Origin of the sequence: Hyphomonas sp. (assembly GCF_018402285.1) — a bacterium.
Classification (GTDB): domain Bacteria; phylum Pseudomonadota; class Alphaproteobacteria; order Caulobacterales; family Hyphomonadaceae; genus Hyphomonas.
Window position 1 is genome coordinate 1 of record NZ_JAGYJH010000005.1, and the last position, 57,671, is coordinate 57,671.

A 57,671-nucleotide genomic window follows, 5' to 3' on the forward strand; every position below is an offset into this window, starting at 1 on the left:
CTAGTGCATTCCCGTTTTTTGTTCGCGCGGTCTAATCTGCATTTTGGCTAAGCCGGTTCCCGTAGGAGAATGACGGTGTTTCAGAGCGGCGCGGGGCGTTCCGTTGTGGCGACTCACTGGTTAGCGCTAGCACGCGTCTGGCTCGTGCGGGACCACTTGACGGTCGCCGGCATGGAACGACAGAGAGCCTTTTCCGGCTGTTAGGGGGCGTGGTCCCCCCGCACCTTGGAGGCAGGCCCGTGCTTGTAGGGGAGTAGACCGACAGAGCCCTAGCGTTTCAAACCGTTCCACTGCCATCAATGGCGCGTTCTGTCGAATTGCAGCAAGCGATCAAGATGACGAATCTCCGGGCTTCGGCAAGTTGCTGCGTAATGGCCGGGGGAGTACCGGTTCGCCACTTGGACCTCGTCGTCCGCTAAGGGCGAACGACGGTCGTGGACGGGCATCAGACTCGTGCCATTCGCAGTCTCCACATCGGCCGTTCGGGCGATGGAGCAGGGCAGTGCGCTGCTCGGGTTCAACTAAGACCTACGTATCGCATTTGGCCTTTGAGCTGCCAGGGTTGCCGGTAACTCCGGTGAGGCAGATGTTCGGTTTGAGGCGGCGCAGGAACTCGCCCGTGTGAAAGGGTTTCGATATCTGGACGTCGGGACAGTCGCACGCCTGCCTGTTGCGGAAATCGTGGAGCGCGCTGAGGCCGTGGAACTGGTCGGCGGGAAGCCCGATCCCGTTGTTGGGGCGGCTCTACTCGGCACGGCTCAGAAGCCCGCGATCACGGTTGGCCAGATCTCACTTGTCGGTATTCACCTCAGCCGCCGGGGGCGAGCGAGGCGATGCGCTGGCTTGCTGCTTTTGATCGGGTGAGGCTCTGGGTGATCAATTCGCGCCAGCGCGGACCGCGCGACATCGCATCGTGGTAAGCTTCTTCAAGGTCAAGAGGCCGGTCTTCTGCGAGTACGTCAATGAGGAGCTCTGCCTGCAGAAGATCTTTGCGTGCTTTCAGGCTGTCAGGACCATCTTTGCGGCGGCTGGACACAATGAGCTTGTGGATCGCAAATCGCTCTGGTCGCGGGATCTGGACGAGAATCCCTTCCCGGTAGACGCCTGCGGCCGCGACCGGTTCGGCAATGAGGTAATTCATGAAATGCAAGGACCGCGCACTGACGCCCAGCGCGGGAAGGTTCCGGATACCTTCGGCGTCTTCAAACGAAGGCGTCAGGAACTCCACCATGGTCTGGGTGGTGGACTGGCGCCAACGCCAGACCTTGTTCCTGTCCAGCGTGGTGACAGGTTCGAACTCAAAGCCGCCGAGTACCTGCTGGAGGGAGGGTTCCACCTTGTCATTTAGCGCAAGCGATAGGCGTTCGAAGCTCGCGATGTCGATGTCATTCGTCATCGCCAGCTGGTCCATCGACAGCCGCAGGCCCAGTTCCCCCTCATAAAGCCGAAACGCCGCGGTCCCGACAAGTGTGCCTCCAAGGCGGAAGGTCCCTGTCCTTGCAAGGGCTGCGAGCAGGCTGCCCGTTGCCCCATCAAGGCCGAGGAAGCGCTCGCTCCTGAGCAGCCGCACGATCCGGGCACGCTCCTGGCGCCGGAGGGCGCGCGCTTCCTTCAGCTTGTTGTGGTTTTCCAGGCGCGAAAGAAGGTCGGGGGTTTCCTCCCCCAGGTATCTTTCGTGGATACGGGTTCCGATCCGGTATCGGTCATACCAGTAGGTCTTTCTGTTTATGAGCCGTGAGGCAGGTGCCCCCTGGAGGTCGCTCACAGCGTCGTCCAGCAGGAGGCTGACCAGATCGTGATAAGCGGTCTGCGCCGTCTGAGTGTGCCTGCGAAACGCCACTTTCGTTCTCCCATTTCTACCACACAATAATATTCTTGTGCGGTAAAGACAAGAAATACCACACAAAAAAATTATTGTGTGGTAAGATCATTGGGAATGGCCAGCGCTATTCTGCGGACCCGCTCGGATGGGGCCGGATGAGCCTTGCTGTATTTTTCCAAAGGGGCAAACTCTTGAGTTTGTGCAGTCGGGTCTAACCCGTTTAAGACTGTGTCCCAGCAAGTGGTGTAGCTCGTCATTGGTCTGACGGTCTTGGCCAGGCTGAGCTGATCAGCTGACCTGTGCTGCTGGCAGGCTGATGAGGGGGGGGTATCGCAGACTGGGGCGAGGGTTTCCAGCGTCATGTGGTGTGCTCTCTGTACGGCCCATTCCTCCGTCTGTTCCATGAAGATCGCTCCTACCATTCTGCGGATGGCGTTTTCATTGGGGAAGATGCCGACGACATCGGTGCGCCGCTTGATCTCGCCGTAGAGGCGCTCGACGGGGATCGTGCTGTGCAGCTTCGTACGATGCTGCTGAGGGAACGTCATGTAGGCGAGGACGTCCTCTTCTCCCTCGTCCATCAGCGCGGCGAGCTTGGGTAGTGTCGGCCGCGTCTGATCGGCGCCATGGCGCCACTGGGTCTTTGCAGAGGCATAGTCGTTCCGGGCGAAGGCTGTGGCGATGTTGTTGTCGGGGCAACCGGGGTTGAAGGGTGATTTCGACGGCGTAGCCTCTAGGAATAACCAAATCGCCGTTTCGTTACTTCGAGACCTCGCCAGAGATCATCCATCTTAGCGTGCTGATATAGGTCCGATTCCCGCTCTCACTTCGCAATGTCGAAGACCTGCTGCATTAACGCGGCATCGACGTCTGCCATGAAAGTGTGAGGCTTTGGGTAGGCCGTTTCGGAACTTACTTCGCGAACAAGATCCGTAAGCGGAGATCTAAGGCCATGCGCCGAGTAAACTAATGGCGCTGGCACCTCGACGAAGTGTTCGTGAAAATCCGGGGCGACACGCATTATCTGTGGCGAGCTGTCGATCACGAAGGAGAGGTTCTGGAAGCTTACGTCACAAAGAGGCGCGACAAGGCCGCTGCTTTGAAATTCCCAAGAAAAGCAATGAAGCGATACGGCAAACCGGAAGTTTTGGCGACAGACAAGTGTCCGTCCTATCATGCGGCGATGAAGACAATCGGCAACGAGAAGCGCCAGGAGACGGGCCGGCAGTTGAATAATCGTGCCGAGAATTCGCACCTACCGCTGCGACGACGGGAGCAGGCGATGTCGCGCTTCAGGCGAATGCGAAGTCTCCAGAAGTTCGCATCCACCCATTCTTCAGTATACAATAATTTTAATCTCGAAAGGCACCTTTACTCTCGTGCAAAATTCAAAGCCAGACGAGACGCCGCGCTTCGCAAATGGCGGGAACTTCTTGGCGCAATGCACCCGCTTGTACGCGAACAACAGAGCTTGGTTCGCATTAGCCTGACAGCACCCAACGCAGGGTACTAGGCTGGTTGGGAAGCGATGGCGTCCTTAAGCAGAGCAATGTGTTTGGCCCAGGATTATGATGCAGGAATCTTGCTGGCCGGCCCAAAAGGGCCAGCCATGCCGGAACGAACGCTGAATTCTTACATCTCGTTGTGCGCTCATCGCTGCCGCTCAGATGCGGGTGTATTCCGGCTTGGTCGCCGAAAGCAGACACAGTCTCCAGGCTTAAAGCAGCGCTCCTCTCTCAATTTCCAGTAATCTTTGGACCCAAGATGTCGGTGCGGGTCAGGCGCCGGTGCAAGTTATTGCGACCTGGGAGCCGATTGCCATCGAATTTGGACTGTACCATATCTAGCAGTACATCCGGCATATGGAGGCCCACGAATGCCGCAAAAATCTTGCTTTGTGATCAGCCCAATCGGCGAGTCTAAATCTACAATCCGAGAGCATGCAGACGACCTATTTGACTATATAATCAAACCGGCATGCGAAGCGGCTGACTTTGCTCCTAAACGAGCCGACCATGACACTCGATCCGGCATCATTACAGAGCAGATGTATGATTGCATTCTCGGCGACGACTTGTTGATTGCCGTACTTACGTTTCATAATCCTAATGTATTCTACGAAGTTGCGATCGCTGAGGCTGCTGCAAGACCAATAATACTCTTGATTGAAGAGGGAACTTCCATTCCTTTCGATATCAAGGACCGGCGAGTTTTGACCTATGACTTAAAACCTCGCAGTGTCATGGACGGCCTGCACCAGAAACGTCTTACTCAAGCAATCAATGATTTGCAGCTTCAGATTTCGAACTCCGAACAACGCGTTCCCTTTCGGCCAAACATTTCCCCTCTGGGAGCTGCGCGCACGACCTCGCGAGTCCTCCGGCGAACCAACGAACTCGATCCTCGCGAACGAGCCAGGCTTGTTTCGGAAGCAAAGGAGTTTCTAAAATTTCGAGGAATAGCCTTCTTCCAAGTGCCGATGAAGGACGAGTTTCTTTACGCTGTGAAAGACGCTGTAGACCGCGGAGTAAAGATCCAAGTTCTTTTGATGGATCCTGAAAATGCCGTACTCGAACATCAGCTTCGCGATTACTCATCTAAGTATTTTGAATCCATCAAGAATGAAGTGATGTCGGGCATCGAAATGTGGTCAAGCGTACTCGGTGGTCATGGCGAAATCCGAGTTCAGTCAAAAGGCTTCATGACAGGGCTCGCACAGATCAATGAAAATGAGGCACTTCTGACTCATTATTCGATTTCTAGCCCCACCGCAGACAGCCCATGCATGACCGTTCTCGCAAGCGATCCGCACTTCGAAAATGAGCGCCTGGAGTTTGATTTTGTATGGAGTAGCCTGTCAAGATCGGCTGCAGATGTCCTCTAGCCGCGCCCCTCCGTTCTCCGCGCAATCTTGAGTAACTCAAATCTTCCCAAAGCCACTTCATTCGTGTAAAGAACTATTAGAGTTTTTTGTTTTAATCGTAACTTGCGCCCGTCATGAAACCAAATGAGAGCCTAAAGCTTTGCGGGCGGCAACAAGCTGGAAAGATGCCGACTTGAATTTATTTTTTTCCGGTCGATCTCGACGGCCCCGGATGAACGATATACGATCGCGGCAGGCGGTCGCAGCAATACTGTCAGCCGAAGGGCTGCGCTAACCCAGATTTGACATCGAGCCTGATCCTGGCAGGCCTTCCGGGCATTTGTTGGCCGGGTGGTCAAATATGTCATCTGGGAGGAAACAGCGGCAAGGCGAGACGAAATCGCTGTTGGGGTCACTCGGGTCGAGGCGCGGCTCAGCTTGAAGGACGGTAAAGTTGCTCAGATCCGCCCGCGTAAACCAAAGCGGGGCGTTGGCGAGGTGCAGTTGCTCACAGGCCATTCGGACCTGATCTTTCCGATTGGGGGCTACAGTGATTGGCGGACGTTCCCAGAGCCGTACACTAAAACTTGTGGCGGTGATGAGGCGACCGTCGCCGGTCGGCGCAACGGAATTGACACCGATTGTATGGCCTGTGAATGCGCGTATCTTTTCACCGGTCTCCAAGTCCCAAAGGTGTGCCGTGCCGTCATCAGAGCCTGTGACGAGGCGACCGTCGCCGGTAAGCGCCACGGACCAGACAGGGCCGTTATGGTCAGTAAAGGCGCGGATCTCACCACTGCTTTCTGCACCGCTATCCAAGCTCCAGAGGCGCGCTGAGCCGTCTTCGGAGCCTGTGACGAGGCGGCCGTCGCCGGTCAGCGCCAATGAAGTGACATCGCTTCTATGGCCGGAAAAGGTGCGGATCTTTGCGCCGGTCTCAAGGTCCCAGAGCCGCGCCGAGTAGTCACGACTCCATGGATCCCCATGTCCGGTAACGAGGCGGCCGTCGCCCGTCACTGCCAAGGAGTTGACCCAGCCATGACTTCCTGTGAAGGCGCGGATTTTCTTGCCGGTCTCCAGGTCCCAAAGTTGGGCGTTACCGTCGTCGGAGCCCGTGACGAGGCGATCGTCGCCGGCTAGCGCTACGGCAGTGACTCGGCCCTCATGCCCCGTGATGGCGCGGATCTCTTTGCCGGTCTCCAGGTCCCAGAGCCGCGCCGAACTGTCCCAGGACCCTGTGATGAGGCGGCCATCACCGGTTAACGCCAAGGAGGTGACATCGTCATTGTGTCCAGTGAAGGCGCGGATTTCTTTGCCAGTCTCAAATTCCCAGAGCCGCGCCGTATTGTCATCCGAGCTTGTGACAACGCGGCCATCGCCGGTCAGCGCCACGGATGTGAAGCCACCGGTCGGGCCGTTGAAGGAGAAGCTTTTTCGAAGGCCTGTTGCCAGATCCCAGAGTCGCGCCGTGCTGTCATCCGAGCCGGTGACGAGGCGGCCGTCGCCAGTCAATGTTAGCGAAGTGACATCGCCGTTATGGCCAATAAATGAGCGGATCTGTTCGCCAGTCTGCATGTCCCAGAGCAACGCTTTATCGTCATCCGAGCTGGTGACGAGGCGACCGTCTCCGGTAAGCGCCACTGAAGTGACCCGGTCGGTATGACCGGTGAAGGCGCGTATCTCTTTTCCGGTCTCGAGGTCCCAAAGGCGCGCCGTGCGGTCTGCAGAGCCCGTGACGAGGTAACCGTCGCCAGTCAGCGCAACGGACCAAACAATGCCGTCATGACCAGCGAAGGTGCGGATTTCTTCGCCCGTCTCCAGGTTCCAGAGCCGCGCCGTTCCATCCCAGGAGCCGGTAACGAGGCGGCCCTCGCCGGTTAGCGCAACAGAAGTGACCCGGTCGGTATGACCGGTGAAGGCGCGCATCTCTTCGCCGGTCTCCAAGTCCCAAAGCCGCGCTGTCCTATCATCCGAGGCTGTGACGAGGCGAGCGTCGCCGGTCAGCGCCACGGAAGAGACAAAGCTGTTGTGGCCTCTGAAAGCGCGGATCTCTTCGCCAGTCTCTAAGTCCCAGAGCCGCGCCATGCGGTCTCTGGAACCGGTGACGAGGCGCCCATCGCCGGTCAGCGCCGTGGACAAAATAGGGCCCCCATGGCCTTTGAAGGCGCGGATCTTCTTGCCGGTCTCTAAATCCCAAAGCCAGGCTGTACTGTCCATTGAGCCGGTGATAAGGCGGCCATCGCCGGTTAGGGATACAGAAGTCACCTCGCGGGCATGGCCTGCGAACAGTCGGTGCATACTATTGTTACTAACTGCCGCCTCTAAGCGCGCACGCGCTAACTCATACCCGTCCTTTCCGTCGAACTGATGTCGAAGCGCGTTACGGCTGGCTGTCGGATCGGCCTGCAGCGCCATCAGGATTGAAGTGGTGTGATCGCCGCTCTCGCTGACGAAGATGCCCTTGGCTTCGCGCGCAATGAAATTGGAAGACTGGCGTTCGGCATCGGCAAAGCGTTCATTGGCCAACGCAGCCTGTGTGCGAGCATCCTCTTGATACTCCAGCGCCAACCAACCCGCCAAAAGCGCCGCCGCCGTTAGCATTAGACCTGAACCGACCAACCCGGCACCCAGTGCCATCTGGCGTCTTAGTCGTCGTCGTTGGCGTTGCCATAACGCATCAAAAGGCACGTTTGTTATGCCAGCGGCTATGCGAGTGAGCGCGCTGGCGCGGCCATCTAAAACGAGACTTGCGGCGAGCGGCTCAGTTTCCCGGAAGGCGGGCGGGAAGCACTCAGTGACATCGTCACCTGAGTTGGGTTTCCCCGCAACGACAAGTGCCAACACCTTATCAGCACGGCCCGTTTCACGGAAATGGCGGATCTCTCTGTCCACCCAGACCGATTGGGCAGCGTTTGGTGAGCAAAGCACGATTAGGTATTCACTCGCGGCAATCTTTGCCTGTAACGCAGGCCACATTTGAGGTGCGGCGGTGAGGTCGGTCTTGTCGCGGAAGATCCGGCCCAGTCTGCGACTGTTCTTACCAGGTAATGCAATCGCCTTTGGCAGACGAAAGCTCTCCAGCCAGGTCTGTACTTTCCCTGCCTCGGCAGCATCCCTCTGCGAATAGGAGATGAATGCCTTGTAGCGCTCTTCTGCCTCGTGTTTGGCCATGCTCGCGTCCCCAGGCAGTCACCTGAGGGATCGTATTTCGAGCCTCGGTATTCGGCAATCTTCCATTTGGGTCAACTGGCTCGAATGGTGTCGGTTGCCGTTGTCGCGGGCGGAGTGGGCAGCGCAGAATGGGGCTGGTGAGGGCTGTCCAGGTCCAACGGCAGAAGAGGGAAACAAGGGTTCCGGCAGGGGCAGATTCCGGGAACAGATTAGATCTCCTGGTATCGCCGCTTTTGGACGGTTCCGATCTCGCCCATTCGAGCAACTATCAAGGCAAGGGGCGATGACTGTATCAGTCTACCCTCGCTAACTGAAGCTTCGTGAGCGATCTGATCTTTCGAAGAAAGGCCCGCCGCCGTCCCGGTCCACATGCCCGGCAAGATGGCGGCGGGGTATGGACGGCGCCGATTTCTATCTGCGCCCACTCATCATCCATCTTCCTAGACGCAGTCCGGGCACTTCCGTCTGTCCTTGGACTTGAGGCGGCTCTGGCCCATTCTGGAGCATGCTGGCCACATGGAGCCCGATATTGTTGTTGCGGTTCGATGTGTCTTCGGCCTGCCCATCCAACCGATGGCGGGCGGGCCTCATCTGTTGCGGTTGGCCGAGCGGAGGAGCATCGGACTGTCGTTCCAGGAATATGACCATGATCAATGAAGAGGTCGGTGATCCCAGCGGCCTGCAGCCAGGCTTCGAGATGGCTTGCAAGGGCGTCATCCCGGCTGGAATGAGACCCAAAGATCGCTGCCAAGGCGGGCGCGCCCCCCCTTCGTTCCGGATGGAGCAAAGTCAAACAGAAGATGCAGGGCCCGGCACCTTGCGGCATCAGGGGGTCATAATCGCGCCCTTTGCGAGGAGGGGTGCAGGATCAGCCGTCTGTCTTTTCATAGGTCATGTCGAAAAGTTCTTTTGCGACACCATAGACATCATCGTTGTTGAGCACGATGTAGCCCGTCTCGGCGCGCTCCATTTCGCCCCAGGGCGCCAAGATTTCGAAGCCGCCCGGCGCGGCAAATGCCTCGACCTCTCCGCGCGCTTCATAGAGGGCGCCAAACCCTGGCTCTGGCACTGGCGCGCCGACCGGATGGTAGAGTGCCTCGAACCGCGCAGCGCCGATGACATAGGTGTTCATATGTCCGTCCTGGTCACGCACAGGCACGCCAGCCTCATCCAGGGTTGTAACCAGCATGTCCCCCGGCTCGGCGATGTTGGTCGTCTCTTCGCCGTTCCAATAGGTCACGATCGTCTGGCGCTCGGTGGCGGGCAGGGCCGCTACCTTGGCCGTCTTGCGGTAGCGACCGATAGCGGCGCCTGTCTCGCGCGCCGTCTGGCGAAACGCATCCTTGTCAAGCCGGTTGGTTGACACGATGCGTGAGCCGGTCCCGATTTTATCCGTCGGCGGAGCCGAGGCCTGCCCGATGGCGGCGAAGATCTCATCGAACCCATCAGGAAAGTGCGCGCGTTCCACCTTCCGGCCAGCTTCGCGGCCCAGGGAGAGACAGGCACGCAGGTTTGATTCGTTCGTTGCCGCCATGTCGCGCAGGGTTGCGACCAGTTTCTCGCGTTCTTTTCGTTTCATCATCTGGATCTTGAGCGCCTCGACAACAGCGCTCTCGTCAAGGCCTGCATCATAGCGTTGGAACGAAAAGAGCGGCGCAGGGGCGATGATGCTCCCTTCCAGACCGCCGACTTCGCTGTTAATCGGCCAGGCAAGCTTCGGGTTGGACAGGGCCTGCATGACCATGAGGTCATTCTTGACCGTGTCATTGATCAGGCCCTGAAGCGCGGCAATGCCCTGGGTCATCGGGTTCTGCCTGACGAATTCGGCAGGGTCGCGCCGGTCGCGGCGCCAGCCGGTACCGACCGAGATGACCAGCAGTTTGTCCTCGCCAGGTAGCCAGCCGAACCCGTAGGTCGGCAGGATGGCCGTCAGCACCGATTGCAGCGCCGGGCTGTTATGGCCGCTGATGGCGCCATCCACAAACAGGCCGGTCTCCTTCTTGAACCCCTTCTTGCCGGAGCTGATGTCGATGAGAACGGGCGCAAAGAAGGTCGGCGCGGCGGTGCTGGCGCGCACCAGCATGCGGATACTATAGAGCCGGTTCGGGAAGAAGGAATCGTCTGCGCAGTCCCAGTACTTTGCAGCCGGATTATTGGTGAGGACCCACGCGGAATCTGTGTCCATGCGTTTGGCGCAGATCATCAGGCCGGTCTTCAGCTTCTGGGATTCAAGAGGCTCATCGCCGACGACCTCGGCGAGCAGTTTTTCGAGCGGGGCAGCGTCATACTTGTTGACCAGGAGGCCTTTCCTGCGGGTCTTCGGGAAGATGGACGGCGAGTATTTGAGATAGAGGCGGACGAGCTCGTCGACCTTCATTCCCATGGCGAGACCGACTGCAATGATCGAGCCGGTGGAGGTCCCTGCGATCAGGTCAAAGTAGTCACTGAGGACGAAGTCTGGCCGGCCTGAACGATCTGCGAGTTCGCGCTCGATCGATTCAAGCACGCCGAGCGTGATGAGGCCCCGCACGCCGCCGCCGTCGAGCGCCAGAATGCGTTTCCGGCCGCCCCGCGCAAAGCGTTTCTCAAGATGGCTCATCGATTGCTCCCCTTCAAAGAACCCTGCCCGTTTAAGCTAACCCGGATCTGGACAATCTGACTATCCCAACATCTGGCCTAAAGGCAAAGCGCCGCCTTGTCTCTCTGTCGCGGCGTTCAACACTCGTTGCGCAGCGCAGACTTCGCAAACCCGCAAAGCGGATGACTAGCTTGGCGGTCAGTGCCGCTTGGGCGCGAAAGGAGAAGGGGAGTAAAGCGTCCTGCTACATGGAAACCGAGCTGTCGACCCGGCATCGAAGCGCCATCTTGAGAAATCCTTTGCCGCGGGCGGCAAAGCTCTCCATCTGGCGTGCAGGTCTGCTGGCACGTCGTCCTCGCGCCGGCAGACAGCATGGCTCCATGCTGTGGCACGGTCCGGCGACCTGGGAGGCGCTGTGGGGCCATTCGATTGCAGCGCCGGGTGCAGCAAGGAACGCCAAGCATGACAGCGAACCCAACGTGCACCTATGGTCGATGCATTCCCGGCAGGACCAGATAGCGGCAGATGTTCGCGCCATTCTTGCGACAAGCCTGAAGCAGGATGTTATTGTGAACGTGCCCACGGGCTTTGATGCGTCTTGGCTTAATCCAAAGTACGGTTTTCTGTCTCATTTTTGCCCGGCCCGGTGTTTGTCGGCCAATCAAAGTAAGCTTGCTTGGTTAAATTCAGGACTTGCTTGGCAGGTTTCGGGCGAAGCGTTCTTCTTCCGGCGTGAGGCTGGAAGCTCCGTATAAAGCTTCGTCGCAGAGGTATTGCGAGAGGTTTTCGGACGTGACATCGAGAAGCGGCGCGGGTCGCCACATCAAGAATGCACCGGCTTGATAGAGGGAATACAGATTGCGGCCATCACGGCTGAACGCAGCGTCCAGCACTCCCCGGCGACCAAGCGACAGGCCGAGCAGTGTTTGCCCGTCTTCGCCGTGAAGGGTCATCTCGCCTTTATCAGCCGAAACGAGCACAAGGACTGGACGGTCCGGGTGCACGCCCCAGTCGCGTGCCGAAAGGATGGGACTTTGCCAGATGGCTGGCGGCGCGCGGGCCGGCGAGGGGCGCGGGCAAAGATCTTTGTCTGTCGCCGAAAAGGAAAGAGGTGGGGACTTCGGGCCTGGTCAGGTCGGAGATCTCAAACCGGGCGTCGCCTGATCGCTGCGCAACGCAAGTCGATTGCCTGAATGTGCCGGACCCTGGCGTGTGACGCCTGCACTCAAAGCGCAACAAGCGGCGAAGGAAGACCAAAAGCCCTGCGGTGCTGGGATGGCGCGGCGCTTCTGCAGGCTGGCGATTTCGGCAAATCCCCCCACTAAATGCGTCCTACCGAGACACGGATACCTGAACGTAAACGTTGCCGAGTGGCAGGCAGGGGCCTGCATGCCCTTGAGGGACACAGGCGTTCGACGCGGCCTGCTCCTCAAAACTAGCGGAGATCAATTAGGGCTTTCCCTGCGGCGGCCATCTGCTAACGATTGATTAACGATCAAGTAGTGGGAGGACTTGATATGGTTCGCGAATCTACGGGGCATCTCATTGCTTCAGTGAGCGCCCGCGAATGAGCTGGCTCGTCGCGCTCGCTGCTTTTGCAGGTATCATGGCGATATTTTCGACGGTCGTCACCGTCGCGGTCGAGGCGTTTCACAAAGCATTGTCATTAAGGCGATCGGGCCTGCAGGAGATGCTTCGATCCATGCATCTCAACGTTGTCCGGCGCCTGGATGCTTCGCTTGCCGAAAAAGATTTCAAGGGCCTTCGCAATTCAGCCGCAGAGTTTGCAGACGGGATGACACGCAGTCCTTCTTATGGAGGGCACGGACGCTGGTGGTGGCCGTCCAATTGGGGGCTCAATATCTCGCAGCGCCGGTTCGAGAGATTGTCGAAGCGCCAGTTTGCCGAGCAGCTTGCCCAGACAGAGTTTGGCAAGAAACTCCTTCGCTCAGACCGCGCGTCCATCCAGCGGGTACTTTCGGAGCTGGCGTACGAATTCGACCGGGTAGGGGTGGCGCAAGGAGATTACTTCAGACGCCGGGCCAAGGTGCTTTCCGGCGTGTTCGCATTCGGGTTCGTGGCGATTGGCAACATCAACGCAATTGAAATCTACTCCAGCCTCGCTCGCAACGAAGCCGTAGCCGGCCGCGCCATCAGTTTTGTGGAATCGACCTTTCAGCAGGCGCCGACAGCTGAGATTGAACCGCAAGCGGCGGACGGGACCGAAGTTGTTTCAGATTATCTGACAGCTATAGACGAGATCCAGCTCAAAACACGTCTTCCTGTTGGGCGGGCCTATTTTCCGTTCTGTGAAGGTATCCTGGTGTCCGGCGAGACCGTAGCGCGGCGCGTTGATGACCGTTGCGACGAGACACCCTCGCATGGCCAGGTCAGAATTCCGTTTGTCGATGAGACCCTGTTTGTGCCTTCGGCGCTGAACCAGGCGCTCAAATCACCGGGAAACTGGTTCGTTTGGCTGATGTCGGTTGTGGCCACGGCTGGCTTGCTGGGCCTGGGGGCGCCGTTCTGGTTTGACCTGTTCAACAGGGCAGCTTCGCTGGCCGGTCGCCAGGTCGTTCAGGCCAAGCAGGCTGCGGCGGCCGAAGACAGCGCTGTCGTTGCAAGCCTGCCAGCCAAGCGCGGCAGCGAAGAAGCGAATATTCAGGAAATGACGGATTCTTTCCTGATCGCTGGCGGCCAGGCGTCCCGCGCCCTGGGCGGCGGAGGGGTCGCGCCGATGGGTGCCCGGCTCGGCCAGTCCAGCCTTAACGTAGTTTCCGGGCCTTCCAGCGTTGAGGGGCAGCCTCAGGCCGGTCTGCGCCGCCCGCCTGGTGCGGTGCGAGGCAACAAGGCATGAGTTTCCTGTCTCCTGACAGTTTCGCCGTCGCGCTGGTCAGCCTGATGCGGATCCAGGGCGATGCGCGTAAGGCCTACCTCGAGAACCGGCTTGAGAAGAATGAGGCCGCCCGCAAGGTGGGCCTTTCCCTGCGCAGCACCTTGTCTGCGGAGGCAGACGAGGCGAGCCTGGCTGCTGGCATTTACTCCCCGGCTGTGCAGCGATGGGCCGCCAGGGTGGCCGTCGATGGCGGGCACTGCGACCGTGGCCGGGAATTTGACGGGGTTATCGAGCTCGATCAGCGCACTGCGATTCCGGGGGTCAAACTCTCCGGGGACCGACCCATTGTCCTGGATGAAGGGCGTTTTCAGACGCTCATCGCCCGCATGCTGCTGCTGGCCACCGAATTCAGGAATGATCATGCCCTGGGCATGAATGCGCTTTATGCCAATGAACAGGCCGAGTGGCTGACATCATGGCTGGCCGGAAAGCAGCCCACATCCCCCTGGGGCCGGTTTGCCAGCAGTATGCTGGACCTTTCGCTTGATGTACTGGCGCAGCGACCGGAACTTCTTGGTGGGGGCAAGGCCATGCGGGCGGTCATCGCGGCGGCCCTGCCAAATATCGCCAGGGCCTATGCGCCTCATGACGCTCAGGCCGGCGTCAATGCGGCGCGCCTGTCTTCTGCATTCGCCGAAGGCGCAATCCAGACCCTCATAGACCAGCCCCAACTGGTCAGCACCGAGCCGAGATGGCAGCTGCTCGTGTCTGGAGTGCTCGACCCTCTGCAGGAGGAGGTCAGCCGCCATGGACTAGCCTCCCTGGTTTCGGCTGAGGGACGGCTGAAGGATATGTTTTCCGGCCCTATGGGCGCTGCGGCGGTTCGGGTAATTGCTCAGAACACTGACGCCTATTTCAAGGGGGGCGCCAGCGCGGATCGCCTTGCCGGGGTCGTGATCCGTTCGACATTCGGAGAATATGTAGCAGGAGGCGCTGCCTCCTTTAATCTCCGGAGAGTATTCAGCCCGGAAAGCATAGAAGTGCTTGCGCGCAAGACGTTGAGCGCGGCGCAGGAGCGCCCCGAACTCTTCCTGCGATCTGATAATCCGGGCGCTGACATGCTGGCTGCGCGCGGTTTTCTTTCCGGCGCCGCTGAGCTCTTCCAGGACAACACCCTGCTTCGCCGGTTCGACAAGGCATTGGCGGGCGATCTTCTGGCCTTGACGATCGATGCTGTTGCAAACCATTCGCTCAGCCGCCTTGAAGCCGGGCCGGATGCGAGCCTCCAGGCCCAGCTGGGTGCATCGCTTGCCACGAGCCTGCTGCGCGACATTTTTGAAGGCTTCAAGGAGGCTTCCCAATTGCGAGGTGCGCCGGGCGCCGCCAGCGCTGTCTTTGACAGGTTTGGCCGCAGTCAGATGCTCGAGATCATAAAGACCGTTGCTGACTATGCGGCGCGTTCGCCGACAGTCTTCCTTGGCAAGGAGTCCAGCCCCCACGTGGTGCTCGTGGCCCGGACCATTGCCGAGGCGATAGGGGCAGATGAAGATGGATTGCTGGCGGCAGAAGAATGGCAGCTGGTGACGCTGGCCTGCGTAAACGCTGCGCTAGAGAACCCGAACACGCTTTTTGGCAACACGGCATCCGGGGTGATGGCCAAGCGTCTGATAGACGTCATTCTAGCCGAAGCCCGCCGGAATGTATCTGAGAACCCGGATGGACCGGGCCAGGTCCTTTTTGGGAAGATACTGAGTGACGCCATCATCGAAACGCTTGATGCTGCAAGTACCGGCGTGCTCAACATCCTCTCGAGCGAAGACAAGCTGGGCGCGCATCTTGACGCCGTCCGGGAGCTTGTGTCGCGTCTCAATGCGCTGGCTGCTTCGCGTGATGCGCGCTTGGTCATTGGCTCGCGTGAATGGATCAGGATCTATCGTTATTATGTCGCAGACGTCCTGCAGAGAGGCGCAGACTCCGTCAGTGAACTGACTGAAGAGCGTTTGCTCGACGTCCTTACGGCAAGTCTGGTCCCGCAGGGACATATGGAGGATGCAGGATGAAAACTAGTTCGATCCGGATCGGCGCCCTTTGCGCGGCGGCAATAATTCTGGCGGCGTGCGCCTCGTCTGTGCCTGAAGTGGAGTCCGAGAAAGTCTTCGGATACCAAAGCCAGATCGAGGCGGCCTCCGGGTACGCATCCCAGCAGACACTGATTGCGTCCCTGGTGCCTGAACTGAAGTCCTCGGCAGCTGCCTGCGGCGCTTTCAAGTCCGCCAGCCAGCCCCTCGTGTCACAATGCCTGCGTGTCAGCGCGGTGGCCTATTACCTTCTCGCCAAAAGCAGCAATGCAGGGGACGCGCAGACGGCAGCCCGCGCAGGAATGGAAGAAGTCCGTTCTGCCTCTGCGAGCGTGTGCATGCCTTCGGTCACAGACCAGACGACCGCTGCCAATTGCGAGGTCATCAAGTCTTATACCGCCTTGCTGGATACGCGGCTGCTGACCTCGTCGATCCAGTCCGAGGCGCGGGCTGCAAGCCGGGAGCCAGGGTCGCTGGTGGCAACATTCATTGACCTTGATGATGCGATCAGACGGGATTGGGCCGGTTCGCGCACCAGCATCCAGGCGTCGGAACATGAAAAATTGGCTTGCTCGATCTATTCTGCCGACGCCGATCTCCAGTTGCGCCTGTCGGGCGGCGAGGAATGGCCGGCAATCAAGAATGCCTCAAACGGGGCGCTGGTCCAGGCTTCAAAATCCCTCCAGCTGGAAGTCTGCCCGGAAGGAAGTGCAGACTGCGATCCGGCGATCTGCGAACGCGAGCCGGACGGCGTCGCTTGCCAAAGGCAGCGTCTTTACGCGCTCGGACTCCTTTGCCAAGCTGGCAGGACCGGCTGACATTCACGGAACCCGGTCATAGCCGATGCCAACTGAAAAGATCTTCCGCGTCAGTGTCAGGCGGCTCAATCTCCGGGCCCAGCCAGCCAACGATGCTGGCATATTGGCCAAGCTCGCAGCCGGCCAGGCTGTAGTCAGGCTCGACGATGTCGACCGGGCCGGGTGGTGGTTTGTATTCGCCGATACGCCAGGAGACGGAATCTTTGTCGGCCATGTGTGGGCAGAGTTCCTGAGCCCGGCTTTTGCTCTGCAAACGGATTTTCCAGGCGACGCCATCATGCCCGGCTCGCCGCCGCTCCTGGATGAATGGGATATGCCGGAACCAGATCCGGAAGACGATGACGCGTCTCCTCCGCGCGAACCGGTCGGGGGAGGGGCGCTGATCGATTCAGATGATACAACGGACGGCGCCGAAGCCGAAGCGCCTGCCTGGACGAGTGGGTGGAACCCTGATGTTTCCGCGGAAAGGCGGCATGTAAACGGCGCCCACGGCGCCCGAAGGTCCAACGGGACGATCGACCAGGTCATCATCCACATTACCGGGACCCAGGACCTTGCGGCCGTCGTGAACACTTTCACAAAGTCTCCCGGACTGGCGAGCGCGCACTACCTCGTCTGCCCGGACGGGGCGGTCCACCAGTTCGTGGCCGAAGACCAGCGTGCCTTCCATTCAGGGATCATCAAGGCCGTCCGCAAGCTTTATAACCGGGGCGACGGAAGCTGGAGGCAGTACAAGCGCTATTTCAGCTGGCACAAGGGCTATCCCAAAGACGCCATCTATCTCGACGCGGCGGGGCAGGTTGTGGCGCCCTCCCAAAGACAGACTTCAGCGGTCCTGGTCGTGCCGGCCGACCGTTCTGAATGGCCGGACTTTCAGTATTTCGACCGGCGCTGGGGCCGCTTGCCCAAACCGTTCGGCTACCTGTCTGACAATCACGATCCGAACAATAATTCTATCGGTATTGAAGTGCTCTCCGTTGGCGCCCGGACGGCATCGTCGCAGGCCTATTCCGATGAGATGTATTCTGCGCTCGGCGCGCTCGTGGGTGACATCTGTCGGCGGCACCAGTTGCCGATCCAGTTCGGGACCGTTTGCGGGCACGAAGATGTCAATCCGGTCGAGCGCTGGGGATGGGATCCCAATCAGGGGTTCGATTGGGACAAGCTCCTGCGCCTTGCCAGATTACAGGACCACGCTGCGTAACGCGCAGCCCCGCTGCAGCACCTGGCCAGTGTTACATTGTCAATTCTCCTAAAGAGGCTGCCAGTTCTTGGCAGGCAGACATTTTGCGACGCGCAGGAAGCGATGGCGTTCCTTCTGCGCTGGAACAGGATTGGCTAAGGTCTTAGCCGCTGGGATATTGCTGGTCGGCCAGAATGGGCCAAGCCGGCTCCCACCTCCAGATCCCGGGACCGGCAGGGTCACTTCAATCCTGTCATAGGAAAGCCTGTTCGCTACACGGGGGAGATCGCCGATTCCAGCCATAGGCGCCCACTCGCGAACGCCCGCCGCCTCGATCTCCTGCGCTAGCTCTGCATCGTCTGTCTGCGCTGACCTGCCCCTTAGGAGTGGTCCCCCGAATTTGTAAGCCCGGTCACGTCAGTCAGTCAGTCAGTGACGTCAGTCCGTCAATTTGCCAGCGTTCGATAGGTACCTTGTGATCACAACAGGCGATTCAGCAGACCCTTGTAAAAGCGCGGCGACAACAGGCCGCCTGTATTGCACGGCCGCAGGCGGTTTTGCGGAATGCTAACGCGTGCCAGTTCTTCCGGCGCGAATATATCTGTGCTGGCGGCTGACATCTCGTTGCAGGCTCGCGCCGCGAGCTGCGCGCCGGACAGTTCGTCAGGCACAGCCAGCTTCAGCAGGCCGCCGTCCTCGGTGTGGGCCAGCAGGGCATCCGCGCTGAACTCGATCCGGTCGAAGCGAGGCGCGCCGGCTGAAAGGTCTGACGTCAGGTCGGCAATCAACCGCCCGGTGCGTGCGCCCCATACGAGGATGCGCCCCCCATCGAGCGTCGCTATCCTCTGGCCGGACGGCGAGACCGCGTAGTCCGAACCGTAAGGCCCGTCCGGATTGAGGTCGTTTGGAGGCAGGCTGAATGACGACACCAGCGCGCCGTCAGATACGCGCCACACCCGGAAGTCCGGCGTCGTGCCGGTATCCGCCCAGCTATGGGTGACGAACAGTGCGCCATCTTCAGAAAAGCGGGCCTCTCGCATGTCTTCGTAGACCCCGAACGGCAGGCGGCTGACAATCGCGCCCGTCTCGGTATCCATCAGCAGGGCGTGTGACACGCGATATTCTGCGCGCGGAGATTCGTCGAACGTCATCAGGAATCTCGATCCGTCCGGGCTGGGCAGTATGCCCTCGGTCAGCAGGCGCGGTGGTTGCGCCGGCTGGAGGTCTCCCATTGCCGCAGCTTCGGCCTCTGCCGCTGCCAACGCTTCGGGGAAGCCTTCAAATCGCCAGACCTCCGCCTGTGTCGCGATTTCGAAACCGACAAGGAACGAGCTCGAGGATGCGATGAGGATCCCCTGTTCAGGCGCGATGGCTGTGGTGCCCCAATACTCTCCCTGTTCTGGCGCGATGCGCACGGCGTCGAGACCGCCCCCGGCGAGCGCGAGCTGGCGATCCGTATCGACATAGCTCATTACATCGCCGGTCCCGCCGGCTGCGACCTCTCCTGGAGACCTGATCCCGGACAATGCCCTGACATCAGATGCGTCCGCCAGTCGGGCCGAGACAATCCCACCCTCGACTTCTGCCACGATCCGGTCGCCGGCCAAACGGATGTCGCGCGCGCCAGCCTCCAGCGTGAGGAACGGTGCCGGCGTCAGATCGTCGCCGAGAACCGACACGCGCAGGCCATCATCTGACAATGCGAAGACGCGCCCGTCCGGGCTGCGCAAGACCCTGCCGAAGCCTTGTGCCACACTTTCCGGCGCCCGCGGCACGATGGTCCAGCGCCTGATCTCCCCGGCGTCATCGCCAGTCAACAGCACTCCGTCCGAGACCGGCTTAACCGCAGAGACAGTCGCAACGTGTCCGGACAATTTCAGCCGCAAATCGCCCGTCGTCAGATCGCGAACTTCGCCCTGCGTCCCGGAAAAGCCGACCAACAGGTTCGACTCTCGCAGAACCGCATACCGGTCGTATGTCTGGCGCCACAACGGCTCGGTGCTGTCGGTGTATTCGAACACTTGCAACTGGCTTGAGACCATGCCGTCAGGACCGTCAGACCAGGCCTGTCGCACCATGAACGCACGGTCGCGCTGCGCTGCTTCACCGGACGCGACGTCGATCGAATAGATCGTCCCCTCCGACATCTCCACGATCAGGGTCTTGCCGTCTACTGACGATTGCAACGTGGCGATTTCCGTCTTGTCGCCAAACTCGTCTTCGCCATCAGGCAGCGTGAATCTCTTTATGGATGCACCGGTCCGGGCGTCGAGCAGGCTCGCGTCGAGCCTGCCGGTCTTGGCCACGATCGACTTGCCGTCAGGGGCGAAGAAAGGCGCAGGTTGCTCCATGTAGAAGTCACTGCTCCCGCCGGCATCAAAAGCGAACAGGATCTCACCGGACTCTACGTCAATCACCCGCGAGGCGTCGTTGCTCCAGCCGGCGACCAGTACCGTGCGTGCATCCGGCGACCAGTAGTAACCGCCCAGCATGAACCAGCCATCACCGGTCTCCGGATCATTGAAGTCCGCGCGTCCCAGCGGGCGCACCGGACAGCCGGTCTCGACCGACCAGATGACGCCGGCCGAGGCGAATATCGGATCCTGTTCGTCCTCCGCATCGTACGCGTAATTGCACGTCTTCATGATCTCTATCTGATCGGCACCCCACGGCCTTATCGGAAAGGTGATCAGCTGCGAGCCGTCAGGGCTCAGCGCCGCCGAGAACATACCATCGAAATCGGATTCCGCGACCTTTCCTGCGTAAGGCACCTCCATGCGCAGCGCGCCGCTCTCCATGTCGATGACGCGGATACTGCCGACCGAACTGACCACAGACGCCGTCGATCCGTCGGCGCTGAGTTCGACATGCTCCACCGGGTCGGCATTCTGGCGCGCTTCAGCCAGATGGCGCGCCGTCACCCGGTTGTTCCACAGCGCAGAAGCCATTGCGTCTTCGGCATCAGCCGACATGACATTCACGACTTTTCCCTGCCCCGCCGGGAGGCCCTGCAGCGCCAACCGCGCGCCATTGTCGTAATTGCCGTCCTCGATCGTGTTCCAGGCGAGGCCTGCAAAAGCGAGCGACTGGCTTTGGCGCGCCGAAATCATTTGCTGCCAAGCCGAAAATGCAGCGCCCGTTGCTGCAATCGCCAGCACGGTTACGACACTGGTGATCATCCGCGCGATCCGCCGGTCGCGCCGCTCCATTTCCGATTGCCGCTGGCTGAGGATATCCGGTGCAAGCCCGATCATCGTTGCCACAGTCTTCAGCACCGCGAAGTTGTAGCCCTCCGCCGTCGGGCGCAGGTCGGGCGCAATCGGAGCTGGTTCGCGTTCGTCCGTCAGCTGTCCATCCGCCCTCATTACGCGCAGCAGTGCAGGCGGAAAGGCGCCATTGGGCGCATGCTCTGGGTGGTATTCCACAGGATCGCCATCGAGAAGAACCGGGATGATCCGCGCCATTGCGCCTTTGCGCTTGAAGGTTTCAACCTCAGTGTTCACCCACATCGATTTGGCCGAATGGGGTGAGCAGATCAGGATCAGGAACGCCGATTCCTGCAGCGTCTTTTCGATCTGTGCGCCGAGATCGCCGGCGGCGACCATATCCGTAACATCCCGGAATATCGGCACGAGCCGCTTGGGCACGGGCCCGTTCAACGTTCCGCGCGCAACCAGCGGTTTGGGAATGCGATATCTTTCGATCCCGCGCTGGAACTTGTCGCCGGCCGCCAGATCAGCACGCGAATAGCTGATGAAGGCCGCGTACTTGTGTGTTGCCCACAAGGATTCTGCGTACAAGTCTTCCATCGTCCCCTCCAGCGCCACCGCATGGCTGAGAAGAGTTCACACCCAAGCAGGCAGGATAGCAAGCCCAACCTGCTTTGCCGGACCTGCGAAACTTGGTGGGCCTACGGACTAAGGCGCACGACCGCGTACTGCGTCCCAGCCTTCGGGACGCGCCGGAGCGTGCGCCATGTTGCGTTTCGCTGAATACCGTGAACGGTTTAGCCAGGTGTCAAGCTGTTGGGACCCGGGGAACCTCAACCGTCTTGGACCATGTCTTGCTCAGATGCTCACCAATGTGGCTCCGGTATCACGGCGACGGTATCTTCCCGGCTTTCATCGGAGAAGTCCTAGTCCATGCAAGGCGCAAAGTCCTTGTCGGTCAAGCTGACAGCCTCCTCTGGTGCGGATGCAAACTTCATCGCAACGGAGATTGAAGGGTCTTTGAGCCAGACGAAAACCAGGGGCGGTTCTCAAGGCAATTCGAGCGTCTTCGAATTGGCAATGGCCTGCAGCACCAACATCAACGCCACTGCATATGATGTCTATGCCTTCTGGCAATGGGAATATCGTGTTCCGGTCGTCTTGGGGACCGGCGGCAACACGACTGCAAAAATGACAACCTGCCGTGTCACATGCACGCAGGATGACAGGCGTCCGAACCATTGGCCCGGCAGCCCCGAGGACAAAGCGGCATGCTTCAAAATGCGGTTACAATAGACGCTGCGAAGCCTTAGGCTGACCAGGTCGGCTCTGATCGGCATCGATCGCGACCGGCAGGGTCACCTCAGTCCCGTCATTCAGCTGCCGTGCCGCAGCGAGGCTGGAGACCGCAGATAGCAGTCATTGATGCTTCATTGCCGAACAAGTGCACCGTCTGTGCAAAGACCGGGGCCGATCAGGGTCCGTTCATCGAAGCCGAACCTAAAGCCGCGCTTCACGAGCAGCGGAGGCTTCTCGTCGCCTGAAATTCAATTGGTGAGGATCTTGGCAGCCGGAAGTCACGGTGTTCTTGAAGGACAGGTTAATCCTGGCCGCAAAATCCTGAGCCGTGTTTGGGGCAGCATGAACTAAGTTTTGTTAAGCACGAGGGATGAAAGCCGCAATCTGCACTTCACTACGACAGGTACTCGGACCCGACTGGTCGCTCAAGGCTGAGCATGCCGCCGCATTCGATATTGCCGCACGGCTGAAGGCCGACTGGGCTGGAACGCTGGTCGTACTTCTCGGGTTGACGCTCCTGTCCATGTGGATCGTTCACCCGGCGATTTCTCTCGTCTGGTGCTTTCTGATCCTGCAGAATGAATGGGTGGAGCGCCGCTTTGCGTTCCACCAACGCCCGGATGCACCCTTTGGCAACAGACAGCTCATTCACTTGGTCCTGCAAAGAACGTCCGGAACCTTGTTCTGGGTCGTGGGCGCGCTTGTCCTGGTAGCCGGGGAGCCCAGCCATCGGCTCCTCGGCCTGACCCTGTTGATTGGCATCATGGTCCACGTCTCGCTTGTCTACAACACGAGCCGGATACAGACGTTGACGACGGGTATTCCTTGTCTTGCGGGCTTCGTCGGCGCAACGATCATCACGCTGTTTGATCGGCAACTGACGCTCGATCACAAGGTCATCACTGTCTTCGCGATCGTAGCGATCTTTGGTTACATGATGACGGCGACCGTCCAGAACCTGAAGATTCGCGACCGCCTGAAAAGCCTCGTAAGCGAGAAGACGCGGCTTGCCGCAGAAGATCCCCTGACCGGCCTTCAGAACCGGCGCTCTTTCGTCGAGCTTGTGGCGGCCCAGAAAAGCACGGGCCGCCCGCTGACCCTCGTCTTCATTGACCTCGACCGATTCAAGCCGCTGAACGATCAATATGGTCATGCGGTCGGTGATCAGGTTTTGATGGAGATCGGCCGGCGCCTTAACGAACAACCCAAGATGCTCGGGGCTGCCCGCCTTGGCGGGGACGAATTTGCTGCACTTTTTGCAGCGCCGGGTGATGCCAACCCGGAAGACCTGCAGATCCGTGCCCTCCACAGCAGCCTGACAGCTCCGATCCAATCGGTCTCCGGGGATGTTTCAGTGGGCGCGTCATTGGGCTGGGTTCGCGCCGGAGGCGAGAGTACATCTGTATCTGAAGTGCTTCATTCCGCCGATGTTGCGATGCGCCGCGCCAAGGTGGAGCATCTTGGCGTGGCTGAGTTTGATCCAGTGATCGATCAGGCTGCACTTGCGTCTTCCGCAATCGAGATCGCCTTCCGCCACGCGCTTGCGAACGGCCGGATCCGAACCGCGCTGCAGCCGATTGTCTCGGTCCGCAGCGGCCAGATTGTCACGATGGAACTTTTGGCGCGGTGGCCGAACAGCGGCTTCCCGCGTGATCCTGCGCCGCAGGATTTCATCCCTATCGCTGAGCGTCTTGGCCTGCTCAACGACATGCTTTGGTCAACCTTGAACCAGGCGCTGCCAGCGCTTGTCGGGACCAGTTGGTCGCTCGCAATAAATGTCTCGCCATCGCAGCTGACTTCCCGGAATTTCCTGCGCAAGCTCAGCGGCGTCATCGCCCGGCACGGCATTGCGCCGCAACGGATCGAGCTTGAGATCACCGAGGAGGTTGCTTTCAGGAACGTCGTGGAGAATTGCGCGGTGCTCGAACAGGCGCGGGGGCTCGGCTTCCGCGTGGTATTGGATGATTTCGGAGCGGGCTATTCATCGCTCGCGATGCTCGACCGACTGCCGCTCGACAAAATCAAACTGGACCGGGCTTTCGTTGGTGAACTGAGGGACCGCGCCGCCACCCAGAAAATCCTCAAGGCAACCATGTCGCTTGCGCATGAACTCGGCATTTCCTGTACTGTCGAGGGCATCGAATCTGCTGAGACTGCAGCGCTTGTTTCGTCTTTCGGATGTGACCAGATGCAGGGATATTGGGTCGGCATGCCCGAGCTGGTGGAGCCGCGCCACCAGCCCCTTGAACTCGCAAGCTGAGCGCGCCGTCTATTCCGCCACGCGGGCGCGCTGCTTCGCCCACGGCCAGGGTTGATTTGATCATTGACCCGCGCCCCCTGAATTCCGGGCCAGGGGTCTCGTTGCGAAGCGACTGGCTGTTTAGGGACAGGTGAGCTCCGATGATCGATCTCGGCATCCGGCAGGGTCGCCTCAGTCCTGTCATTCAGTGGCATCATCGGCGCCGGGCCGGAGATCGCCGATTGTGTTGAAAAGGTCCCGAAACCCCGAACAATCGACGGTTCCGTTCGTGAACGGAAGGAAAAATCCTTGTAATCATTTGGTTTTGTTGTTCCGGATTCGCAATGAAATTGCCAGCTTCGGCTTCCTCAAGACAATCTGCGGAAAAGCACTCATAGAGAGCTGGCAGTGTCTGCGACTAGGATTGGCCCGATTTGCCCGGTGACAATCAACGTTCGAAGTTCTAGACAAGCGGGCATGTTGATGTCGGCAGGGGAAAGAAGATATTGCGTCGCTATCACCGCAAGTGTGGTTCCGCCTGATCGGCCGGAATTCTCAGGCAGTCTTTCAAGACGTAGCGCCGAGATGGCTGCATGAGCGCGTATGGCCCCCTCGAACATCACAAGAGAGATGGAAATTTCTGATGAAAGGGCCTGCATCTGCCTTTGCCGGACGCCGCGCGGTCCTGGCCACCATGCACGGCAAGGAGCGTGCGATAGGCCCGGCATTTCGGGACATACTGGGTATCGACATCGAAGTGCCCGGTAATCTCGACACAGACCAGTTGGGAACGTTTTCCGGTGAGATCGAGCGACCAGGCAGTATGGATGAGGTGCTCGTTGCGAAGGCCCGGCTTGGGCTGAAAGTGTCCGGGCTGGATCTTTCTGTTGCGAGCGAGGGCAGCTTCGGTCCGCATCCTCAAATGCCCTTCATCCCGGCCGGCCTTGAAAAACTTGTACTGATCGATGCAAGGAGTGGTCTCGTCGCGATAGAGCACAGCGTCGATCTGTCACCCTGTTATGCGATCTGGGAAACCAGACGCTTGATCGATATCGCAGATCAGATCCGGGCGGCGGGATTTCCTGATCAGGCGATGATTGTACGGCCAAACAGCGGTCCCGCGGTTATCGTTCAAAAGGGCGTGCAGACTTTAGAAAACCTGGAAGCGGCGATCGGGCAAGCTGCCCGTGTTTCGAGTGATGGCGTAGCCCGCGTTCAGACCGACATGCGCGCCCGGTTCAATCCCAAACGGATGATGTCCATCGCGTCGCTCGCAAAGAAACTTGCCGACCGTCTCTGTCAGACCTGTAGCAGCTGCAGCGCCCCGGGCTGGGGCGTAAAGGGCACCGAAGCCGGTTTGCCGTGCAGCTGGTGCGGCGCTCCGACAGCCTGGGTACTGCATGAGCTGATGGGATGTTTCATGTGTGACCACGAAACAAGCCGGCCACGTTCAGACGGCCTGACAGAGGCCGATCCGGCGCATTGCCCCTACTGCAATCCCTGACCCTCTTGCCGATCGCTGGGCAGTCGACCCGATTTGCCCGGTCAACATGCCTGTGATCCGGTAAGTTTAAATGGAGCGCAATCTGAAGGGTCGCTGAAAGTATCGACGCTTCATGCTGTTCAATGGCGCTCGACTGAAGTAATTCAAGTTTGACCATCCTTGATCAAGCGTCGTACCGGCACGGCGCCGTGACCCATCTTGCAGCTGCCGCGGAGGAACCTGTCTGTGCAAAAATCTGACCAAGGCGCGGTAAAGGCTCCCGACCGGCTGACGTTGCGGCGCCCTGATGACTGGCATGTTCATCTGCGAGATGGCGCATTGCTCGCTTCGGTCGTGGGCTACACAGCAAGGCAGTTTGCTCGGGCAATCGTGATGCCGAATCTCAGCCCTCCGATCACAACCGTGGCAGCCGCAGCCGCCTACCGCGACCGCATCCTTGCCGCCCTTGAGCCGGGCGTTGTCTTCACGCCTTTGATGACCTGCTACCTCACCGACACAATCGAGGCCGGCGAGGTCGAACGCGGGTTTGCAGAAGGCGTCTTCACAGCCTGCAAGCTCTACCCCGCTCACGCCACCACCAATTCGGATCACGGCGTCACAGACATAAGAAAGATCTATCCTGTGCTCGAGGCCATGGAGCGCATCGGAATGCCTCTGCTACTGCACGGGGAAGTCACAGATCGCCATGTCGACATCTTTGACCGGGAGGCCGTTTTCATTGACCGGATCCTGACCAAGCTGATAGCTGACTTCCCCGGGCTAAAGGTGGTGTTCGAGCACATCACGACAGCCGACGCGGTCAGCCTTCGTCGAAGCCGCTGGTCCAAATGTCGCAGCCACGATAACGCCGCACCATCTGGCGATCAATCGCAACGCCATGTTCGACGGCGGGATCCGCCCTCATTTCTATTGCTTGCCGATCGCGAAGCGGGAGGCCCATCGGCTCGCATTGCGTGCGGCCGCAACATCAGGTTCGGCGAAATTCTTCCTCGGCACAGACTCAGCACCGCACGCGGTCAGCGACAAGGAGTCCGCGTGCGGGTGCGCCGGCATATTCAATGCGCCCTTTGCTCTGGAAAGCTATGCGCGTGTGTTTGAAGAGGAAGGCGCGCTCCACCACCTTGAAGCTTTCGCGTCAGAAAATGGTCCACGCTTTTACGGCCTTTCCTTGAACTCTGGGTCCGTAATCCTGGAGCGCAAGCCTCAGCTTGTTCCCGTACAGATGAGTCGAAGCAGGCGTTCCGATCGTTCCGTTCCATGCGGGCGAGGAAATCTCCTGGAGATTTTGCGGCAATGCTGCCGAAATCAGAAAGGACGCCTGAGTAAATCTAGTCTTGTGACGGACGGAGCGCCGTTTGCGGCAACAACGCCGGTCGATGTCTGCGATTGGCTGTCTGACGCAAGCCAGCATGGGCCAAATTTGCTGCGGCCTCTTATAACTCCTCCCGTTTGGGTCAGTGTCCGGTCCGCAGGAAGAAGCATGGGACTCTCCAAAGCGGTCGTCCGCCCTCTAGCCACCAATGTCTGTTTTCGGCGATCTCCCGCCGGGCGGCTGCCTGGCAGCCCGATGACAGGACCGAGGTGACCCTGCCCAACGCGTTAACCGAAGCCAACTGGCCCTAATCATACTTCAGAAATTCGGATAGCTCAGCCTTCAGGCCGCTGCCGGCCGCACCGTCACCGATCTCTTCCAGTGCGAGGCGGGCAAAGCCGGCGGCTTCTTTATTGTTGCCTGCCGCTTTCCTCATCTGCGCCAAGGTCAAGGCAATTAGAATCCCCGTGTTGCCGAAACCATAAAAGTGATAACCGCGCGCGGCGAATGCTTCGGGTGTCAGTGTATTGATAGGAGAGCCTGGTTCCGCGATTGAATCGAGCTGGGCCTTTCCGATAAGCTCATAGACCGCGCACGCTTGGCGAACTGCTTTGTCGAGGCTGGCCTGGCTGAGTTCGTAATCCCACCATTGATCGCCTTCCTGTGCGGCGAGCCGTCTGCGAAACATGCAGTTCATTTCTTTCATGTGCTTGGGGTCTGGCGCGTCTCCCGAGCGCAACGGAACCGACATCGGCTGTACGCCCATGTTGATCGCGAATTTTCCTCCGTACCGGCTGCCTTGTGCTTCGACGATCTGGCATTGCCCACCCAGAACTCGCCAATATCGTTGACCTGAGCCTGAAAACCCGTCGCGGCGAAGTGTCGGGGCAAACTCGGTTCGCATGGCCGTCGCCAAAGAGGGCTTGTCGTCGCTCATGAACCTATCAAAGCTGCCATTGGTTATAAGCGCAATACGCCCAAGGTCGGTATTCGCTGAAGAACTGCCTTATGACGAGAACGGACTCCGTTCGTTTTCGGACTGATCAGAAGGGCCTCGTCAAGCGAGCCTTGCCGGACGATCCCGGCTTCGGCCTTTCCCCGCCTAAACCCCGTAATAGGTCGGCGATCCTGGCCCTACGGGCAGTCCGAAGACGAACGTCCAGAGGAAGAAAAAGCCAGACCAGAACAAGAGGAAGAAGATCGAGTAAGGCAGCATCATCGCGATCAGCGTACCGACACCGAGTTTCTTGTCATACCGGGTCGCCCATGCGAGGATCAGGCCGAAATAGCTCATCATCGGGGTGATGATGTTGGTCGAAGAGTCTCCAATCCGGTAGGCCGCCTGGATGACTTCCGGGGAATAGCCGATGAGCATCAGCATCGGCACGAAGATCGGCGCGGTCACCGCCCATTGCGCCGAGGCCGAGCCCAGCGACAGGTTGATCACCGCGCACATCAGAATGAACAGGAAGAAGACCAGCGGTCCGGTCATCCCGGTATCTTTCAGGAACTGCGCGCCTCCGACGGCGGTGATCGCTCCGAGATTGGTCCAGTTGAAGAAGGCCACGAACTGCGCCGCAAAGAAGACGAGCAGGATATAGAGCCCGAGCGAGGCAAGTGCCGCCGCCATCGCGTCGATGACGTCCGTATCCGTCTTCATGACGCCCACCGCCCGGCCATAGGCATAGCCCGAGACGACGAAGAAAATCAGGATCCAAACGACAAACCCGCCGAAGAACGGCGAGTCGATGCGGTCACCATTCTCGGGATTGCGCAGAACGCCCCATTCAGGAACAAGCGTGAGCGCCATCAGGGCGAACACGCCGAGAATGGCGACCCCTGCCCAAATCAGGCCCTTCTTCTCTTCGTTCCTGAGCGGTTCCATCATCCGCTCGTCCAGAATGGTCGGGTCTGCGCGCGAAGCGTCATAGGGCCCGAGTTTGGGCTCGACGATGAAGATCGAGACCAGTGAACCGATCGCGGTGATCAAGAACGTCGACGCCGCCATGAAATACCAGTTCGCAGTGGCAAGCACGACGTAGTCGGGATCGATCAGGCGCGCCGCTTCCTGGGTGATGCCGGCCAGCAGCGGGTCGATCGTGCCGATCAGGAGGTTTGCGCTATAACCGCCGGACACACCCGCAAAGGCCGCCGCCATGCCCGCCAGCGGATGCCGCCCCAGCGCGTAGTAAATAGCGCCTGCGAGCGGGATCAGCACAACATAGCCGACCTCGGAGGCCGTGTTGGACACGATCCCTGCAAACACGATCGCAACGGTCACCATATGGCGCGGCGCCGACAGGACCATCGAGCGGACGGCTGCCGAAAGCAGGCCCGATTTCTCGGCAACCCCGACGCCGATCATCGCCACGAGGACGACGCCCAGGGGCGCGAAGCTCGTGAAGTTCGTAACGAGGTTCGTGAAGATCCGTCGGATTCCATCGCCATTGAGCAGGCTGACCGCTCGGATCATCCCGTCCTCGGCCACACCCCGCGCACCAACCGGGCGCGGGTCTTCCACCGCCAGCCCCATCCATCCGAACAGCCCCGAAAGCAGCACAATGCCAAACGCCAGAATCGCAAACAGCGTGACCGGATGGGGCAGGAGGTTTCCCAGCCATTCGACCCCGTCGAGGAAGCGCGTAAAGGTGTTTCGGCGCGGTGGCGCCTCGCTCGGTGTGGGGGTCTGCATGAGGGGGCATCCTTCCGGAAGTTTCAGCTTGGTGCGGCCTAAGGGTCTGACTCGAAAGTCCGAAACGATCTAGCTTTGCCTCGCGACGCGTCGTGATGGCCAGCTTATGGAAGCGGTGAGCGTCGAGACTTCTGCAAATGCGATAATCGTTTCCCAATCTTTTGCCAACCAGCGGCGCCTCCCGCTCCGGGCGAGGGTGGGTTCGACAAACCAGCGCCTGGCGGGAAGGGATCATCTGTGGACGGCCCCGGCTTTGCAAGCAGAAGGTCGGCGCGAGGGACGATCTGAGGATGCGGTCATGTGTCCTGCCTGTGAGCGGGCGTCAGGGCGTAACCAGGCGCCACCAGCCAAATCAATGGGTCAACATTCCGATCGGCGTTGCCCCCCGCCAATTTGCACCCGAGTGACCGAAAGCGGCCAGCTCCAGGAGAGTTGCCGCCTGGCATACCGATGACCGGACCGGGATGACACTGCCGGCCGCGGCCAATGAGTGAACCGCGCCGGTAACCCCGGAGGCTGTTTGGTTGGAGTCATGCAGCGATAGCGTTTTCCTTCAGCGCTGCAAAGTAGTTGGCCTCGGCTTCTGCCGGAGGGATATTTCCGATCGGCTCGAGCAGGCGGCGGTGATTGAACCAGTCGACCCATTCGAGCGTAGCGTATTCGACTGCGTCCATGGATTTCCACGGGCCTTTCCGCCAGATGACTTCGGCCTTGTAGAGTCCATTGATGGTTTCGGCGAGCGCATTGTCATAGCTGTCACCGACACTGCCGACCGATGGCTCGAGGCCCGCTTCTGCCAGACGCTCTGTATACCGTATGCTGACATACTGGCTGCCGCGATCAGAGTGATGAACAAGACCGCTTCCAATGCCGGGCCGCCGGTCATGAAGGGCCTGCTCAAGGGCATCGAGCACAAAGCTCGCATGCGCCGTCCGGCTGACCCGCCAGCCGACAATCCGGCGGGCAAACACATCGATGACGAAAGCGACGTAGACAAAGCCCGCCCAGGTCGAGACGTAGGTGAAATCGCTGACCCAGAGCCTGTTCGGTGCTGGAGCCTTGAAGTTGCGGTTCACATGGTCGAGCGGGCACGGCGCGGCCTTGTCGCTGTAGGTCGTGCGGTGCGGCTTGCCGCGGATAATGCCCTTCAGCCCCATGGCCTTCATCAGGCGCCTGACGGTGCAACGTGCCACGTCAAAGCCTTCCCGCTTCATCTGGTGCCAGACCTTGTTGGCGCCATAGACGGTGAAGTTCTCGTTGAAGACCCGAAGGATCTCCGGCTTCAGGGCCTCATCCCGGCGAACGCGCGGCGGCTTGCGTTCTGGGCGCCGCCGCCGCGCCTCCGCCTCATGATAGGTCGACGGGGCAATCGGCAGAACTCTGCAAATCGGCTCGATCCCGTAGGCCTCTTTATGATCGTCAATGAATGCGATCATGTCTTCGGTCGGCGGTCGAGCTCCGCCTGTGCGAAATAAGCTGATGCCTTCCGGAGGATCTCGTTCGCCTGGCGAAGCTCCCGGTTCTCGCGCTCAAGTGCCTTGATCCGTTCGCGCTCTTCAGTGCTTGGCCCGGACCGCTTGCCGGCGTCCCGCTCGGCCTGCGCGACCCAGCCGTGCAGCGTCTGCGGCACGCACCCGATCTTGCCGGCAATCGAGACGATCGCCGCCCACTGCGACGGGTACTCCCCGCCGTGTTCCATCACCATCCGAACGGCTCGCTCACGCACCTCTGGCGAGTAAGGAGGTCTCTGCTTCTTGTCTGTCATAGGTCCACTCTCTCAAAGAAAATGGCCTCCGGCAAACCCGGCGCGGTTCACGACAGTCATGACAAATGCTTGCGCACCTTTAAATAACGTGCTGCCGGTCGAGCGTCGCTCGATACCGGCACCTATAGAGATCGACGCGCGCGTCAAAGCTGAACTGTTTGATATGCACGTTGCTATTGACCGCAAGGTCTCATGGCTCAGTGCACTTCCTGCCCTGTTTGTCGGCATCTGGGCATTGCAGTCAGGCCGCCCGATCCTGGCCGCAATCAGCGCAGGCCTGCTCTGCCTTGCCATAGTCCTGAACTTGCTTGTTCTTCCGCATCTGCAGGCTGAAACAAACAAGCATGCGCGGCGCAAGTGGGACGGCCTGATGCTTTCGGATTTCCTCAACGGTGTCTTCTGGGGCGGCGCCATGCTCCCTGTCGCGCCAGATATCGGAACCAGCGTCGAGGCGAGCTTCGTCTGCATGTTCATCATCGTCACCATGTCCCTGACGGCCGTGACGAACCGCGCAGACCAGCGTGCCCTATGTGTCACGCTCGCCGGATTCACGATCGCCCTCGTTCCACAGACGGTCTATTATTTCAATGTGCTTGGTCCGATACCGCTGATAGCAACGCTGCTTCTTGTCCCATCTCTGATACTGATCGGACGTGCGCTGCACAAGCAGATCCGAAATATGGTTCGCACCCGGATTGTAAACGAGCATCTTTCGGGCGAGCTGGCCAAAGCTCTTCGTAAGGCGCAATACCTGTCAGAGCGGGACAGCCTGACTGGTCTGCTCAATCGCCGCGCCTTCGAGGTCAGGGCGCTTGAACACCAGGGCGTCGGTGTGCATGCCTTGATCCTCATAGATCTCGACCATTTCAAACAGATCAACGACACGTTTGGTCATTCAGTCGGCGATGAAGTCTTGAAGAACACTGCAGAACTGATTGAGCAGCGCCTGCGATTGAACGGGCGGGGACACGAGACGGCCAGCGCGGCGGCGCGGTGGGGCGGCGAGGAGTTCATTCTATTCCTGCCCGAATGCCCGGAAGCAGATGCAGTCAGGATTGCTGAAGACATCCGGCGCGACTTGCAGAACAGCAAGTTGCAGGGCTGTCCGAAAACGCTTTCAGTCACTGGATCTGTAGGGATATCCTGGTGGGCCCATGGGCATACGCTTGCGCAGGCCATCAACCATGCCGATGAGGCCATGTACAGCGCAAAGGTCGCCGGGAGAAATCAGGTGTTCGTTCACCGCGAAACAGCCTCCCGGCCTGTTATGGAAGCGGTCCGGCGTGCAGGCTCCCAACGGTAGGGTCAGCAGAGCCGGTGCTCCGGATCGTATCAGGACTCCTCTGAACCCCGATGGTTCCCGTCTGGAGTCAAAGCCGGGCCCCCAGGAAGAAGCCTGAAAACGTCAAAGCGTTCATCCCTCCTTAAGCCCCCGATGGCCCCCTTCGGCGATGAATTGCCAGGCTTTCAGCCATCTTAGCGGCAGCGATGGGCGCAGGAGAAGACATAAGGAACCAGCCTTCGTTTGGTCATAGCTGGTCCTAAGTGGACATTGCGCGGTCGCCGGCAGAGCGACATCGCTTGGTTAACCAGTTCAGACTTTTGCTTTCGACCCTCGCTGATGTTTGGCCAACGATACTTTATCTCTGCCTGGACGAAAGGATCTTGAAGCACCCATAAAGGGAATGAGGCCTGGCTGAAGCGTCATCCAAACGGACACGTCCACTTCACGCCGAGCCGCGCCTCATGGCTCAATCTGGTCGAGAACTGCTTCTCCGTCCTGCAGGGAAAATTCCTTGCAGGCGCATCCTTCACATCCGTCGCGCAACTGAAAGATCACATCGACGCATTTATCGATTCTTGCAATGAGGGCGCCGCTGCGTTCATCAGTACAAGGACCAAGGTCCGCCATCTGAAAGTTTAAGAACCGACATATCAGTCAATTGTGATTCCGGGTACTAGCCCGCTCCGGTGCCTATTGCCGCTGGGCCATCGGCCGCGTCCGCGTGCGCACATCAGCTCGCGGATTTGGCGCCGCATAGGCCTTCAGATCCTGCCGTGTCGTATCGGCTGAGCACAGCTGAACCGGTACCACTTCAGAGCCCCAGCGGTTTTGCAGCAAGCCATCGCTTTGGTTTTTGCCCACCTGCTGGACGGATCCGTTGAGATTGCGTCCCGCCTGGATGAGGCACGCCGTGTTTCCCGATCCCTCCTGCGTGATCACGCCGGTATTGCCCTGGCCGAACTGCAGGATACCGGCGGTGTTTCCGCTGCCCGTCTGCAGAACGCCGGCGCCGTTGCCGCGGCCTTGCTGCGCGATGGAGACCCGGTTGGGGACAGCCGCCGGCCCTGCCACGCTCTGCTCGCGCAGCCGCTCGTCCGGGATCTGCCTCGGGTATCCGCGCCCCTGATCGGCGTGTGCGGCTAGCGGCATCGTAAAGACCGCGAGCGCCAGGCTGGCGAGCATCATCTTGCGGGAACGGATCATCTTGGTCTCCTAGGAAAGCTGTTCAGCCGAGCAAAGTTCGCTGCCCGCATCGCGCAGGGTCAGCAAGGCGCGGTAGCGCCCGCCGGAGAATTCCGCCGAGCCGACGGTGGTGCTCTTGCCGTCCGTCAGGTCGATCTCGCCGCCTTGCGTCACGTCAGTCCCGCCGCCCGGGCGCTGCGACGTCACACTGAATTCGTAGGATCCGTATACTGCGGAGTACGCCCGCACGACGGCTTCAAGCCGCATGCCGTTGGCCGTCTTCGTTTCGCGGATCCAGCAGACAGCAGACGCAGCCGGTGCGGCCTCCGGGCGCGCTTCGTCCGGCGGCAACAGGGCGTAGGTCGGGGCAGGGACCGGCGCGGCGCAGGCCGTGACCACCGCGAGCGCAGCTGCAATCAATGGGATTTTCATCCGCATGTCTCCTTGGGCGGGCGTTGCGGGGAGGCGCAGCGGCCTCCCCGCGCGAGGCGTCAGTTGTAGCCGCTCTGTACGACCACGGAGATGTTGCCTTCGCCGCGCTGGCGCACCGTCACATCCTGGCCATTGCCGACCTGGATGATGCCGGACGTGTTGTTGTAGCCGTCCTGGTCGGCCACGGCCCTGTTGTTGGTGCCGATCTGGGCGATGCCGGATACGTTGCCATAACCGGTCTGCAGCGTGTCGGCGCGAAGGTTCAGGCCGTCCTGCCCGGTCACGGCGAAGTTGTTCTCGCCGATCTGGGCGGTGCCGACGCTGTTGCGCGTGCCGTACTGGTCCATACGGAGGAAGTTGTTGTAGCCGGACTGGACGCCGCGCGCATAGTGGCCGCGGCCGCCCTGCACAATGACGGTGCCGTTGCGGTCGCCTTGCTGGGCGGCGGCGGCGCCGTTGCCATAGCCTGACTGGTCAACGCGCACCCGGTTGCGGGGGTCTGCATGCGCGGCGCCAAGGCTGAAGACCATCAGGGCCGCAGTGGCAGTGGTGAGAAGACGTTTCATGTTTCTGACTCCTGGTTTCATCTCGAGCCCGGTTGAAGTGTCGCTCGATTCCGCACAGGAATGACGGCCCCGCACTGAACGCGCTTTGAACGGCCGGTTCAGCTTCGTTCATGTTAGCGGCCCGCAAAGGCCAGAAGCATCCCTCCGTAGACGAACAGAAAACATGTGCGCGCTGGCCCCCGCGCCGGGTCGCCCTTTCGCGCCCCGGCTTCGCGCGCCAGTACCGGATATTCAAGGAACGTGATTCGCGATTCAAGAATCACATGATTTTAGAAGCCCGAGAAGTTCGGCTTCGGCGGGGCGACCGCCAGAAGCTTGCGGCCCGCTGCCGATTGCCGCTGACTGTTCAGCGGGATTTGAAACGAGCGCGGTTTGTTCTGCTGGCGGCGCAGGGTCGCAGCGCGCGCTCGATTGCTCAGGAAGTGGGCGTGCAGCCGCGCATTGTGAGCCTGTGGCGCGCGCGCTGGGCCGACCATGGCCTTCAGGGCCTTGATGCTGTGACCCTCGACCTTTATCCGGTCTGATCCAGAACCGGCGCGTTGATGTTGCTCAAGCGAGCGCTTGATGCAACGGGTTTGTCGGCGCGGTGCGTAGGGCACCGGCGACCGGTCAGCCCCGATCACGTGGCACGCCCGACGTTCACGCATCTCGCAGGTCTCCACGAGGATCGTGACGGCTTCTCGGATTACGGCGAGCGTTACCACTTTCGCGACATGAGGTCCTTCAAAGCCGTGTTGTCGAGCATCGCTTCGGCCAGAAGAGGCTTCAGCCTGGCGCTCTCTTCCTCAAGCACCTTCAGGCGCTTGGCATCGGAGAGGTCCATGCCGCCGAACTTTGCCTTCCAGCCGTAGAACGTGGCCGATGACATCCCGTTCTCGCGGAAATCGCGATGCGAATTCTGATCGCTCAAACTCCTGCAGAGATCGGCGCACGGTCATGCCCGCCTTGTTCTGCCTCAGGATCTCGATGATCTTCTCTTCCGAATAGCGTGATCGTTTCATAATCCAGGCCCTTCTCCTGAAGGCCGGATCCGAGCATCAAATGCAGGAACCATCAGGGGTCACAGCAACAATTCGGTTCAGAGAAAACTCTACCAGGCGCAAAAAGGCAGTTTCCGGCGAAGTCCGGCCCGGTTTCCGTCAGGCAGCCGATTGACAAGACTGAGGTGACGCTGCCGGTCGCTGAACCTGATACAAACAGCCGACCCGGCCCTATGAAGTCTGTCGCAAACCCTTGAGACTGCGTACGGAAAATCTTGGATGACGTCATTTGGCGCTGAATCCGGCGTTGTGTGGTGATGTCTGTGTTTGCTTGAAGCGCCCGCTCAAGCAGCCTTCCTTTGCCTTGAGCCCCCGGCCGGACGCATTCAGGCGAACCTTATGAACAGCAACACCGGCTTTGGGCTCGCGCACCAAGCGAAGAGTCCTGTTGGATCGGAGAATAAGTGCTAGAGCTCAGTAACAGCGCTGCAACGCTGGTTGCCGCGTTTGCTACGCCGAAGTTTACCTAAGGGCCATGTCCAAAATGCGCCAGCATTCTGCAAGCTGCTCCCGATGACAGAGGACGCCAATTCCGAAAAGCTGATAGCGCTTGCGGTGCCCGGCCGTCGTGAACCTGCCAACGATGCAGCGGCGCAGCAGAAGCGACGGACATTCCTGCTGGGGGGAGCGGTCCTTTGCGCGGCGTTTGCCGGACTGGCGGCATGGTGGTTCACGCGCGCGCCAGAAGTGCCGGTCCTGCAGGTGGAGCCCCGCCTGATCGAGAAGACACTGTCTGTGGTGGGCCGCGTTCGCCCAGAAAACCTCGTAGATGTAAGGTCGCCAAACCCCGGACAGGTGGTTGGCGTATTCCGCGACGATGGAGATCACGTAGAAGCAGGCGACGCGCTGGCGACCATCCGCTCCTCGGTTGAGCGGGCCGAGGCAGAGGCTTTCATCGCGCGCGAGCGGGCGGCGAATGCGGAAGTCAATCGGGCAAAGCTGATCTTAAACCGAACCCGTACGCTCGCCGATCGAGGGGTTGCCTCGCAAGCGGCCCTCGATGAGGCGCGTGCCGTCTTTCAAGTGGCCGAGGCCGTCCTGGAAGCAGCGACGGCCGAAAGGATGGCCATATCTGCCCGGAACAACGAATTCACAATCCGGGCGCCGATGGCAGGCCGCGTCCTTGTGCGACCGATTGACAATGGTCAAGTCATATCGACGGAGACGACTCTCTTCCAACTGGGCTCATCAGGACGCGTTGAACTTCAGGCTGATGTTGATGAAACCTATGCCGATGCCTTGCAGCCCGGCATGGCCGCGCGTGCCGCCCTGTCGGGCTCAGACCGGGTCTTTCAGGCGCGGCTCCTCGAGATTTCTCCCCGCGTGGACGCGGCCACCGGCGGACGTCTCGTCAAGTTCGTTCCAAATGAAGTCATGGACATTCCTCTTGGCCGTTCAGTGGATATCACGATCGTTGTCGAAGTCCTGGAGGCCGGGGTCTCGGTGCCGCGCCAGGCGCTCGTTGATGCGGGGACACAGCCGAAAGTCTACTTGGTTGACCGGGAGGGACGTGTTCAGGCCCGGGCTGTCCGGATTGCGGACTGGCCGTCCCTGAATGCGATCGTCGAAACCGGTCTGACGAGCGGCGACCGCGTAGTCCTCACGCCTGCCGAAACCAGTCCATCTGCCCGGGTGCGCGCGCGCGCGTTGCCTCCTGGATCGGCGCTGGGTCCATAAGCCCATGTTCGCCTTTACGGTTGCGCGCCGCTATCTGTTCTCCAATCCTTCCCAGACGGCACTGCTGATATCCGGCGTCTCACTTGGGGTCACGGCGTTTGTGTTCATCACGGCCCTGATCGGGGGATTGGCAATCCGTCTGACCAATGATGTGACGGCCAATAGCGCCCACATTTCCCTCGAGCCGGAAACCCGGATTGCGCGCGTTCTGCCGAGTCCTGATGCCGAGCTGGAGTCGGTCGCGATCATTTCCACGTTTCAGCGCCTTCAAATTCGTGCATGGAAGTCGACGGTTTCCCTTTTGCAAAGTCATCCTGATATATCGGCCATCAGCCCGCAGATTTCCGGAAGTGCATTCCTGGTCAAAGGTGAAGCGGTTTCACCGGTTGCCGTAACAGCGCTTGACCCGGCCTTTATCGACGCGATTTCATCAATCAGTACTGAGATCATCAGCGGTGACGCCAGCCTCGGGGCGGACGGCATTCTGATTGGATCCAGGCTGGCAGAAAACCTCGGCCTTTCATCGGGTCAGCCTGTTCTCCTCAGAACAGATCGCGGCATCGACCGGCTCCTGATCGTCCGCGGGGTTTTCGAGACAGGCCTGCAAAGCCTGGATGAGCGGGTTGCCTATCTATCCATCCAGACCGCTCGCCCTCTCTTCCTTCTGCCAGAGGGGATCACGAACATCGAGATCAAGCTTTACGATCCTGGCGGCGCTCGGGAATTGGCGACGTTCCTGCATGAGGCAACGGGCCTGCGCGCTACCTCATGGCAGGAGAAAAATGCAAGTCTTGAGGGCGCTCTTGATGCACAGTCGCAGACCGGCACGCTGATCCAGACCTTCTCGCTGATATCGGTCCTGATCGGCATCGCCAGCGCCCTCAGCCTGTCTGCCAATCGCCGCCGCGGGGAAATCGGGATCATGCGCGCGTTCGGGGTTTCAGGTGCGTTCATCGCTGCCGTCTTCTTGCTGCAGGGTTTACTGATCGGCATGGTAGGGGCTGGCATCGGCTGCGCCTGCGGGTTTGCCCTCTGCTCCTGGCTGGAAACGCTGACCAAACCGGATGGGACTATGGCGCTTCCGATCGCACCTGGCGAAGGCGGATACCTTGTCGTCTTCCTGCTCACGACGATTGGCGCCGTCCTGGCTTCGGTTATCCCTGCCTGGTCAGCCGCACGTCTGGATCCCCTGGAGGCAATCCAGCAATGAGAGCGCTAGTTGAGGCACGCGGAATCGGCATGACGTTTCGCAATGGTGATGAGCTCACCGAAGTGCTCAAAGGTGTCGACCTCACCCTGCAGCCGGGCGAACTCGTCGCCCTGCTGGGCGCGTCCGGATCGGGGAAATCGACACTTCTGTCCATCGTCGGGCTCCTGCTCAGGCCGACAAGAGGAACACTTTCCATCGCGGGCCAACGCGTGGAGGGACTGTCAGATCTGGAGCGCGCGCAGTTTCGCAACCGGCGGCTCGGGTTCATTTTCCAGTTCCATCATCTGCTGCCCGATTTCACAGCGACTGAGAATGTGGCTTTCCCGGCTGCAGCGCCGGCAGGCGCCATAAGCCCCGCCATGCGCCGAAGAGCGCGGGACCTTCTCGCCCGGGTCGGCCTTGCTGACCGGATGGATTTTCCGGCTACCCGGCTCTCGGGCGGGCAGAAGCAGCGCGTCGCCATTGCGCGAGCCCTGATGAACAAACCCGAACTGATACTTGCCGACGAACCGACGGGAAGCCTCGACCGGGTTGCAGCCGAAAAGGTTCTTGACCTGATGCGCGAAGTGAACCGGGAGGACAAGGCAACTTTCCTCATCTGCACACATGACGAACACGTCGCCGCACGCTGCACCCGGCGCATCACGCTGAATGATGGCTCTGTGGACGGCGCTTAGCAGAAGGCGGGTCCCGCCGCGTGTGCCGGGGGAAAGCGGATATGGCCACTCTGGCGGGGCCAAGCTGCATTCAGAGTGCCGGATCGGATTCGATAGAACAGTCCAGCCCGCCGCGGGAATTCCGGGATCTCTGCGCCGCTCGAGCCCCTGACCTTAGGAACGGCTATGACAGCGTTCAGCGAGCTCCGGCCTAGCGTCGGTGGTGTTCTTCACAACGGTTGTGATGGCTGTCGCACTCGTTGCAGTCCAGCAAGTGTCGGCAACTGCATTGCGTAAAGAACTTGCGCGCCGGAAATAGTGCGCCGCAGGACAACTCGGCGAAGTCCTTCCGGGCCGCGGCCTGGTACACGAACGGCAGGACTTGACACAGCCTGCCGTTCGGCGAGCGCGATGCGTCAGCGAGCGCCCGAGCGTGGTGCTGGAGACGCACCTCAACACGGGCGAACGACATAAAGCATGTATCCTGTTTCGTGCGACACGGTGCGCCAACTGGCAGCTTCCATCCGGGCCGCGGCAATCGCAGATGCTACCGCATCACTTACTTCTCCTGCTTCCAGCTGGTCGCAGCGCGCCAGCATCGGATCATAGTAGGCAGACCATGCCTCGTCAGTGAGTGGCCGCGATGCGAGCACCCGCCAGCCGGCAGAGGCGATCTCGGCGCGCGTTGTGCTCTCTGTCCCGATACTTCCCGGTTCGCCCTCCCAAAACGCCAGCGCCGCCCTGGAGGGTTTGTCAGTGAACAGGCAGGGATGGCTGAAAGCCACAGCGCCGGTCTCGGTCAAAGCCCTGCGCCAGACATTAAGCGCCTTCGTCACTCCAAGGAAATAGACCGCCCCTGCCGACCATATCAGATCGTAGGAACCGGCGAGGGTCTCCATGCTGGCTTTGATGATCCGCACGGACGGATCGCCTGCGAACCGAACAGTCGCGGCCTCGACGAAATGCGCCACAGTCTCAAACCCATCCACGCGGCCTTTGGGAACCAGCTGACGCAGAGCCGCAAGGTCGCCGCCAGGTCCGCATCCGGCGTCGCACACAAGCCCATCCCCGGGCACCGCGCTCAGGCGCCCGGCCCAAGCGACATCGTCGGCGAGCCCTGGGCCTTCCCTGGGCAGGTCGCGATGCACCGTGAAGAAGGCATCCCAGTCCATACGGGGACCTATCGCAATCGGTCCCTCCTGCGTCAATGTGAGCCCTTAGCTGCAATGGTAGCGGCTACCCGATACAGTTGGAAACTGGACACACACCGGAACTCAAAGCACAAAAGGAATGTCCGTCTTCGGCGATCTCACGCCGGCTAGCGCCTCGGCATCCTGACGACTGGATTGAGATGAAGGTGTCGGTCGTCGATGATCGGTCTCGGGGCCGAGTTGGGGGCCGAGCCGGCCCGATGCAGTTGTTCGATGATGCCCGACAAACAGGACAAGCGATGATTTTGGCGCCGATCGCGCCGGACCTATGAGCCCTGCGCCAGGCGCAGGACTGGAGCGACCAGCGGTATCAGGGTTTCGCCAACGCCCGGGCCAGAGCCGGGCGAGCGTAGCAGGCATCTGTCCAGCGCTGCACATTGGCATGTTCGCTATAGTCGAAGCGTATCTCCCCCATCAGATGCATCACCGAAGCTACGTTGAGATCTGCTACCGAAAAGGCGCTTCCCACCAGCCAGTCACGTCCTTCCAACGCTGTATCCAGAACCTTCAGCGGCCGTTGCAGGTTCTTAGTGGCGTGCTCAACGACCTTCGGGTTGCGCTTGTCCTCAGGTGTGAAAAGCTTCTGGATCACGATCTGCATCTGCAGCGGTTCAATCTCACTGATGCCCCAGACGCTCCATTGCCAGGTCCGCGCCTCATCCTCGGCTGAAGAGGGGTAGAGCGCTCCGCCATAACGCTTGGCCAGATAGAGGTTGATGGCCATGGACTCAAAAAGTTGCAGGTCGCCGTCGATCAGGGCCGGGATACGGCCATTGGGGTTGACGGTCAGATAGTCTGCCCCCTTGGAGTCGGCGCCATAGGTGACTGGCACATGCTCATAGTCGATGCCTGTTTCCTCCATGCCCCAGATGGCGCGGATCGCGCGGGAGCCGGAAATGCCGAACAGTCTGGGCCTGGTCACAGGTTCTGGTCCCCTCGAGGGTGGTGTCGGACAAAAGCGAACAGGTCCCGAATTGCGCAGTTTTAACATTTCAGCCAGCGCAAAGTTGACGACGGTCGTCAAGGGCGGCTGCACGTATCGCCTTGAAATCGGGACGGCGGTTTTGGGCGAAAGCCAGCCGGTCGCCGTCGCCTCGGCCATCCCTCGCCCTCGAACGGGTCCCGTAAAGATTTTTGGCAAGCGGAGAAGGCGCGGGGTGAAGGAATTGATCAATCCGGACCGGCGGCCCTTGCGGCAGGCTTTATCGAGGCGCGGATTTGCGCTGTACTGGCGTAACGTCCAATCAGCAACAAGGACACCGCCATGGCCGTTTCATCTGAACTCCCGTCCCAGGACGGGCAACTGATTGATGCCCTGATCGTTGGGGCTGGCTTTGCAGGCATGTATATGCTGCACAAGCTGCGGGGGCTCGGCTTCAACGCGAAGGTCGTGGAGGCCGGCAGCGGCGTCGGCGGAACCTGGTACTGGAACCGCTATCCCGGCGCGCGCGTCGACATCCAGAGCCTGGAATACAGTTTCGGGTTCGACGAGGACCTGGAGAAGGAATGGCGCTGGTCCGAGCGTTATGCGCCGCAGCCCGAATTGCTGAAGTATGCCGAACATGTCGCAGACCGCTTCGACCTGAAGCGTGACATCCGCTTCAACACCCGAGTGACCGCGGCGCATTGGGACGAGGCCGTGCAAGTCTGGAAGGTCGCGGTGGATTCGGGCGAGGCGCTGCGCTGCCGCCACCTCATCCTCGCGACCGGGTGCCTTTCCATCCCGACGGACGTGACGTTCCCCGGCCTCGACACGTTCAAGGGCGATATCTACCGCACCTCTCGCTGGCCGCACGAGGGCGTTGACTTTGCGGGCAAGCGCGTGGGGATCATCGGCACGGGATCGTCCGCGATCCAATCAATTCCGATTATTGCGCAGCAAGCCGAACATCTGACTGTGTTCCAGCGCACGCCGAACTATTCGATGCCTGCGCACAACGGCCCGATACCGGAAGCTGACTTCGAGGCCTGGGCTAAAGACCCGCGCGCCTATCGCGCTGCCTCGAAAGATACGGTCGGCGGCTTCCAGAACGAGGCCTCAGAAGCGATGGCCACCGAGACCGCGCCGGAGGCGGTTCGCGCCGAGCTGGAACGGCGCTGGGCATGGGGCGGGTTTCGCATCCTGGGCGCCTTCGCTGACACGGCGGTCGATCCGGAGGCCAACCGCATCGTGCAGGACTTCATTGCCGAGAAGATCCGCGAGCAAGTTGCCGACCCGGCGGTGGCCGACCTGCTGACACCGAAGGATCACCCTTTTGGCACCAAGCGGCCTTGCGTCGATACGGGCTATTACGCGACGTTCAACCGGCCGAATGTCGAGCTGGTGAACCTGCGCGCCGAGCCGTTGGTCGGCTTCAATGCGCAAGGCATTGAAACGTCGAAGAAGACATATGCATTTGACGCGGTTGTGCTGGCGACTGGCTTCGACGCGATGACCGGCGCCATCGACCGTATCGACCTGCGGGGCGTGGGGGGACGGAGGATCAAGGATCATTGGGCGGAAGGACCGCGCACCTATCTGGGGCTGATGGTTTCGGGCTTTCCCAACATGTTCACGATCACCGGGCCGGGCAGCCCGTCCGTCCTGACCAACATGATCAATTCCATTGAGCAGCATGTCGAGTGGATCGCCGATTGCCTCTTGGCGCTGAAACAGCGCCAGCAGACCAGCATCGAGGCCTCGCCGGAAGCCGAGGCGGCGTGGTGCCGGCATTCGACCGAAGCGGTGACGCCGACCATGCTGCCGCAGGCCAACAGCTGGTACATGGGCGCCAACGTGCCGGGCAAGCCGCGCATGTTCATGCCATATGCGGGCGGGCTGCACACCTATACCGAGATCTGCAGGCAGGTGAGCGCGAAGGGCTATGAGGGCTTCATCATCCGCCAGGGCGACCGCGTGCTTTCTGAGTCGAGGGCCTTCACCAGCCAGCCGGCGCCCGGAGAGATTCCGGAAAACCTGTTACCCATCATCGTCGAACGTCTGATGGCAGCGGGTTTGATGCCGGCTGCGACCTAGCGCCGGGCACGCAGGGACTCGGGCGGGTCGCCAGGAGGCCAACCGGTAACATGTCAGAGACTGGCCCGGAGCTGGCGGTCCGCTACTTGGCTGTCGCCGCAGCGCCGCTCAGATCGAAAGCAGTGCCCGACCACGGGTAGAGTGGCGCGGTGTCGCGATAAACCAGGACGTAGTCGGTCATCTGCGTCGTCGTTCCAGAAACGTCCCACGGGTTCATCATGACGAGATATCCCGATGAGGCCGCCAGTCGGTTGCTTTCGTTGTAAGGACTGGCGTCACCGCCGAGGCGGTAAAGAGCGGCCCGGTCGTCTCCCAACGCATGCATGAAGTCGCTGATACCTTTGGGACGCTGAAAGTAGGGGTTCTCCATGCCCATCGGCACCCAGGTATAGTTTTCTTCGTTCGGGCCTTTCATCGGATCTGGCAAGGCTGCCGCCGGCATCATGTTGAAACACTCGCCCACGCACAGGGAATTGATCGTGACAACGTCTCCTGCATAGGGTGAAGCGGCATCCTGTAGCCAGAGCGAAAGCGGTTCAACACCATTGATGGGCGCTTCACTTGCATGGAAGAAGCCCCAGAGCCCGGCGAATCGCGCATCGGCAAAACCCGGCATCTCAGCCAGTGCGGTGAGCCGCGCCTTCATGGCGTTGTAGCGGTTGCGGGTTTCTATGGGCACTCGGAGTAGTGCTTCGTTGATGGCCCGCGCTGTGGAGGGATCGCCGAGGTTGGGACCCGTGCCGCCTCCGGCTTCAGGCAGTTGAAGGGGATCGCCTTCACGATCAAGATCGATGCCGATAAATCGAATCTGGCGATCAGCGGGAAGTGTTTCGTTCAACCCACGCAGAGATGTCAGCTTCTGAAAGAACTCTTTGTTCGCCCACTGAAGACCACTCTCGGCAAACCGATCAAACACCGCCCGGGCATAGATGTCGCTACCGCCTGACAGGTATTCATTTACGGCAATGGCTTCGCGCGGGGTCATTTCGGCGAGATACCAGCGCGGCGGTCCCTCTGCCTGAAGGTATGTTACCAGGGCCGTGTCGAGTTGCTGCGGCAGCGCATAGCCGTGCATTTCGCCGAGCAGGACGTATCGGGCGTCGAGGTCATCTGCTCTCAGCTGAAGCCCTGCATCGGGCGCACTCAGGTCGAGCACGACTTCGTTGGCACTCAGGTGATTACGGTAGGGTTCTGACCCAATCCGCTCCGCGACCACGCCAAGCCAGGGCAGCCCAGCAAGCAGCGCGCCTGTCAAAACAACAATTGAGACAATCGCGACGATCAGACGAATGACCCATTTAAGCACGTTCGTCTCCCTTGGATTTGCGCATAAACCTCTTGCGAGTGAAGCACGGTTATGTGTCCGGGTAGAGATGCAGTGTGTCAACCTGTCTTCTCTCCGCTAGGACCAGCGTGCTCTCCGCGAGGACCAGCCTGCAGGAAAACGCCCGATGATCCTCCGCCGCCTGTACAGCCCGTTGCGGGGCGCCAGCTCCTGAGCCTACTTGAAATTCAGCCCCGGCACGCCGGACCGGACCAGCCTGTCATGGTAATACCTGCTAAGTCCGTCTGTCCTGAGCGCCTTTATATCGGGCTCAAGCAAAAGGGCATCCTGCACGTCTTCCACCGCAGCGCCGGCGCTTCGCCGGATCAGAAGATGTGCCAGTCGGATCTTTCTTTGTCGGTCATCGCCGGCGTCAGCTTCACCAATAAGGGCTGAGGCGCGCGCCAGTTCTTCCTCTGCAGCTTGTAGATTGCCTGCGGATGCATGCGCAACGGCCAGGGCCGACAGGGCGCTGATCGCATGGGTGCTTTCAGCACCGGCAAAACTCGAAAATGTCTCGTAAGCCGCCGAAAGAGCAGCCAGAGCATCCCCTGTGCGGCCTTCCGCTTCCGCAGCCAGTCCTCGAATGAGGTAGCCTCTGCCTGTTTGCAGACTAACCCCCTTCAAGGCGAAGTCTTCGGTCAGGATCAGATCTGCCAGCCTGTCGGCCTCAGAACTGTTGCTGCGAACAAAAAGCTGGAGCGAGGCCACATTGAAGCGGGAGATGTCCCTTCCGTTAGAAGCGTACTCGGGATGAAGTTCATACATCCGCAAGACCTCGCCATATGCCTCGAGGGCGCCCTCCCGATCGTCCCTGATCATTCGGAGTGATCCGAGCTGACTGAAAGCGTAAAGCCTGTCAAAGGGCGCCAGGTCGTGCGTAAGTCGCTGCTGCAGCAAATCTTCGCCCAGCAATATGTCTGCCTCATCCCGGGTCATTCGCGCGAGGCGCACGGCATAATTGACACGGTCAGTCAGGCTTGTGGCAAACCCGGTGTCAAAGCGCAGTACCAGATCTCTCATTCGCGGGATGGCTTCGTCCACACGTCCGGCATCCTGAAGCATCATTGCGTAAACTTCCTCGCCAAAGGCGATCATTTCCGGCGGACCATATCCTTCTCCCATCCAGGCATCAAAAATTGACAGGGCAGAAACATTGTCGCCACGGAAGTAAAAGTTTCGTCCGATCGCATAGCTCAGCGCAGCGGCTGTTTCGGGATTGCCCGCCCGGTTCGCGTGCGCCTCAAGCCATATGTTGTTGAGCGCGCTGCTAAGGGCTTCGGCATCTGCATTGGCCCCGAACAATCTCTGCAAGGCATCTCCGTATGCCACCTGCGCCTGCAGGAAAGTTTCAGATCTCTGAAGCTGCCATTCTGCCTGGGCCAGGGCAGAGTTTGCCCGCTTCGTCTCGCCGCGCGCTTCACTCGCAAAGTTCAGACTTGTGAAAAGACCGCCAATCAGTGCCAGAATCGCCAGGCTGCCTGCGGTGCTCGCTGCCGGATAGCGCTGCACTATTTTTCCGGCCCGGTAAGTCAGGCCGCCGGAACGAGCGAACACCGCTTGACCGTCCAGAAACCTGCGAAGCTCGCTGCCGAGCGCATCGGCAGACGGGTAGCGCGCGGAGGGGTCGGCCTTCGTTGCGCGCTCTGCTATGGCGATCAGGTCTTTGGGCGGAATGCCGGACCTGTCGACGACAATTGATGCATCATGGCGGCGCATGGCAAGGCGGCCGGAAAGCACAGTGTGCAGGACAAGCCCGATGCCGAACACGTCTGTGGCAACCGACAGCGGCTTGCCCTGCAACTGCTCCGGGGCGGCATAAGCCAGTGTCAGGGGGCCGCCGGTCTCGCTCTCCTCCATCGCAGCGGCAATGCCGAAGTCTATCAATCGTACCTGGCCGTTCTGATCCACCAGGATGTTGTCCGGCTTCAGGTCACGGTGCAGCACCAGTTTGGTATGCGCGTGATGGACTGCATCACATACTGAAGCCAGCAGTCGGACCCGTTCACGAAGGGGTCTTCCGGACGCAAACTGATCAATCGGAACACCATCGACATAGTCCATCGCCATATAGGCGAGCCCGTCGGCTGTGATACCGCCATCCAGGATGCGGGCGATGCCGGGATGCTCCATCTGTGCCAGGCGGCGGCGTTCATTGTCAAACCGGGCGGCCCGGTCCGGCCCGCCGGGTTGCATCAGCTTGATAGCAACTATCTGATCGTAGATCCCGTCATCCCGCCGCGCCCTCCACACTTCGCCCATGCCGCCGCGGCCAACCAGCGTCTCCAGCCGCCAGGGACCGATCCGGATGTCCGCGGCGCCGACATGTGCGACCGGGTCTGTCTCGCCGGTTGCGGACGTGGCCAGAAAGCCTCGTGTTCAGCCGGGTCAGCAGGGTTCGCACCTCGCCGGCATGGTCCGTGGTGGCCTCCAGAGTACTCAGATACCTGGCGCGTGCATCCGGCGGCAGTCCCTGTGCCTTTTGCGCATTCAGTATGATCTGGTCCCAGTTCAGCATCGACAAGTCCCACCCTTTCGACAGACGTGATCGAAACGCACTCTGTGATTTGCGTCAAGTATTGTTCATGGGCCCGTTCGCCGGCAGAAGAGCGCCGTGGACGAAGGGTCAGAATGTCCTTGCTACCCGTGTCCACAGTCGCGACTGGCTCTCATACTGTCCGAACAGGCCCTGCTCGCGGCCCCAGACGAGATCTGCGCCGGCTGAGATGACGAGATCATCGCTCTGGCGCCACTCAAGCCAGGGCCGGAACGCCCCGTCACCCTCGCTCAATGTGCCCAGTATCTCACCTTTCAGCCAGAACCGCTCGTTCCGGAAGGCACGTTGCAGCCTGAGCGTCGCGATTACATCCGTCTCGGGGCGGACGATGTCGGCGTCCCCTGCATCGATGTGGTCGACCCCAAGCTGCAGATTGAAAAGCACGTCACCCGGAGCACTCCAGTCGAGGCCGAGGCCGGCCAGGAAGCGGGGACGACTTTCGGAGGCAACGGGCTGCGCAGTCCTGATATTGACGGGCTGGTCGGGAATGTAGGCTGCTTCCACGCGCCATACGCGCGGCCCGTCGGCGCGGTCGAGCGTGGCACCGATCACTGCCCGCCTTGGATAGCGCAGCGCGATCGCCGGTCCCCCGGGCGTTGATGTTGCCTCAAACACAGGCTCCGTTTCCGGACCGGAAATCAGAACGAGGCTGGCTTCAGAGCGCCCGAAAGTTCGGGACGCGCGCAGGCCGAGGGTGGCATCTTTGAGGTACTCGTCCCGCGCGGCGACGGTCAGAGGCAGCGTCGCTGCCCCGCCTGGCAGGCCGGCACGAAGTCGCGGCGCAACCGGCGCGAACGCGCCTGAGGCCTGCGGCAGCTGGCTGACCGTCGGATCGAGCGCAGCGGCAGCATCTATCCGTGTGCCTGCGACCTGGGCCTGCCACCGCACGCCCCAGCGCGCCAGCCGCTGCGGGCGGATCTCACCGAACACGCCCTCCGTCCGGTTTACCGGGTCGAACCGGTCGGTCACCTGAAGTCCGTCCAGGATCCCCCAGGCAAGGCTCTGCTTGCCCAGGGTCAGCCTCTGGTCGCCTGTTCCGAATGTCACAAAGGCGCGGTCGAGTTCGATGCGGCCATCATGACCTAGTTCAACGGGACGCGACGCAGCTGAATATGTGCGGATTGAGCCGACCCCTGTTTCGTCCGGCGCTGCCACAAGCTGCGCCGATACTTCCGCTCGCCAGCCCTTTGCGCTCCTTACCTGGAACCGGGGCTGGACGCTGACGCGTGCCAGAGAGGCGCTCCCGTCCTCAAGCCGGATTGCCGCTTCCGTCTGGGCCCTGACCCGCACCGTCCCGGATACAGCCTCTGCTTCGGCGCCGGGTGAGGTGGAGAGTGCGAGGATCGCGGCGCACGCCATCGCGCATGTTGAAAAGCCAGGGTGCATCAAGGTTCACCGGATCGCCGGCGCGCCGAGCGCCAGCTGGGCCGATGTCAGGATCCGCTCTTCCAGCGAGGGCACATGCCGCATGTTTTCAAAATGGACGCGGGTCCGGTGACCTGTCTGGAGGTTGCCCACTTCAAACCGCATGGCCGTCCAGGCGCCGCCGATCAGCTCCTGCTCGAGAACCTCAACGCGCTTCAGGGGCTTTCCGGAGGTATCGTCATAATCGATCCTTACCGGAAACAGGGTTTCGGTGTTCACCAGCGCCCGGAAGCGGCTGTAACCGATCTCCCGCCCGATATCGGGCGTGCGGACATGTCCGTCCAGTCTGACGAGGCCGGTTTCGGGATCCTCTACCCCGCCCGAGAATGTCCAGTCATCGAGGCTGAAGCGGAAATTGTCCTTGATGTCGCCATAGGTCAGGTCGGTACCCATGAAATAGCTTCCCCGTTCGGAGGCTGGAAGGCGTCGCACACGCTCGGTTGCCGGAAGATACAGCCAGTTTTCACCCGTCGCGCCGGTCTTGTCATGGCTCAGGAACGCCGTATCAGCGATTGCTGCAGGCGATTTGAAGAAAATTCCGATACGGATGAAATCATCCTTGTCGGAATGGATCATAAGCGCCCGTCTGTTCCGGACAGCGCCCGAAGCCGAGGTCAGCTCGAACACCATGTCTCCGGCGCGACCTTCATTGGCCGGACGTGTGGCAATCTTCTCCGCCAGGGCGCGCGCCGGTGCTTCAGCCACGGCGATCTGGGCATTGAACAGGCACAGGCCCGCCAGAGCGATTTTTCTAAGCATTCAGCAATCTCCTTGTCCGGGTGAGGCGGGTGAGCGCAAAGGCGCTGGGAATGATAAGCAGGGCGCCTGCAAGCGACCCGAAGGCGCCGGTTGCGACAAGCAGGCCGAACCAGCGCAGCGGCGGCGCGGAACTCAGGCAGATGACGGCGAGTGCTGTCCCCAGCGCCAGCGCGGAATAGAAGCACGCCCGCCCGACCAGTCGGTAGTCGCTCTGCAAGGCCTCCTGGAGGCTGTATCCGGCTGCGAGTTTGCCGCGAAGATGCGTGATCAGGTGAATGCCAAAGTCAATGCCCAGCCCCGTGGCGATCGCTGCCGTCATTGAGGTCGCTGGTGCAATGTCTATGCCGAATACACCCATAGATGCGTATACGGACAGAACGCCGGCCGCCACAGGCAGCATCGCCAGAGCGGCAAACATCAGGCTTCTCAGCATGATCAGGGCGCACAGGAAAATCAGGATCAGGGCGAGGCCGAGTCCGCGGAAGTGGTTGTCTGCCAGCTGACTCATCCAGCCGTCATTGACGGCCACTCGTCCGCTGACGACGGCTGACAATCCGCTCTGACGCGACCATTCTGCCAGATGCGCCTCGAGTGCTTCGACGACTGGCTTCGTCAGCTGGTAGCTGTCGGTTGACAGTCTCGCGCGCACAAGCGCGTGTGTCTGCAGATAGTTGATCGTCTCCCGGAAGTCGTCCGGGGGGGCAGACGATTCGTACAGGAACATGTATTGCGCCGGGGCGCCGGAGCGGGCCGGCAGTTCGCCCGGCCCGCTGCCGGTCAGGGCCCGGTGCATGACAGAAACATATTCATCGATGCCGCTGACCGAGGAGACGTAAGGCAGGCCCGCCATGTCGCCCCGAAGCTCCTGAATGGCAGCAAGCCGGGCCGGATCCATCAACCCGCCTTCCTCGTCGGCGACCACCATCACATCGAGGAAGTTCACGCCCCCAAGCCGCTCGTTCAGGACGGCGTCCGCCTCAATGATGGCGTCTCCGGTGGCAAAGTAGCGCTTGCGCTCATAATCGAACTCAGCCTGTAGGGCGAAGACGGCGAGACCGGCAATCAAGAGCGTCGTCAGGCCGAGAGATGCGGCCGGAGATCTCAGGGCGCGGGTCGAAATGGCGCCAAGGCTGCGCTCGACCCGGTCAGTGCTCCTCTGGTCGGACGCCAGGAAGCCGGCATGTCTGGCAGGCCGCAGACCGGTCAGGACAAGAACGCAGGGCAAGGCCGTGAGGCTAAGCAGCCAGGCCGCAGCAACCCCCAGCGCCGCAAACAGGCCGAACTCGCTGATTGGCTGCATTGCCGCGCCAAAGGAGAGGCCGACGAACCCGGCAATTGTCGTGATACTGGTCAGTGTCACGGGCATCCATGTCCTGTTCAGGGCCGTCGCCGCGCATGTCCGCGCGTCCAGGAAGGGCCGAAGCTGTCGGATCCGCATATAGATCATTGAAACATGCAGGCTGTCGGCCACTGCGATGGCCATTATGACGACGGGCAGGGCGGTCGTGATCAGGTAGTATTTCGAGCCCAGCCAGCCGAGAACGCCAATGGCAACTGCTGCCGACCCCGCGATTACCAGCAGCGGCCCGAGCAGTGCCGGAAGGCTCCGCAGCGCAATAAACACAATGATCAGAACGGTGCAGACCGCCGCGGGAATGAAAACCCGCGTATCCCTGTCCACCGTGTCTGCGAGCCGGGCGTTCATCGCGGCCACACCTGCGATATGAAACGCGGCGTGGGGGGCGGTGACCTCCTCGGCTGCGATCAGCGCCTGGAGCTGTGTCATGACCGGATAGGCGTCGTTAGGGTCCTCTACCGGCACGATCAGGGTCAGGAGCCGCCGGTCGGATGATACGAGGCTGCCTGTCAGCATCGGCATATGGCTGACGCGCTCTGCGGCGATGCCGGCAGAGCGTTCGGTCAGGGCTTCTCGCGGAACGATCCAGTCCACAGCCAGATCGCCTGCCTCGCCCCAGATCGCCCGGATTGAGGCCAGGCTCCTGACCTCACCTGAGCGAACGCCGGGTATCGCGCGAACGGCCTCGTCGAGCCTCGCGAGTGTGCCGAGCGTAACCGGATCGAAGAGGTCGCGGTCAGATGTTGACGCGATCCCGACGATAATCGGGTCCTCTAGCCCGAACACTTCGCGCGCTTCGTCCCGGGCCAGCGCAAAGCGGTGATCGGCCGGTACGAAGGCATCTACCGAGGGGTCCTTCTCGACACCGCGCAGCCCCAGGCCGCATATGAAGATCACGGTCAGACATGAAAGCAGGATCAGGCGCGGTCTCGCCAGAAGCGAGTGCCAGCCTCCTTCATATAGGGTTTCAGAAGTGGTCTGCATCGCTCGTCCCCCAGGCTGGTTGTGCGCAAAGTCCCCCGACCCGCCGCTGCCTTGTCAGATGTGAATACGCAGCCCCGGGCCGGAACCGGACACGGGTCAGGCAAAAAGCTTGCAGCCGGCCTCCTGCCATCGCATCGTCGGCCAGAAAAAAAGGGACCGGCAAAGACAAGTCCGGGGGATGGAAACGGCAAAGATGGCAGATCAGGCAACCGGGCCGGGAGGCGAAAACTATAGTCCGATTGATCATCGGATCGCGGACCAGTATTTTGCCGAAAGCTATGACGCGCTGCTGCAGATCGCCCGCCAGAGGCGGCGGCGTGCAAGCGTGCAGGATACGTTCGGCACCGTCGACATCCTGCACGAGACCTATCTGCGGCTTACGACCAGGCCGGCCTGGGACTCCCGGCAGCATTTCCTCAGCACTGCGGCTCTGGCGATACGCCAGGTGATCATTGACCATGCGCGGCGCAAGGCCGCCGCCAAACGGTCCTCTGGTCTGCCGGACCTGTCGCTTGACGCAGATGAACGCCTGCTGCCCGAATTCAATGAGACACCTGAGCAGATCGTGATCATAGGGGACCTTCTCAGTCAGCTCTCAGCTGCCCATCCCAGATGGCTGAAAGTGCTCGATTGCCGTTATTTCGCGGGCATGACGGAGACCGAGACGGCGCTCGCGCTGGGCCTATCTGACCGCACCATCCGCAGGGACTGGGCCGACGTCCGCAACTGGCTTGCAGAACGCATGCGCTGAGCGGGCGCGATGCGCAAGATGAATGAAGGACGCCGGGGACTGAGGTCTTCGCTTTGACACCTCCCGGCAGCGGTATCGGGCCTTCGCCTTGCGGGTCCGGGCTGAACACAGGGCGCCGGATTACAAGCAGGTGCCCGGTTTCCCGGATCTGACCTGTTTCTGCCAGTCTGCGCCAAGCAGTTCGCGTGCTGAAAGGGCATCATCAAAAGCAGGATGTGTCTCGTCAACCATCATGACGATAACCCCCTGCCGCTTGGCCGAGAAGTTGCCTCTTGCCTGATCGCTGGTATCTGCGCCGGTCAATACAAAAAGGTCCCCGCCTCGCCGGATAACCTCAATCGCGGCGACTTTCGAGGCGATCTTCGGAGCTGCGGCGCCACCACAGATTGGCGCCGTGGTGGAAGATATCTGGAAAGTTGTCCGCGACATCTGCTGGACTGTCGAGGATGCGCAAGCGCCTACGGTCAGCAAGAGCGCGGCCAGGGCAAGGGAGGATTTCATCGTTGAGGCTTTCATGGGAGGTGTCTTTCGCAGGCGGCACTGTGAACCGGCACGGATCAGTTTCATCCTGCTGCCGGGCAGTCTGGCCGTCAGTTGTCACAGTTGCGCACGCAGACCTGTTTGGTCGATACGGTTCCGCCGCAGGTCTGGTAGCAGGTCCGGTAGCGTGCACGGCATTGATCCACGGCACTCTGATACCGGTTGCTGACCGCCCCGGTGCAATTTTCAAACGTCTGTTGCGCCTGACTTTCACACCACATCACACGCGAATTTGCATATTCAGGGGCGGACAGACCCGCGATGCATGTGTCGTATGTCCTGATTGATTCCGGTTCGCAGTGGGACTTGTCAGCAGCATTCTGCGCGTTCCCGATACACGTGTTTTCGTTTCCTTCGCAGGTGACGATACAGGTGCGCGCCTGATCGCTTGCGGGCGGGGTCAGGACAAATTGCTCGCGGTAAACCGGCTCGGTGCTGCAGGCCGACAGGAATAACAGACCTGCAAGCAGCGCCAGCCTTCCTCGCGGCCCGGCGCCGATGCGTGCGGGCGTTTTCTGCTGAATGAATGCCACCCGGTCCGTGTCTGCCATGTCCTGCTCCTTCCAATCCATTTGATGGAGAGCATCTAAGCGACAGGGTTCATCCGGATGAACGGGGGATTTCCCCCAATCGGTCCAATACCGGACACGCTAGCCGGGCGCGCGCGGGATGTTCCCGACAGAGAAGACGGAACCGCGGCCTGGCCGGGAGCGAACCGATATGGTGAGGCCGTGTTCCTCGGCCAGAGCTTTCACGACCCAGAGACCAAGGCCCTCTCCGGGCGACTCATCAGATTTCACGAACGGTTCGAAAAGCGCTTCCAGGTCCGCCTCAGAAACCCCTCTCCCGGTATCGTGAACCTCGATTGATATGGCGTTGCCGCGCCGGCGCGCGCCGACAAGGATGCGCCCCTTTTCCGTATGCTTGACAGCATTCGCGACGAGATTTGCCAAGATCCTCATGAGGATAATCGGATCTGTCTTTACCGTCAGTGTACTGCTCACTGAACTCAGCGTGGCAGACTTGAGTGCAGCCTCATCTGCAAACATCGTGACAGCGCTGTCGATCAGTTTGTTGACTGTCAGCGATGTCGGCAATGCGGTGCGTTCGGGGTGCCTGTCTGTCCGGCGAGCCTCATCAAGATCACGCTCGATGATGCTTTCAAGGTAGGACAGGCCCTTGCCGATCGCGTCATCGGGCGCATGCCGGGCAAGCGCCATGCGCAGCGACAGGAGGGGCTGTTTCAGGTCATGCGCCGTCGATACTGCCTTGCGGCGGTGATGTTCGGATAATTCCAGCGCATGGGCATGGGCTGTTTCGGCGCCGATCAGGCGGGCAGCGAGTTCGGATTTCTCCCGGAGAGATTCAAGCTCGGCCAGGGTCGCCGTGTCTCGCTCGCGCCTCAGCGCCAGCGCACGCGAGACCAGTGCGAGCGCAAAAAGCGCTGCATCCAGCGTAAAGCCGGCATGCGTGGTGGCCGCAGCGATGGGTCGGGGAACATCCAATACCTGTACCGCAACGCCGTACAGGCTGATGCTGATGAGAAAGATGCACGCCGTCAGGTAAAGCGCTGAACCTGCGTATCGGCCGCGAAACGCGATGACTGCGCCTGCGAAGTTGGCGGCGGCTGTGGCAACAATGGCGACGAGCAGAACATGCTCGGACAAGGGCGGAGGAATGATGGTCGCACACAGGCCTCCAATGACCCAACTTGCCCCCAATGCACCAAGGAGGATCTGGTCGAAACGCGGATTGGTCTCCCGCGCATTCAGGAGCGCGCGCGTCATGAAGGTGAATGCTGTCATGGCGAGGCCGCCGAACACAATACCTGAAGCATAGTTCACAAAAAGATTGTCAAATATTATGCTGTGAAGATATAAGTATGAGCTCAGAAAGTATAAATAAATGAATATGGAAAACATTCCGTAATAAAAGGCAATCCTTAAGTTCAGAATCGCTGCAAACAGAAAGACGAACACAATGATCGCGGCCCGGGCGCCAAACAGAAAGGTGTGGAAGGCGTGCTCCCGATCGTGACGGGCGAGAAAGCTCTGTGCTTCGACGAGGCGGTAGTCAGCATTGGCACGGTAGCCATACCGGAAGCTGAACCATAGTTCTGCAGTCTCGCCCGGGCTCATCGCAAAGGCCTCGCTCATCGATATCCGGTGACGGGGGATCCTTGCGTCAAATGAATTGCCGAGGACGGGTTGGCGCCAGATCAGTTGTTCGTGGCCGGTGGTTCGAACCAGATGGGCCTCCACGTCGAACAGCGAAAGCCAATTCTCCGGGATGATCCTGTAGACGAGTTCCTGGTCGGAGGGGTTTTGAACCTCGACCCTTAGCCAGACGGGGCCATACACATAGTCGGCGCTTTCGGGCGGGGCGGGCTCGACATACACCCCCTCTGCCATGAGCCTGCGAGCGTCAGCAAGGGAAACAGGGGGGCGTTGATTTATGCCGTCCGGAATGTTCAGAAGGTCCCAGTCGCGAACCAGGGTTCCCTCGGACAGGAAATCGCTGCGGGCGTCGGCGTCCAGCCGGACCGGAATTCCGGCCGAGCTTGATGGGACCGCGAAAAGGCAGCACAACAGGCACAGCATTACCTTGAGGGGCAAAGAGGCAAGCATGGGGTGCATCAGGGCTCCGGTCGGACGCAAAGGCGGCATGCATGGCTGACCTTACGGGAACAATCGGCATTGTCATCGCAGACGACCACGAAATGGTTCGCAGGGGCCTCGTCGCCCTGTTTGAAGGCATCAGCCGGACCAAGGTTGTCGGGCTTGCAGCGGACGGCCTGGAGGCCATCGCGCTTTGCCGGAAACACCGGCCAGGGCTCCTGACGCTGGATGTCGCCATGCCCTATGCGAACGGCGCTGAGGTGTTCGCCGAATGTCGCCGCTGGTCTCCGGCAACCCGGATCGCGGTGTTCACCGGATATACCTCCGTCGGCATGCTTGCTGACTGGGTCTCGGCCGGCGTGGACGGCCTGTTTCTCAAGACCTGCGGCGAAACAGAATTGCGGGCCGGACTGGAGGTCATTCTTTCGGGCCGGAAATACATCTCTACCGACATCGTAAAGCGCCTGGAAGGCGCCCCTTCGCCGCCCCAGCTGACACTGCGCGAGCGCGAAGTCCTTATGCTGATCGCCGCCGGCCTGACGACAATCCAGATCGGGGACAAGCTCACCATAAGCCACAAGACGGTCGAGAAACATCGCGCTTCCCTGTTTGAAAAGCTCGACGCGACCTCGATGGCCGCGCTTGTCACGGCCGCTTTCCGGGCGGGGCTGCTTGACCACCTGGGCGAGGCCTGAGCTTTCGCGCGGTGGTCTTGCAACGCTCTCCCGTTCTGCCCGTGCAGCACTCCTGCAAGCTGCAACTCTCTTGCCTGCAGGACAGCGCCGGAGCTCGGCGGTAAAGACACGCAGGCCTGGCGTTCAGCGTCATTTGAAGCGCACCTTGACCCCGACGAAGAGCCGGTGAATCTCCGGCTGGTAGATATCGAAGTCGCCGCCGAGAAACCCATAACCGGCTGTCAAAGAAGCCTGCCCGCTGAGCGGGTACTCAGCGCCAATGTCCGCGCTCCACATCGCGCCATTCCCGGTTAGCGCAGAACCCACGGTTCCGTCGGTTGAACCGACCTGCGCGGTGCCATATCCGGCACCCACCGCGATATAGGGCTTCAGACCTGCCCGCTCGACAACATAGATGCCGCGAAGCATCCCGCCCGTCAGGGATGTATAGACATCCAGGTCTCGGCCCGCATCGATACCGTCGAGCTGCGAGCGCATATAGACTGCCTGACCTTCGACACTGAAGCCGTTTTCCAGTTCAATGCCGGCTGCAGCGGTGAGCTGGACCCCCGGCCCAAGATCAACATTTAGGGTATCAGTCGCTCCCGTCACAGGCGCACCGAACGGGAAGAGGTCGACATCCATGCTTCCCGCGACGACCGAACCGTCGGCGCGCACATACCAGTCCTGTGCTGTTGCCGTCAGGGGCAGGTTTGCTCCGCAGACCGCAGCTGCTGCTGCCAACCAAAATTTCATGACACCTCAACCTTTCGCTCAGTGGCAGCTCAGAGAGCCACCGTCTGTGGATCAAGTTATTGGGGGGGCAGACGTTCTGGCATGGGGCAATTCCCCCAATTGCAGGACAAAGAAGGTGATCGGGCAGACAAGACACGAACCGGGCCGCTGCGCCGGGCCGTGATATGAAAACTGAGCCCCCTGCTGCCAGAAAGGTGGAGATCGGACTTCTGCCTCTGCGCCGCCTGCAGTGTTTACGTCTCATTCGGGCGAAGACCGACCAGTCCCAACGCGCTGCAGGAT

At 60.5% G+C, this 57,671-nt stretch carries 38 protein-coding genes, 7 pseudogenes and 1 other annotated feature; of the genes and pseudogenes, 19 read left to right on the plus strand and 26 right to left on the minus strand.

The annotated features are described in order from the left end of the window. Nucleotides 1-808: 808 nt before the first annotated feature. Nucleotides 809-1,840 carry a GSU2403 family nucleotidyltransferase fold protein gene (locus KG722_RS11425; protein ID WP_213271918.1) on the minus strand — a complete coding sequence of 344 codons (1,032 nt, stop codon included), beginning with the start codon at nt 1,838-1,840 and terminating at the stop codon, nt 809-811. 270 nt (nt 1,841-2,110) lie between these two features. Then, nucleotides 2,111-2,505 (minus strand): annotated as a pseudogene (locus KG722_RS11430) (transposase); the annotation flags it as partial. 161 nt (nt 2,506-2,666) lie between these two features. Here KG722_RS11430 and KG722_RS11435 point away from each other — a divergent pair. Continuing rightward, nucleotides 2,667-3,335 (plus strand): annotated as a pseudogene (locus tag KG722_RS11435) (IS6 family transposase). Nucleotides 3,336-3,698: 363 nt separating this feature from the next. Beyond that, a complete protein-coding gene (locus tag KG722_RS11440; protein WP_213271919.1) occupies nt 3,699-4,706 on the plus strand; it encodes a hypothetical protein in 1,008 nt (335 codons plus the stop codon). A 270-nt stretch (nt 4,707-4,976) separates the two neighbouring features. Here the strand turns inward: KG722_RS11440 and KG722_RS11445 are convergent, their stop codons facing one another. From KG722_RS11445 to KG722_RS11455, 3 genes are all read right to left on the minus strand, one after another. Next, entirely contained in the window at nt 4,977-7,856 is a 2,880-nt protein-coding gene (locus KG722_RS11445) for a TIR domain-containing protein (protein ID WP_213271920.1), read from the minus strand. A gap of 868 nt (nt 7,857-8,724) precedes the next feature. After that, on the minus strand, nt 8,725-10,455 hold the full coding sequence (locus tag KG722_RS11450; RefSeq protein WP_213271921.1) for a patatin-like phospholipase family protein: 1,731 nt from the start codon (nt 10,453-10,455) through the stop codon (nt 8,725-8,727). A 665-nt stretch (nt 10,456-11,120) separates the two neighbouring features. Next, complete coding sequence (locus KG722_RS11455; protein ID WP_213271922.1) at nt 11,121-11,387, minus strand: hypothetical protein; 267 nt, start codon at nt 11,385-11,387, stop codon at nt 11,121-11,123. A 614-nt stretch (nt 11,388-12,001) separates the two neighbouring features. On the opposite strand from KG722_RS11455, the gene KG722_RS11460 reads away from it, so the two are divergent. The 3 genes from KG722_RS11460 to KG722_RS11470 are packed head-to-tail and all read left to right on the plus strand — an operon-like array spanning nt 12,002 to nt 16,166. Next, the gene (locus tag KG722_RS11460; protein WP_213271923.1) at nt 12,002-13,291 is read left to right on the plus strand and encodes a hypothetical protein; all 1,290 of its coding nucleotides are present in this window, start codon (nt 12,002-12,004) and stop codon (nt 13,289-13,291) included. Further along, a complete protein-coding gene (locus tag KG722_RS11465; protein ID WP_213271924.1) occupies nt 13,288-15,330 on the plus strand; it encodes a hypothetical protein in 2,043 nt (680 codons plus the stop codon). Before KG722_RS11460 ends, KG722_RS11465 begins: the two co-directional genes overlap by 4 nt. Then, on the plus strand, nt 15,327-16,166 hold the full coding sequence (locus tag KG722_RS11470; RefSeq protein WP_213271925.1) for a hypothetical protein: 840 nt from the start codon (nt 15,327-15,329) through the stop codon (nt 16,164-16,166). The genes KG722_RS11465 and KG722_RS11470 overlap by 4 nt, the downstream gene beginning before the upstream one ends. Before the next feature lie 16 nt (nt 16,167-16,182). Here KG722_RS11470 and KG722_RS11475 read toward each other — a convergent pair whose 3' ends face one another. Next, a complete protein-coding gene (locus tag KG722_RS11475) occupies nt 16,183-16,380 on the minus strand; it encodes a hypothetical protein (protein ID WP_213271926.1) in 198 nt (65 codons plus the stop codon). Nucleotides 16,381-16,443: 63 nt separating this feature from the next. On the opposite strand from KG722_RS11475, the gene KG722_RS11480 reads away from it, so the two are divergent. After that, on the plus strand, nt 16,444-17,370 hold the full coding sequence (locus KG722_RS11480; protein ID WP_213271927.1) for an N-acetylmuramoyl-L-alanine amidase: 927 nt from the start codon (nt 16,444-16,446) through the stop codon (nt 17,368-17,370). A 458-nt stretch (nt 17,371-17,828) separates the two neighbouring features. On the opposite strand, the gene KG722_RS11485 is transcribed toward KG722_RS11480, so the two are convergent. Further along, on the minus strand, nt 17,829-21,158 hold the full coding sequence (locus KG722_RS11485) for a TIR domain-containing protein (RefSeq protein WP_213271928.1): 3,330 nt from the start codon (nt 21,156-21,158) through the stop codon (nt 17,829-17,831). Between the two features lie 333 nt (nt 21,159-21,491). Between KG722_RS11485 and KG722_RS11490 the strand changes: the two genes are divergently transcribed. The 4 genes and pseudogenes from KG722_RS11490 to pyrC all read left to right on the plus strand — a co-directional run bounded on the left by KG722_RS11490 (nt 21,492) and on the right by pyrC (nt 26,922). Beyond that, nucleotides 21,492-21,854, plus strand: a complete 363-nt coding sequence (locus tag KG722_RS11490) for a hypothetical protein (RefSeq protein WP_213271929.1) — start codon at nt 21,492-21,494, stop codon at nt 21,852-21,854. Between the two features lie 373 nt (nt 21,855-22,227). Then, a complete protein-coding gene (locus KG722_RS11495; protein ID WP_213271930.1) occupies nt 22,228-24,117 on the plus strand; it encodes an EAL domain-containing protein in 1,890 nt (629 codons plus the stop codon). 673 nt (nt 24,118-24,790) lie between these two features. Then, nucleotides 24,791-25,600 (plus strand): DUF6671 family protein, encoded by an 810-nt coding sequence (locus KG722_RS11500; protein WP_213271931.1) that lies wholly within the window; start codon nt 24,791-24,793, stop codon nt 25,598-25,600. A 225-nt stretch (nt 25,601-25,825) separates the two neighbouring features. After that, nucleotides 25,826-26,922: pseudogene (pyrC, locus tag KG722_RS11505) on the plus strand (dihydroorotase). A 297-nt stretch (nt 26,923-27,219) separates the two neighbouring features. On the opposite strand, the gene KG722_RS11510 reads toward pyrC, so the two are convergent. The 4 genes and pseudogenes from KG722_RS11510 to KG722_RS11520 all read right to left on the minus strand — a co-directional run bounded on the left by KG722_RS11510 (nt 27,220) and on the right by KG722_RS11520 (nt 31,369). Then, a complete protein-coding gene (locus KG722_RS11510) occupies nt 27,220-27,849 on the minus strand; it encodes a DUF4304 domain-containing protein (protein ID WP_213271933.1) in 630 nt (209 codons plus the stop codon). Nucleotides 27,850-28,014: 165 nt separating this feature from the next. After that, a complete protein-coding gene (locus tag KG722_RS11515) occupies nt 28,015-29,604 on the minus strand; it encodes an AbgT family transporter (protein WP_213271934.1) in 1,590 nt (529 codons plus the stop codon). 69 nt (nt 29,605-29,673) lie between these two features. Continuing rightward, a pseudogene (locus KG722_RS15180) lies at nt 29,674-29,832 on the minus strand (IS5/IS1182 family transposase); the annotation flags it as partial. Nucleotides 29,833-30,134: 302 nt separating this feature from the next. Further along, a protein-coding gene (locus tag KG722_RS11520) for an IS3 family transposase (protein ID WP_213271935.1) occupies nt 30,135-31,369 on the minus strand; the annotation gives its coding sequence in 2 pieces (ribosomal slippage) (nt 30,135-31,069 and nt 31,069-31,369; 1,236 coding nt in all). Further along, nucleotides 30,966-31,082, minus strand: a sequence feature (AL1L pseudoknot). It overlaps the preceding gene by 117 nt. 58 nt (nt 31,370-31,427) lie before the next feature. Here KG722_RS11520 and KG722_RS11525 point away from each other — a divergent pair. Further along, on the plus strand, nt 31,428-32,672 hold the full coding sequence (locus KG722_RS11525) for a GGDEF domain-containing protein (protein ID WP_213271936.1): 1,245 nt from the start codon (nt 31,428-31,430) through the stop codon (nt 32,670-32,672). Between the two features lie 366 nt (nt 32,673-33,038). After that, nucleotides 33,039-33,293, plus strand: a pseudogene (locus KG722_RS11530) (transposase); the annotation flags it as partial. A gap of 51 nt (nt 33,294-33,344) precedes the next feature. On the opposite strand, the gene KG722_RS11535 reads toward KG722_RS11530, so the two are convergent. The 3 genes from KG722_RS11535 to KG722_RS11545 are packed head-to-tail and all read right to left on the minus strand — an operon-like array spanning nt 33,345 to nt 34,834. Then, entirely contained in the window at nt 33,345-33,857 is a 513-nt protein-coding gene (locus tag KG722_RS11535; protein WP_213271937.1) for a hypothetical protein, read from the minus strand. A gap of 9 nt (nt 33,858-33,866) precedes the next feature. Then, nucleotides 33,867-34,268, minus strand: a complete 402-nt coding sequence (gene csgH / locus KG722_RS11540; protein WP_213271938.1) for a curli-like amyloid fiber formation chaperone CsgH — start codon at nt 34,266-34,268, stop codon at nt 33,867-33,869. A 59-nt stretch (nt 34,269-34,327) separates the two neighbouring features. Beyond that, nucleotides 34,328-34,834 (minus strand): curlin-associated protein, encoded by a 507-nt coding sequence (locus KG722_RS11545; protein ID WP_213271939.1) that lies wholly within the window; start codon nt 34,832-34,834, stop codon nt 34,328-34,330. A gap of 263 nt (nt 34,835-35,097) precedes the next feature. Here KG722_RS11545 and KG722_RS11550 point away from each other — a divergent pair. Next, nucleotides 35,098-35,325, plus strand: a pseudogene (locus KG722_RS11550) (helix-turn-helix domain-containing protein); the annotation flags it as partial. Between the two features lie 123 nt (nt 35,326-35,448). On the opposite strand, the pseudogene KG722_RS15185 reads toward KG722_RS11550, so the two are convergent. Next, nucleotides 35,449-35,835 (minus strand): annotated as a pseudogene (locus KG722_RS15185) (transposase); the annotation flags it as partial. A 552-nt stretch (nt 35,836-36,387) separates the two neighbouring features. Here KG722_RS15185 and KG722_RS11560 point away from each other — a divergent pair. Genes KG722_RS11560 through KG722_RS11570 form a run of 3 tightly spaced genes read left to right on the plus strand, consistent with a single transcriptional unit; the run spans nt 36,388 to nt 39,438 of the window. After that, entirely contained in the window at nt 36,388-37,551 is a 1,164-nt protein-coding gene (locus tag KG722_RS11560; RefSeq protein ID WP_213271941.1) for an efflux RND transporter periplasmic adaptor subunit, read from the plus strand. Between the two features lie 4 nt (nt 37,552-37,555). Beyond that, nucleotides 37,556-38,761, plus strand: coding sequence for an ABC transporter permease (locus KG722_RS11565; protein ID WP_213271942.1), 1,206 nt, complete (start codon nt 37,556-37,558; stop codon nt 38,759-38,761). Next, nucleotides 38,758-39,438 (plus strand): ABC transporter ATP-binding protein, encoded by a 681-nt coding sequence (locus tag KG722_RS11570; RefSeq protein WP_366910234.1) that lies wholly within the window; start codon nt 38,758-38,760, stop codon nt 39,436-39,438. Before KG722_RS11565 ends, KG722_RS11570 begins: the two co-directional genes overlap by 4 nt. Nucleotides 39,439-39,869: 431 nt before the next feature. On the opposite strand, the gene KG722_RS11575 is transcribed toward KG722_RS11570, so the two are convergent. Further along, nucleotides 39,870-40,589: a class I SAM-dependent methyltransferase gene (locus KG722_RS11575; protein WP_213271944.1), complete on the minus strand. Its 720-nt coding sequence runs from the start codon at nt 40,587-40,589 to the stop codon at nt 39,870-39,872. 349 nt (nt 40,590-40,938) lie between these two features. After that, nucleotides 40,939-41,550 (minus strand): glutathione binding-like protein, encoded by a 612-nt coding sequence (locus tag KG722_RS11580; RefSeq protein WP_213271945.1) that lies wholly within the window; start codon nt 41,548-41,550, stop codon nt 40,939-40,941. A gap of 342 nt (nt 41,551-41,892) precedes the next feature. On the opposite strand from KG722_RS11580, the gene KG722_RS11585 reads away from it, so the two are divergent. Further along, nucleotides 41,893-43,644 (plus strand): NAD(P)/FAD-dependent oxidoreductase, encoded by a 1,752-nt coding sequence (locus tag KG722_RS11585; protein WP_213271946.1) that lies wholly within the window; start codon nt 41,893-41,895, stop codon nt 43,642-43,644. A gap of 82 nt (nt 43,645-43,726) precedes the next feature. On the opposite strand, the gene KG722_RS11590 is transcribed toward KG722_RS11585, so the two are convergent. The 5 genes from KG722_RS11590 to KG722_RS11610 all read right to left on the minus strand — a co-directional run bounded on the left by KG722_RS11590 (nt 43,727) and on the right by KG722_RS11610 (nt 52,050). Continuing rightward, a complete protein-coding gene (locus KG722_RS11590) occupies nt 43,727-44,950 on the minus strand; it encodes a hypothetical protein (RefSeq protein WP_213271947.1) in 1,224 nt (407 codons plus the stop codon). A 195-nt stretch (nt 44,951-45,145) separates the two neighbouring features. Next, on the minus strand, nt 45,146-47,335 hold the full coding sequence (locus tag KG722_RS11595) for a serine/threonine-protein kinase (protein ID WP_366910235.1): 2,190 nt from the start codon (nt 47,333-47,335) through the stop codon (nt 45,146-45,148). A 259-nt stretch (nt 47,336-47,594) separates the two neighbouring features. After that, nucleotides 47,595-48,911: a DUF1302 family protein gene (locus tag KG722_RS11600; protein WP_213271949.1), complete on the minus strand. Its 1,317-nt coding sequence runs from the start codon at nt 48,909-48,911 to the stop codon at nt 47,595-47,597. Nucleotides 48,912-48,917: 6 nt separating this feature from the next. Next, nucleotides 48,918-49,709, minus strand: coding sequence for an outer membrane lipoprotein-sorting protein (locus KG722_RS11605; RefSeq protein WP_213271950.1), 792 nt, complete (start codon nt 49,707-49,709; stop codon nt 48,918-48,920). Next, on the minus strand, nt 49,702-52,050 hold the full coding sequence (locus KG722_RS11610) for an MMPL family transporter (RefSeq protein WP_213271951.1): 2,349 nt from the start codon (nt 52,048-52,050) through the stop codon (nt 49,702-49,704). Before KG722_RS11610 ends, KG722_RS11605 begins: the two co-directional genes overlap by 8 nt. 193 nt (nt 52,051-52,243) lie before the next feature. On the opposite strand from KG722_RS11610, the gene KG722_RS11615 reads away from it, so the two are divergent. After that, nucleotides 52,244-52,801 (plus strand): ECF-type sigma factor, encoded by a 558-nt coding sequence (locus KG722_RS11615; protein WP_213271952.1) that lies wholly within the window; start codon nt 52,244-52,246, stop codon nt 52,799-52,801. Nucleotides 52,802-52,921: 120 nt separating this feature from the next. On the opposite strand, the gene KG722_RS11620 is transcribed toward KG722_RS11615, so the two are convergent. The 3 genes from KG722_RS11620 to KG722_RS11630 form a co-directional block, all read right to left on the minus strand. Next, nucleotides 52,922-53,317: a hypothetical protein gene (locus KG722_RS11620; RefSeq protein ID WP_213271953.1), complete on the minus strand. Its 396-nt coding sequence runs from the start codon at nt 53,315-53,317 to the stop codon at nt 52,922-52,924. A gap of 74 nt (nt 53,318-53,391) precedes the next feature. Then, the gene (locus KG722_RS11625) at nt 53,392-53,892 is read right to left on the minus strand and encodes a hypothetical protein (protein ID WP_213271954.1); all 501 of its coding nucleotides are present in this window, start codon (nt 53,890-53,892) and stop codon (nt 53,392-53,394) included. Nucleotides 53,893-53,991: 99 nt separating this feature from the next. After that, a complete protein-coding gene (locus tag KG722_RS11630) occupies nt 53,992-55,479 on the minus strand; it encodes a sensor histidine kinase (protein WP_213271955.1) in 1,488 nt (495 codons plus the stop codon). 530 nt (nt 55,480-56,009) lie between these two features. On the opposite strand from KG722_RS11630, the gene KG722_RS11635 reads away from it, so the two are divergent. Continuing rightward, nucleotides 56,010-56,654: a response regulator transcription factor gene (locus KG722_RS11635; RefSeq protein ID WP_213271956.1), complete on the plus strand. Its 645-nt coding sequence runs from the start codon at nt 56,010-56,012 to the stop codon at nt 56,652-56,654. Nucleotides 56,655-56,783: 129 nt separating this feature from the next. Here the strand turns inward: KG722_RS11635 and KG722_RS11640 are convergent, their stop codons facing one another. Further along, nucleotides 56,784-57,389, minus strand: coding sequence for an outer membrane beta-barrel protein (locus tag KG722_RS11640; protein ID WP_213271957.1), 606 nt, complete (start codon nt 57,387-57,389; stop codon nt 56,784-56,786). Nucleotides 57,390-57,671 lie beyond the last annotated feature (282 nt).

Excerpts from the sequence above, each read along its gene's own strand:
- KG722_RS11605 (WP_213271950.1), bottom strand. The coding sequence starts at position 49,709 with ATGCTTAGAAAAATCGCTCTGGCGGGCCTGTGCCTGTTCAATGCCCAG.
- csgH (WP_213271938.1), bottom strand. The coding sequence starts at position 34,268 with ATGAAAATCCCATTGATTGCAGCTGCGCTCGCGGTGGTCACGGCCTGC.
- KG722_RS11450 (WP_213271921.1), bottom strand. The coding sequence starts at position 10,455 with ATGAGCCATCTTGAGAAACGCTTTGCGCGGGGCGGCCGGAAACGCATT.
- KG722_RS11525 (WP_213271936.1), top strand. The coding sequence starts at position 31,428 with ATGACAAATGCTTGCGCACCTTTAAATAACGTGCTGCCGGTCGAGCGT.
- KG722_RS11620 (WP_213271953.1), bottom strand. The coding sequence starts at position 53,317 with ATGAAAGCCTCAACGATGAAATCCTCCCTTGCCCTGGCCGCGCTCTTG.
- KG722_RS11535 (WP_213271937.1), bottom strand. The coding sequence starts at position 33,857 with ATGATCCGTTCCCGCAAGATGATGCTCGCCAGCCTGGCGCTCGCGGTC.
- KG722_RS11640 (WP_213271957.1), bottom strand. The coding sequence starts at position 57,389 with ATGAAATTTTGGTTGGCAGCAGCAGCTGCGGTCTGCGGAGCAAACCTG.
- KG722_RS11485 (WP_213271928.1), bottom strand. The coding sequence starts at position 21,158 with ATGGAAGACTTGTACGCAGAATCCTTGTGGGCAACACACAAGTACGCG.
- KG722_RS11460 (WP_213271923.1), top strand. The coding sequence starts at position 12,002 with ATGAGCTGGCTCGTCGCGCTCGCTGCTTTTGCAGGTATCATGGCGATA.
- KG722_RS11635 (WP_213271956.1), top strand. The coding sequence starts at position 56,010 with ATGGCTGACCTTACGGGAACAATCGGCATTGTCATCGCAGACGACCAC.
- KG722_RS11600 (WP_213271949.1), bottom strand. The coding sequence starts at position 48,911 with ATGCACCCTGGCTTTTCAACATGCGCGATGGCGTGCGCCGCGATCCTC.
- KG722_RS11610 (WP_213271951.1), bottom strand. The coding sequence starts at position 52,050 with ATGCAGACCACTTCTGAAACCCTATATGAAGGAGGCTGGCACTCGCTT.
- KG722_RS11585 (WP_213271946.1), top strand. The coding sequence starts at position 41,893 with ATGGCCGTTTCATCTGAACTCCCGTCCCAGGACGGGCAACTGATTGAT.
- KG722_RS11475 (WP_213271926.1), bottom strand. The coding sequence starts at position 16,380 with ATGGCCGACAAAGATTCCGTCTCCTGGCGTATCGGCGAATACAAACCA.
- KG722_RS11565 (WP_213271942.1), top strand. The coding sequence starts at position 37,556 with ATGTTCGCCTTTACGGTTGCGCGCCGCTATCTGTTCTCCAATCCTTCC.
- KG722_RS11470 (WP_213271925.1), top strand. The coding sequence starts at position 15,327 with ATGAAAACTAGTTCGATCCGGATCGGCGCCCTTTGCGCGGCGGCAATA.
- KG722_RS11570 (WP_366910234.1), top strand. The coding sequence starts at position 38,758 with ATGAGAGCGCTAGTTGAGGCACGCGGAATCGGCATGACGTTTCGCAAT.
- KG722_RS11500 (WP_213271931.1), top strand. The coding sequence starts at position 24,791 with ATGCACGGCAAGGAGCGTGCGATAGGCCCGGCATTTCGGGACATACTG.
- KG722_RS11510 (WP_213271933.1), bottom strand. The coding sequence starts at position 27,849 with ATGAGCGACGACAAGCCCTCTTTGGCGACGGCCATGCGAACCGAGTTT.
- KG722_RS11495 (WP_213271930.1), top strand. The coding sequence starts at position 22,228 with ATGAAAGCCGCAATCTGCACTTCACTACGACAGGTACTCGGACCCGAC.
- KG722_RS11455 (WP_213271922.1), bottom strand. The coding sequence starts at position 11,387 with ATGACCCTTCACGGCGAAGACGGGCAAACACTGCTCGGCCTGTCGCTT.
- KG722_RS11480 (WP_213271927.1), top strand. The coding sequence starts at position 16,444 with ATGCCCGGCTCGCCGCCGCTCCTGGATGAATGGGATATGCCGGAACCA.
- KG722_RS11625 (WP_213271954.1), bottom strand. The coding sequence starts at position 53,892 with ATGGCAGACACGGACCGGGTGGCATTCATTCAGCAGAAAACGCCCGCA.
- KG722_RS11465 (WP_213271924.1), top strand. The coding sequence starts at position 13,288 with ATGAGTTTCCTGTCTCCTGACAGTTTCGCCGTCGCGCTGGTCAGCCTG.
- KG722_RS11490 (WP_213271929.1), top strand. The coding sequence starts at position 21,492 with ATGCAAGGCGCAAAGTCCTTGTCGGTCAAGCTGACAGCCTCCTCTGGT.
- KG722_RS11445 (WP_213271920.1), bottom strand. The coding sequence starts at position 7,856 with ATGGCCAAACACGAGGCAGAAGAGCGCTACAAGGCATTCATCTCCTAT.
- KG722_RS11630 (WP_213271955.1), bottom strand. The coding sequence starts at position 55,479 with ATGAGCCCGGGCGAGACTGCAGAACTATGGTTCAGCTTCCGGTATGGC.
- KG722_RS11615 (WP_213271952.1), top strand. The coding sequence starts at position 52,244 with ATGGCAGATCAGGCAACCGGGCCGGGAGGCGAAAACTATAGTCCGATT.
- KG722_RS11560 (WP_213271941.1), top strand. The coding sequence starts at position 36,388 with ATGACAGAGGACGCCAATTCCGAAAAGCTGATAGCGCTTGCGGTGCCC.
- KG722_RS11575 (WP_213271944.1), bottom strand. The coding sequence starts at position 40,589 with ATGGACTGGGATGCCTTCTTCACGGTGCATCGCGACCTGCCCAGGGAA.
- KG722_RS11440 (WP_213271919.1), top strand. The coding sequence starts at position 3,699 with ATGCCGCAAAAATCTTGCTTTGTGATCAGCCCAATCGGCGAGTCTAAA.
- KG722_RS11545 (WP_213271939.1), bottom strand. The coding sequence starts at position 34,834 with ATGAAACGTCTTCTCACCACTGCCACTGCGGCCCTGATGGTCTTCAGC.
- KG722_RS11515 (WP_213271934.1), bottom strand. The coding sequence starts at position 29,604 with ATGCAGACCCCCACACCGAGCGAGGCGCCACCGCGCCGAAACACCTTT.